We start from the raw sequence: 54,692 nt of genomic DNA on the forward strand, positions 1-54,692 counted from the left end.
GACCGTCCTTCTCGTGGGACTGGCTGGGGTTCAGCCACCTGACCGGCCAGGGCGTGTTCGTCTCGGCGGCGCTCATCGCGGCCTTCTACTACTGGGGCTGGGACGTCTCCTCGAACCTCAACGAGGAGACCAAGGACGGCCACAAGAACGCGGGCTCGGCCGGCATCATCGGCATCGTCATCGTGTTCCTGCTGTTCGAGATCTTCACGATCGCGACGCTCGTCATGCTGCCGTCGAAGACCATCGAGAACAACAGCGCGAACATCCTCTCGGTCCTCGGCGACGCGGTCTGGCCGGGCATCGGCGGCAAGATCCTCGTCGTCGCGGTCGCCCTGTCGACCATCGCGACGCTGGAGACCACGCTCATCCAGGTGACCCGGACGCTGTTCGCGATGGGCCGCGACCACACCATCCCGAAGGCGTTCGGCCGCATCCACCCGCGCTGGAAGACCCCAGCGTTCGCGACCCTCATCGTCGTCGGCGTCTCGATCATCCTGTTCGTCGGCTCCAACCTGCTCGGATCGGTCGGCGAGATCATGACGAACGCGATCGCCTCGATCGGCATGCAGATCGCCTTCTACTACACGCTCGCCGGCCTCGCGGTGGTGGTCGCCTACCGGCGGGTGCTGTTCAAGTCGGTGAAGAACGCCATCCTGATCTTCCTCTGGCCGCTGGCCGGTGCGATCTTCATGGGCTACATCTTCGTGCAGGGGATCAGGCAGAACGACCCGATCGTCAACATCCTCGGCGTCGGTCTGATCGTGCTCGGCATCGTGCCGCTGGTGCTCTTCTACCGGAAGGGCAAGGAGTACTACCGGCGCCGTCCGCTCGAACTCCCCGCGGAGCTCGACGCGAAGGCCCCGGCCAACATCGACGACAGGGACCCGGCCGCGCTCTGACCCGAGCAGAACGCGGCCCTGTCTGCCCGACGCGACCGCCGAGCGCCCTCTGACCCCGAGGTGCTCGGCGGTTGCGTCTGTGGGCGTGGCCGAGACTTCGACGCCGCGTAGAGTGGGGGCATGAGTTCGCGCGGAGCACGGGTCGTCCGCGGCTTCGCGGCCGCCGGCGTCGCGACGCTCGTCGCCGCGCTGTTCCACATGGCGGGAGGCGGGGAGGCGCCCAGCGCCGTCGCGCTCACGCTGAGTTTGGTCTTCTCGTCGCTCGCGAGCATCGTCCTCGTCGGCCGCCGGGCCGCGCTGTGGCGCGTGACGCTGTCGGTGGCGGTCAGCCAGTTCCTCTTCCACGCCCTGTTCACCCTGAGCCCGTCGGCGAGCTTCAGCGGGATGCCGATGGGCGGACACCTGCACGCGGGCATGCACCTGACGCTGGTGCCGGGCGCGGGTGCCGTGACCGACGCCGTGACGTCCGGCCCGACCTTCCTCGGCGAGGACGTCTGGATGTGGCTGGCCCACGCCGCGGCCGCCGCGCTGACCATCGCGGCGCTGCTGCGCGGCGAGCGGACGCTGCTGGCGGTCGCGCGGTTCACGTTCTTCCGGCTGCGCCGGTTCGTCGACCGCGTCGCCGCGGTGACGCCGGTGGCGCCGGGCCGCGTCTCCACGCCGATCGACACCGTCCCTGCGACCCTGCACGGGGTGGAGGCGCTGATCGGCGCGCTGCGTCACCGGGGTCCGCCGCCGGCCGTCGTCCCGGCCGGCTGAGCGCTCGTGCTCGCCGCCGGGGAACTGCAGCTCACCCTCTCTCCCCACCCGGCCGCCTCCGCGCGGCCGAGAAACCGGACGAACATGAACAGCACTCCCGCGCGCACGGACGCGCGCAACCGCACCACTCGCACCCGTAGGTTCACCATTACCGGCGCCGCCTCGATCGCCGCCGTCGCCCTCGCCCTGGCGTCGCCGCTCGCCGCCAGCGCGCACGTCACGGTCGGACCGAACCAGGCCACGCCCGGCAGCTACGCGACGCTCACCTTCAAGGTCCCCACCGAGTCCGCGTCCGCGGGCACGGTCAAGCTGGAGGTCGACCTCCCGACCAGCACTCCGCTCGGCTCCGTCGCCTACCAGCCCATCGCCGGGTGGAGCACCCAGGTGGTCACCGAGAAGCTGGCCACGCCCATCAAGACCGACGACGGCACGGTCACGGAGGCTCCGGTCAAGGTCATCTGGACGGCCGCGTCCGGCGCCCAGGTCGCGCCCGGCCAGTTCCAGCAGTTCGTGATCTCGGCGGGCGCGATGCCCGACACCGGCAGCATCGTGCTCCCGGTCCACCAGTTCTATTCGGACGGCACGGTCGTGAACTGGGACCAGAAGACCCCGGCATCCGGCGCCGAGCCGGAGCACCCCGCGCCGACGGTCTACATCAATGACGCGCCCCCGGCCGCGGACGGTGCGTCGAGCGTGCTCGCCACCTCCGGCGCGACGTCGCCCTCCAGCGCCGCCGCCTCCCCGGGCGCCGCGGCGGTCGCGATCGGCCTCGGCATCGGCGGCCTCGCGCTGGGCGCCATCGCCCTCGTCGTCGCGGTGTTCGCGGCGACCCGGCGACCGCGCGCGGCGGCCCCGAAGGAGCAGTGACATGACACGAATGACGACGCGCGTGCTCGCCGGGGTCGGCGGAATCCTGGCGACGGTGGCGCTCGCGCTGGCGCCCTCGGTCGCCGCAAGCGCCCACGACTACCTGGTGAGCACCTCGCCCGCGAGCGGCGCGACGCAGACCGACCCGTTGACCCAGGTGAAGCTGACGTTCAACGACCGCGTGCTCGACCTGGGCGGCGACGGGTCGTCGGCGATCCTCCGGGTCACCGACGCCTCCGGCAAGCACTACGAGACGGGATGCCCGACCATCCTCGACGCCGCGGTCTCGGCCCCGGTCGCGCTCGGCGCCGCCGGCGACTACGCGGTGGACTGGCAGGTCGTCTCGGCGGACGGCCACACGGTGTCCGGGACGTACGGCTTCACGTACCAGCCGCCGGCCGGGACGTCGGCCGCGCCGGGACGCACCGGCCCCGGCTGCGCCGCCCGGTCGAACGTCGTCGCGACCCCCGGCGCGGCTGCGCCCGCGCCCACCTCGACCGTGTCGACGGCTGCACCCACCACGGCCTCGTCGGGCAACGACCTCGGCCTGGTCATCGGCATCGCCATCGGGATCGTGGTGCTCGCCCTGATCGGCGTCACCATCCTCCTCCTCACCCGGAAGCGGCCGCAGCCAACGGAGGACCCCGACACCCCCGCCAACCGCACCTAACGGAGGACTCCCGCCCCGCTCACCGCCGCAACTCCTCCGTTGCCGACGCCCCTCCGCCGTCGGCAACGGAGGAGTCCCCGGCATGTACCGCCCGCGATCTCCTCCGCTGACTGCTGTGCCGCGGCGTGTCGGCCCGGATCTCCTCCGCTGCCTACGTCAGGAGGGCACCGGCTCGTAGAGCTCCGCGAGCGATCGGAGGCAGCCCTGCCAGCCGTCGCCATGCCGATCGGCCTGGTCGTCGGTCTCGAACCGGGAGTGGACGATGCTGACCTGCGTCCCCCCGGGGTGGTCCGTGAACTCGACCTCGACGACGGTCTCGACCTCGTCCTCGTCCCATTTCCACGTGAACGAGAGGCGGTCGATCGGCGCGACGACGAGGTAGCGGCCGGAGGTGGCGTACGTCTCCTCGCCGAAGTGCATCTCGAAGCGGTAGCCGCCGCCGACCCGTGCGTCCACGAAAGCGGTGGTGGGGGCGTAGTCGGTCACGGAGGGGCGCATCCAGCGGGAGGCGTGCTCGGGAGTCGTCCACAGCTCCCACATGAGCGAGCGCTCGATGGCGAACACACGCTCGATCCGTACCTGCAGGTCGGTCATCAGTCGGCCCCTTCGTCGTCGCGCCGCATCCCGAGCTCGGCGATGTAGGCGTCGAGCGAGTCGAGTCGAGTCTCCCAGAAGCGCCGCGTCTCCAGCAGCCAGGTCTGCGCCAGGGCGAGGCGGTCCGCGTCGATGACGAGGTCCTTCTCACGGCCGGACCGCCGGCGCGCGGCGAGGCCGGCCTTCTCCAGCGACGCGACGTGCTTGTTGAGCAGCTGCGGGGAGATGCCGCGAGCGGCTGCGATCGCGGACATCCGCATCGGTGCGCCGCGGGTCGCCAGAAAGCGAAGGAGGTCCCTCCGCACGGGATGGGCGAGGGCGGCGAACACGGCGTCGAGCTCGGCCTCCGACACGGACTCCTGGACATAAACCATGTGGTTGAGTATGCGCCGCCGACGGGCACTCTGCAATTCGTCACAGACATCTTGCGTAAACCAATCGGTTTAGTGAGAATCGGATCGCACGCATGTCCAAAGGAGAAACCCATGAGCAAGTACCTCATCCTCTACCGCGCGAGCGCGCCGGCGTCCCAGCAGATGGCGAACCCGGACCCCGCGGCCGCCGCCGAGGGCATGAAGCCCTGGACGGACTGGGCCCAGAAGGCGGGCGACGCCCTGGTCGACCTGGGCTCGCCCACCGAGACCGTCGACGGAGCCGACCCCGGCGCGACCTCGTTCATCGGCGGCTACTCGATCCTCCAGGCCGACTCGCTGGAGTCGCTGAAGGGCGTCCTCGACGGGCACCCGCACGTGGCCTGGGGCGGCACGATCGAGGTCCTCGAACTGCTGAGCATCCCCGGCGCCCCGTAACCCCGTCTCCCGAAGGCGGCCGCACTCCGGTGACGCCGTGTTCCTGCCGTCGGCAACGGAGGACTCCACCCCCGGCGCCCCGTCCCAGGGCAGCTAACGGAGGACTCCCGCCCCTCCCACCACCGAAACTCCTCCGTTGCCCACGCCCGCCCGCGCCGTCTCCGTGGCGGTAACGGAGGAGTCTCGGCGCACAGCCCCCGCGATCTCCTCCGTTAGCCGTCGCTTGGCGGCGTGTCGGAGCGGATCTCCTCCGTTCGCGACGTCAGTGCGGGTGCTCGGAGCGCGCGTCGTCGCGGGCGCGCCGCTTCGCGCCGGGGGCGTCCAGCAGCGACAGCCAGAACAGCAGCCCGAGCAGTCCGAAGATCAGCAGCGCCAGCAGCAGATCGGTCCACTCGAACGGGATGAGCGTCCCGTCGATCGACATCACCAGCACCAGCTCCACGATCCCGAACGCGACGAAGAACAGCGCGAGCAGCGTGCGCGTGAGCCGGATGCGCCCACGCCGGTGCACCTCCACGCGCCGCAGCTCGACCATGAGCGTCAGCAGCAGCAACGGCAGGACCTGGGCGAGCGTGGCCGCCGTCTGGCCGTCGAGCAGTACCACTCGCGCGTCCAACGGGTCGATCATGTGAGTCAGGGTAGTCGTATCGGAATACCCCTGGCAGAACCAAAGTTGAGCCTATTAGACTCAACTTTGTCACAGGACTTCGAAAGGAAACCCAGCAGCATGGCGAACATGCAGGGCGCCCCCTCCACGCAGGAGGACGCGAAGAGCGCGCTCGAACAATACGGCATCAACCTCACCGAGATCGCCAAGAGCGGCAAGCTCGATCCGGTCATCGGGCGGGACGCCGAGATCCGCCGCGTCAGCCAGGTGCTGACCCGGCGCACCAAGAACAACCCGGTGCTCATCGGCGAGCCGGGCGTCGGCAAGACCGCGGTCGTGGAGGGCCTGGCCCAGCGCATCGTCGCCGGCGACGTCGCCGACTCGCTCAAGGGCAAGCAGCTCGTGACCCTCGACCTCTCCGCCCTGGTCGCCGGCGCGATGTATCGCGGCCAGTTCGAGGAGCGGCTGAAGGCCGTCCTCAAGGAGATCAACGACGCCGAGGGCGAGATCATCACCTTCGTCGACGAGCTGCACATCCTGATGGGCGCCGGCGGCGGCGAGGGCTCGGTCGCGGCCTCCAACATGCTGAAGCCGATGCTGGCCCGCGGCGAGCTGCGGCTGATCGGCGCGACCACGCTCAACGAGTACCGCGAGTTCATCGAGAAGGACGCCGCCCTGGAGCGCCGCTTCCAGCAGGTCTACGTCGGCGAGCCCAGCGTGGAGGACACGGTCGCCATCCTTCGCGGGCTCAAGGGCCGCTACGAGGCGCACCACGGCGTCACCATCGAGGACTCCGCCCTGGTCGCCGCGGCCTCCCTCTCCAACCGCTATATCACCGCGCGCCAGCTCCCGGACAAGGCCATCGACCTGATCGACGAGGCCGCCAGCCGGCTGAAGATGGAGATCGACTCCGCCCCGGTGGAGATCGACACCCTCCAGCGCCAGGTCGAGCGCATGAAGCTGGAGGAGTTCGCGCTCAAGAAGGAGAAGGACGACGCCAGCAAGGCCCGCCTCGAACAGCTCCGCGAGCGCCTCCACGAGCAGGAGGACACCCTCGAGGAGCTGCAGGAACGCTGGCGCGCCGAGAAGGCCGCGCTCAACCGTGTCGGCGAGCTGCGCTCCCAGCTGGAGGAGGCCAAGACCCACCGCGACCTCGCGCTGCGCGACGGACGCTACCAGGAGGCCTCCAAGATCGAGTACGAGACCATCCCGAGCATCGAGCGCGAGCTGGCGGAGGCCGAGCAGGCCGAGCACAGCCACCCGCGCATGGTGAACGAGCAGGTCACCGCCGACGACATCGCCGCGGTCGTGGCCGCCTGGACCGGCATCCCGGTCGACCGGCTCACCCAGGGCGAGACCGAGAAGCTGCTGAACCTGGAGCACGAGCTCGGCCGCCGCATCATCGGCCAGAAGAAGGCCGTGCAGGCGGTCGCCGACGCCGTGCGGCGCACGCGAGCCGGCATCTCCGACCCCGGCCGCCCGACCGGGTCGTTCCTGTTCCTCGGCCCGACCGGCGTCGGTAAGACCGAGCTGGCGAAGGCGCTCGCCGCGTTCCTGTTCGACGACGAGAAGGCGATGGTGCGCATCGACATGAGCGAGTACGGGGAGAAGTTCTCCGTCTCCCGGCTCGTCGGCGCTCCTCCCGGCTATGTCGGTTACGAGCAGGGCGGCCAGCTGACGGAGGCCGTGCGGCGCCGTCCGTACTCGGTGATCCTGCTGGACGAGGTCGAGAAGGCCCACCCCGAGGTGTTCGACGTGCTGCTGCAGGTGCTGGACGACGGCCGCCTCACCGACGGCCAGGGACGCACGGTCGACTTCCGCAACACCATCCTGATCCTGACCTCCAACCTGGGCAGCCAGTTCCTGGTCGACCCGACCCTGAACGAGATGGAGCGCGAGGAGGCCGTGCTGCAGATGGTGCGGCAGGCGTTCAAGCCGGAGTTCGTCAACCGGCTGGACGACATCGTGGTGTTCTCGACGCTCAGCCAGGAGGAGCTCGGCGAGATCGTGGAGCTCAACATCGACCGCCTGATGCGGCGGCTGGAGGAGCGCCGGCTGGAGCTGGCGGTCACCCCGGACGCGCGGCGCTGGCTGGCCGAGCGCGGCTACGACCCGATCTACGGCGCGCGCCCCCTCCGGAGGCTGATGCAGCGCGAGATCGAGGACCGGCTGGCCACCGAGCTCCTGGCGGGCGAGATCCGCGACGGCGACACGGTGCGGGTCGACCTGGACCCGTCCGGCGAGCGGCTGGCCGTCGCGCCGGTGCGCGAGGAGCAGGACTAAAGGCGGATGCGGGGGCCGGCCGTCAGCGGTCGGCCTCCGTCGCCATCAGCAGGTAGCCGAACTGCTCGGCGACGACCTCGAAGCCGTGCCGCTCGTACAGCCGCTGGGCGCCGAGATTCTGCTCCCAGACCGTAACGGTGAGCCGGCGGTGCGTGGCGAGCAGCCCGGTCAGCACGCTGGAGGCGACGCCACGGCCGCGGCGCTCGGCGAGCACGGCGAGCTCGACGAGGTGCGTGCGGCCGTCCTCGTCGTGCAGCGTGACGGTGCCGACCGGCTCGCCGCCCTCCAGGACGATGGAGGTCTCGGCGTCGGGGTAGCGGTCGCGGCGGTCGGCCGAGTGCGCGCGGTACTTCGGCCCGAGCGCGGGATCGAGCTCCGCGCCGTCCGCGCCAGGGAGCTCCCAGCGCTTGGCGTCCCGGAAGACGCGCCGGAGGAACGGCTCGTCGGCCGCCGTCGCCGGCCGCAGCGTCACCGCGCCAGGCGGGACGGCGGAGGGCGTCACTTCGGGCGCCGTCTCCAGGGGCTCGACGGGACGCAGCCGAACGGTCCGCGGATCACCGGCGCCCCGCTCCGACACCCCGAGCACGAGCGTGCGCAGCGCCGTCACGGCACGTCGCGACACCTCGGGCACTGGCGATCCTTCCTCGCTCGACGCGGCGGGTTTCCGCGGAGCATGGATGCGAGCTTAGGGCATCCACCGGGCCCTCCTCTGGCCCGCAGAGAGGGGGTATCCACCCGCCGCGCGTAGGCTGGGAGGCATGCTTGCGACCATCATCCACGGAGAGCGCGACGTGCGCCTCGAAGAAGTCCCCGACCCCGTCCTCTCGACCGGTGGCGACGCTATCGTGCGCGTCGTCGCGGCGTGCGTCTGCGGGTCCGACCTGTGGCCGTACCGCGGCGTGACCCCCACCGCCTCCCCGCGCCGCATCGGCCACGAGTTCGTCGGCGTGGTCGAGGAGGTCGGCCCCGAGGTGAGCACGATCTCGGTCGGCGATTTCGTCATCGCCCCGTTCTACGACTGCGACATGACCTGCGAGAACTGCAAGAACGGCGTCAGCACCTCCTGCCTGCACGGCGGCTGGTGGGGCGCGGACGACCGGCTCGGCGGCTTCGCCGACGGCGGCCAGGGCCAGAAGGTGCGGGTCCCGCACGCCGACGGCTCGCTCGTCGCGACGCCGGAGTACCCGCGCGCGGAGCTCATCCCGAGCCTCCTGACCCTGTCGGATGTCATGGGCACCGGCCACCACGCCGCCGTGTCCGCGGGCGTCACCGAGGGCAGCACGGTCGTCGTGGTCGGCGACGGCGCGGTGGGCCTGTGCGCCGTGCTCGCCTCCAAGCGCCTCGGCGCCTCCCGCATCGTCGCCATGTCGCGGCACGAGTCGCGCCAGGCGCTCGCCCGCGAGTTCGGCGCGACCGACATCGTCGCCGAGCGCGGCGAGGAGGGCATCGCGGCCGTCAAGGAGCTGTTCGACGGCATCGGCCCGGACTGCGTCCTGGAGGCCGTCGGCACCAAGGAGTCGATGGACCAGGCCATCCGGTCGGCCCGTCCCGGCGGGATGGTCGGCTACGTCGGCGTCCCGAACGGCGGTGCCGAGCTCCCCATCCGCACCCTGTTCAACACGAACGTCGGCGTGAACGGCGGCGTCGCCCCCGTCCGCAACTACGTGGAGGAGCTGCTGCAGGACGTGTGGTCCGGCGCGATCGAGCCCGGCAAGGTCTTCGACCTGGAGCTCCCCCTCTCCGAGGTAGCCGAGGCCTACGCCGCCATGGACGAGCGCCGAGCGATCAAAACCCTCATCCGCCCCTGACCACACCGCCCAGACGTGAGAAATCGCGGGAATCGTTCGGTCGATTCCCGCGATTTCTCACGTTTCAACGGGGGTTAGGCGTTGGTGAGGAGGATGTCGTCGAGCGCGTTGCGGGTGCGGGGGGCGAGCTCGCGCTCGCGGAGGGGCTCGGGCAGCGCGTCCACGTCGCCGAGCATGCCGACGGCGGTGACGGAGACCGGCACGAAGCGCTCCTCGACGTCGAACGCCGCGCGGATGCCCGCGGGGTCGAAGCCGCCCATCTGGTGGGTGTGGAGGCCGTCGTGGTGGGCCTGGACGCTGAAGTGCGCGACGGCCTGGCCGACGTCGTAGGTCGCCCAGCGACGCTCGTTGCCCTCGGCGTCGACGGCCTCGGCGAGTGCGACCACGAGCGCCCCGGCGGCGCCGGCCCACGCCTGGTTGAAGCCCATCAGGTTGGCGACGATGGCGTCGAACGCCTCGCTGCCGCGCCGCGCGACGATGAACCGCCACGGCTGCGAGTTGTTGGCGGACGGCGACCAGCGTGCGGCCTCCAGGGCGGCGGTCAGCTTGTCCTCGTCGATGGCGGCCTCGGTGTCGAAGGCGCGCGGGCTCCAGCGCTCGGCGAGCGCGGGCAGCAGCGGGAAGGACGTGTCGGCGGTGCGGGTGACGGTGTCGGTCAGCGACATGGGGTGGGACTCCTCGACGGTGGAAACAGGATCACGAGGCTCCATTGCCCAGCTATAAACATGTGAACACATGGACCTGGGAGGGTATTCCAGGATTTGGTGACGTGTCTCCGAAAGGAGGGCCGGCCTACAGCCAATCCTTCCGCTTGAACGTCAGATACAGACCCCCGCACCCGACCACCATCAACAGCGTCGACATCCACAGCCCGCCCATCGAGTTGAAGCCCGGGTACGGCAGGTTCTGCCCGTAGAAGCCCGTGACCGCCGCCGGGACCGCGATGATCGCCGCCCAGCTCGTCACCTTCTTCATGATCACGTTGAGCCGGTTGCCCTCCATCGCGATCTGCGTGTCCGACAGCGCCGTCACGAGGTCGCGCAGCGAGTCCGCCCACTCCACGTGGTGCACGCCGCGGTCGTAGAGGCCCTGGAACAGCGGGAACAGGCCCTGGCTCACGCAGTCGGCCTCGCGGCGCAGCAGGGCGTCGACCGCGTCGCGCAGCGGCAGGAGGCAGCGGCGCAGGCGGGAGGCCGACTTGCGCAGCTGGTAGACCCGGTTCTGGATCACCGCGGGCTTCGCGCCGGGCGCGAGCAGGACGTCCTCGATGTCGTCCAGTTCGTCGTCCAGCGCGTTCAGGGCGGTGCCGGCCTCGCCGAGCAGCTGGTCGAGGACGATCCACAGCAGCCAGCCGACGCCCTGGTCGCGGTGCCGCTTCTCGGCTGCCAGGCGCGCGCGCAGCGGCTCGAAGTCGAAGTCGCCGTCGTGGTCGAGGATCAGCAGCCGCGGCAGCACGTAGATGTGGAGGTCCGCGACGGCGAGCTGGAACGTCGGCTCCTCCAGCTGCACCCGATGGGTGGAGAGGCGCACGTGCTCCCCGGCGACCATCGGCATGTGCCCGGCGGAGGCCGACGCGGGCGGGTGGACGAGGTCGTGCGCGCCGAGCCGGTCGGCCAGCTGAGCGAGCTGCAGCCGGTCCGGGTCCTGGATCTCGAGGTATCCGAACGCGGTCGAGGTCTGCAGCTCGTCCATGAGCTCGGTGAGCGACCCGACGTCGGTGCGTTTGTCCCCGTCGAAGAGCGTCCCCCGAAGCTGGAGCGACTCCTCCTGAACCTGCTGCGACACGCGACCTCCTCGTTGGCTGACGCTCCAACCTACGACCTCCCCGCTGAGTCGTCGCCGCTGGGAGGTGATGGAGTTCTCAGGAAACGGGCGCGGGGGTGCCCCAGTTGTGGTGGCAGTTCGCTGGCGCTGGGCTGTTGCCTCTTCGTCGGGTCACTCCTTGATCAGGGTCACCTCGGGGGTGGTCGGCGAGGTCGTCTTGATCGTGGCGATGCCGAGCGCCGCGACGCCGACGAGCGCGAGCGTGACGACAGCGATCACCGCGACGAGCACCCCCGTTCTCCGTGGTCGTTTAGATGCGAGAAGGATCGAGGCCCAGCACAGAAGACCGAGACCGACCGGGATCAACGGCGGAAGAGCCAGCATCGATGCGCTCACGAGGACGGCGACGGCAAGCAGCCAGTACTCCATCCGGCTGGTGCGCGTCGCCGCCTCGTGCACGGCCATCAGATGTTCTTCAACCAGCCGCTCACCAATGCCGTGCCGCGGTATGTCAGTCCCTGTTCTTTGTTCGCCATCCAGGACGACCCTTGATAGAGGAACGAGAGGCGGTGATGCACCTTGCAGGTTCCCGCGCCGGCCGATATGTAGTTCGATGCGGTCTGATTGATGCTCCAGGGGCCGCCGAAACCGGAGAACCATCCTGTGCATTCCAGATTGCGGGTCACGGCGATCGAGGTCGCCTCGAAGCCGTAACGGAGGTTGAAGGTGCCCGTCGTGATGCCCCAGAGGTTCACGTTGACCGGGTATGTTGCGGTGTAGCGAGATGCGCCTGCGCGGTCTCGCGTCGGTTCTGCCGTCAATGTGGGAGCCTGCGCCTCGCTGAACTCCATGACGGACAAGGGGTCTTCCGAGACGGCGTCCAAGAACCGTTCCTGCTCGGTCGGCGAGAGTCGATCGAATCGTGCGTTGAGTGCTGCTTCGGTCGTGTCGTCGACCTTCAGGTCGGCGACGAACGACTCGAACGCGGCTTCGTTCGTCTCGACGGTGTCGGCGTGAGCCGCCGAGACCCCGCCTGCTGAGCACAGGGCCACTGCGGCCACTCCGGTCAGCATCTGAATGGCCGTACGAGCGCGGTTAAGAATCATCTTTGATACTCATCTCTGTGTCTTGATGAGCTCAATGGGACGCTCATCAAGCGAAGTCTACAGATATTCCAGACGCTAAGCCACATCAATTGAACAGTGTGTCTACGCCGCGACCGGCCGGCCGGGCACCCGCTCGCCCCGGACTGATGCCGCCGGGCCGCTCAGGGCACCAGGTCCTGGTACTGCGGCAGCGACCCGTCCAGCACCGGCACGTTCAGCGTCTCCGTCATCGTGCTGGTCTGGAACGTCACCGGCTCCAGCGACCCCGGCTTCGCGTCGAGGCCGTCGAAGGTGACTGTCTGGCCGTCGGAGGTGCCGAGCTGCACCGACTCGGCGGGCTTCACCGTCACCGTCTCGGAACCGGCCGTCGTCACGATGCGCACCTCCTCGCTCGACTCGCCCTGGTTGACGAGGGTCGCGACCAGGCTGGCGGGGGAGGACGACTGCGCGGTGAGCAGCACCGCGTTTCCGATGAAGATCGGGCCGATGTCGCCGTTCACGCCGTCCGCGGTCTCCTGGATGTACTTCGTGTCCTGCGGGGCGAACAGATCGCAGCCGGTCAGGAGGCCTAGGACGGCGACGCCGACCAGCGCGGCAGCGGCCCGGCGCAGCACCCGCCGCCGCTGACCGGTCGGTCGTGCGGTGCGGTGCGTCGGCGCCTCGGCTGGGATCACGGCGGCTGGGATCACGGCGTCAGCATAGCGCCGCCGCCGAGGCCCGCGGGAGGTCCTTCCGCGATCGCGCCGACCGTGCCGAAAGCGCTCTCCCGTGTGAACGCCGTGTGTCGTCCGTGTAAATCTTCGTAACCTCACAGAGAGCCCTTTCGAGCCTCGACCGGGGTACAGAGAGCGCCCGCGATCCACGCCGCCGCGGCGGGGATTACGCACCCGAATATCGGCGACCATCAGCATTTCCGTATGGTTCCGACCCCGGCTCCTCGCGTGTCCGCATGTCGGCGGACACGTCCCCCGGGCGCAGGGCCGCGCCACGCCGTCAACACCCGTCCACCCCCACTTGCGGGTCGCGGATACCGCCCCGTACAACTGTGACCACCCGAACCGACCAGATCCCCGCCGACGTGGATGCCATCCCATCAGCACCCGAGAGGCCTGTCTCGTGTTCATCTTCCTGTTGCAACTCCGGCACATGCTGGGCGGCCATCCCGAGTTCTACCTGTTCGCGATCTACTCGGCCCTGATCTGGGTGATCTGGATCGTCAAGGTGCTCATGTCGCGTCGCTACCGGCCATACACCGGCGAGTTCCACGGCACGACCAGCGTCGTCGTCCCGGTCGTGGACGAGCCGCTGGATCTGTTCCGCGACGTGCTCGGCCGGATGGTCGAGCAGAAGCCCGGCGAGATCATCGTGGTCATCAACGGCGCCCCCAACCCCGAGCTCGCCGGGGTCTGCGAGGAGTTCGCCCCGCTGGTGCGCTGGGTGCACACGCCCATCCCCGGCAAGCGCAACGCGGTCATGATCGGGACGCGGATGTCCACCGGTGAGATCACCGTGCTGGTCGACTCCGACACTGTTTGGACGCGCGACACCCTGAGCGAGCTGGTCAAGCCGTTCGCGGACGAGCGCGTCGGCGGCGTGACCACCAAGCAGCGCATCCTGGAACCCGAGCGGAGCTGGATCACCCGCTGGGCGGACTGGCTGGAGAACTCGCGGGCGCTCTACTCGATGCCGGCGCAGAGCGTGGTCGGCCAGATCGGCTGCCTGCCGGGGCGGACCATCGCCTTCCGGCGCTCGATCCTGATGCGGGTGATGGAGAAGTTCATGACCGAGAAGTTCCTCGGCGTCTTCCTGGAGGTCTCGGACGATCGCACGCTGACGAACCTCACGCTCAAGGAGGGGTACCGCACCGTCTACCAGCACACCAGCCTCGTCTACACGGACGCTCCCCTGAAGGTCAAGAAGCTGTTCAAGCAGCAGCTCCGCTGGGCGCGCGGCAGCCAGTACAACACGATGCGGATGCTGCCGTGGATGCTCGGCCACGCGCCCCTTCTCGCGTTCTTCTTCGTGATGGACATCCTGCTCCCGTTCATCCTCGCCGGGGTCATGGGCGGCTGGGTGTACCGGTCGATCACGGGGGAGGGCTACAACTTCTACGAAGGCTTCCTGAAGTCGTACGGCATCCAGGGCGGGATCATCACCGTGGTCGCCCTCATGGTCGCGTCGTCGGTGATCAGCATGTCCATCCGGCAGATCCGGCACCTCTCCGAGAAGCCGGCCGACTTCTTCCGGCTGCCGGTCTTCATCGTCGTCTCGACGTTCTTCTTGATGCCGATCCGGCTGATCGGCTTCTTCCGGATGGCACACGCCAGCGGCTGGGGGACCAGGGCCGGAGCGTACGCGGGAGGACCGGGGCAGATCAGCTCCGACGACGAGATCGCCACGCTCGGCACCGCGACGGACACGACGCCGAGCCCCGCCCTCCCTGACGCGGTCGGCGGCGTCACCTCGGCTACGGCGCTCGCCACTGCCACCCGCCCGACCACGGCCGTGGTCACGCGCGCGCAGCAGAAGACCGCCGCCAAGGCCGTCACGAAGAAGGCCGCACGCCGCCGGCCGAACCCGCTCGCAGCAATCCCGTACCTGATCGGCATCGCGATCCTGACCCTGGAGGTCCTGTTCCTTGTCTGACCCGACGTTCACCGGCCGCGTCGCCGACCGAGCCCACAGCTGGTGGGCCCAGTCCCGGTCCCGTTCGCAGGCCACAGCCGCCGCCTTCCTCGTGCTCGCCCTGGTCCTCGTGGGGATCTCCGCCTACGTCTGGGCCTCGCCGACGGGCGCCCCGCTGCGCGACGCGGTCGCCGACGTCACCGAGACCGTGACGCCCTTCGCCGCTCAGAACGCGGAGCTCAGGCGCAACCTCGACCGCGCGACGCAGACCATCGCCTCCCAGAAGGGCAAGATGACCGCGATGCAGGCGGAGTCCGTGGCGGCGCAGGCCGGTGCCGCCAAGCAGCTCGCCGCGGCGCAGCAGAAGACGCAGGCCGCGCAGAGCGAGCTCGCGAACGTGAAGGCGCAGCTCGCCGCCGCGCAGGCGAAGACGGGCCACTCGTCCACGAGCACAGGGGCCTCCGGCAAGCCGGCATCCAGCTCGCCCGGCACCGGGCCCGCGCCGATCACCGCGCCCGCTCGCGCCGACCTCCTGAAGCCGTCGAGCCGCTACTTCGGGATGTTCACCGACCAGGCGCCGTTCAACTGGGCCACCTTCGACGCCACCAGCGCGAAGATCGGCGTCTCCCCGAACCTGGTCGGCTACTTCCAGGGCTGGGACCAGTCGTTCCGCGCCGACGCGGTCCAGCGCTCCTGGCAGCAGGGCCGGATGCCCATGATGACCTGGGAGTCGCGGCCGATCAGCGCGGACAACTCGTCCAACTCGGCACCGGACTACTCCCTCCCGAAGATCATCGGCGGCGACTTCGACGCCTACCTGCACCAGTACGCGAAGGCCGTCGTCGCGACCGGCCTCCCGCTGGCGATCCGGCTCGACCACGAGATGAACGGCATCTGGTACCCGTGGTCGGAGACCGACGGCGCGGGCAACCCGATCAACGGCAACAGCCCGGGCGACTACGTGAAGATGTGGCGGCACGTGCACGACATCTTCCAGCAGGAGGGCGCGAACGATCTGGTCGTCTGGGTGTGGGCGCCGAACATCGTGAACAACCTCCCCGCCGGCCACAAGGCAGCCGGCTACCTGGAGAGCCTGTACCCGGGCGACCAATACGTCGACTGGGTGGGACTCTCCGGCTACCTGCGACCGCCCTACAAGTCCGACAACGACTTCAGCTTCGACTACACGTTCAAGGCGAGCCTCGACACGCTGCGGAGCATCACGAAGAAGCCGATCATCCTCGCCGAGGTCGGAGCGTCGGAGACGGACGGTCACAAACCCGCCTGGATCAGCTCGTTCTTCGACGGGCTCGCCAAGCCGGAGAACTCCGACATCATCGGCTTCTCCTGGTTCAACCTCGCGGTCACCAGCTACGTGGAGGGCGTGCGCGCCACCAACGACTGGCGCATCGACTCCCGCTCGGACTCGCTGTCGGCCTTCATCGCGGGCCTGACGAGACCCGAGGACGACTTCACCCTCACCCCGGCACAGTGACCCCGGAAGGAATCGGCATGACCACCGGCAAGAAGATCCAGAAGGACCACCCCGCCCCGCGCATCAGCGTGATCGGCACCGGCTACCTCGGCGCGACCCACGCCGCCGCGATGGCCGAGCTCGGGTTCGACGTCGTCGGCGTCGACACCGACCCGCACAAGGTCGCCGAGCTCACCGAGGGCCGCGCGCCGTTCTTCGAGCCGGGGCTGCCCGAGCTCATCCGCTTGAACGTCGCCGCGGGCCGGCTGCGCTTCACGACCGACCTCGCGGAGGCCGTCGCCGCCTCCGACGTCCACTTCATCTGCGTGGGAACGCCGCAGCAGTCCGGGTCGTTCGCGGCCAACCTGAGCTATGTGGAGGCCGCCACCCGCGGGGTCGCCGCCGCGCTCACGCACGACGCCCTGATCGTGGGCAAGTCCACCGTGCCGGTCGGCACCGGGGCGCGGCTGCGCGCGATCGTGGCGGAGGCCGCACCGAGCGGCGTCGCGGCAGAGCTCGTCTGGAACCCGGAGTTCCTCCGCGAAGGCAAGGCCGTCGACGACACGCTGCGGCCCGACCGGCTCGTGTTCGGTGGCACCTCGGAGCGGTCGGAGGCCGTCCTCCGCCGCGTCTACGCGAAGCCGATCGCCGACGGGACGCCGGTGCTGGTCGCCGACCTGCCGACGGCCGAGCTCGTGAAGGTCAGCGCCAACGCCTTCCTGGCCACCAAGATCTCGTTCATCAACGCGATCGCGGAGGTGTGCGACGCGGCGGGCGCGGACGTGGCACTGCTGGCCGACGCGCTCGGCCACGACTCCCGCATCGGCCGCCAGTTCCTCAACGCGGGCCTCGGGTTCGGCGGCGGCTGCCTGCCGAAGGACATCCGCGCTCTGATGCACCGCTCGAACGAGCTCGGCGCGCACGCGGCGGTCGGCCTCCTCCAGCAGGTGGACGAGATCAACATGGGGCGCAGGCAGCGGGTGATCGACCTCGCCCTGCGCGCTCTCGGCGGCTCGGTGCTCAACCGGCGGATCGGCGTGCTCGGCGCCGCATTCAAGCCGCAGACCGACGACGTCCGCGATTCGCCCGCGCTCAACGTCGCGGCCGCGCTGCACCTGCGCGGCGCCCAGGTCGTCGTGTACGACCCCGAGGCCCGCGGCACCGCGCAGCGGCTCTACCCGACGCTCGGCTACGCCGGGTCGATGGCAGAGGCCCTGGACGGCGCCGACCTCACCGTCGTCCTCACCGAGTGGGACGAGTTCACCGGCGCCGACCCGTCCGCACTGCGTGCGCTCACGTCCGGTGCCACCGTGATCGACGCCCGCAACTGCCTCGACGCCTCCGCCTGGAACGCCGCACGCTGGACCGTCCTCGGCATGGGCCGCGTCCCGGAGGCGGCCGCCCTCGTTCCCGACGCGCTCCCCGTCCACTGACCGGTACCCATCCACCAGAAAGCGAGCAATCGAGATGAGCAGTTACGTCACCAAGGCCGTGATCCCCGCAGCGGGGCTGGGCACCCGGTTCCTTCCCGCGACCAAGGCCATGCCCAAGGAGATGCTGCCGGTGGTCGACAAGCCGGCCATCCAGTACGTGGTCGAGGAGGCCGTCGCCAGCGGCCTCCACGACGTCCTGATGATCACAGGCCGAAACAAGAACGCGCTCGAGAACCACTTCGACCGCAACGCCGAGCTGGAGGACACTCTGGCGCGCAAGGGCGACACCGACCGCCTGCACAAGGTGAACTACTCGACCTCGCTCGCGGACCTCCACTATGTCCGCCAGGGCGACCCGAAGGGCCTCGGCCACGCCGTGCTCCGGGCGCGTATGCACATCGGCCACGAGCCGTTCGCGGTGCTCCTCGGCGACGACATCATCGACGAGCGCGACCCGCTGCTGAGCCGGATGCTGCAGGTCCAGCACGCGCTCAACACGACCGTGGTCGCGCTGATGGAGGTGCCGAGCGACTCGATCCACCTCTACGGAGCGGCCGCCGTCGTCCCGACCGAGCACGAGGACGTCGTGCGCATCACCGGCCTGGTCGAGAAGCCGAGCCCCGAGAACGCGCCGTCGAACTACGCGGTCATCGGCCGCTACGTCCTGCGTCCGGAGATCTTCGACATCCTGGAGAAGACGCCTCCCGGCAAGGGCGGCGAGATCCAGCTCACGGACGCGCTCGAAGGCCTGGCCTCCGCGCCGGCCTGGACAGGAGGCGTCCACGGCGTCGTGTTCCGCGGGCGCCGCTACGACACCGGAGACCGGCTCGACTACCTGAAGGCGATCGTCCAGCTCGCCGTCGCCCGCGATGACCTCGGCCCCGAGCTGCTGCCGTGGCTGCGCGACTTCGCCGCCAATGCGGGGCCGGCCGACACCGGGTCGATCCCCGCGCTGCCCGTCCCGCAGGAGCCGGCCGCCCGGCAGCTCCTCCAGATCGCGGGCGCCTGAGAAGCCGGCGCGGTCAGCGCAGCCCGAGCCGCTTGAGGGTGTGCTTCTCGCTCTCGCCGTTGTCGGTCTCCACCTCGTCCACCGCGATCGGGATGTTCGGGCCGATCGCCAGCCACACGAAGCCGTCGCGGTGCACGAGCGGGACGAGGTCGGTGGTGCCATCGCGCAGCAGGGTCCGCACGCGCTTCAGGAGGGCGTACCCCTCGGACGGGAGCGTGACGTAGGTCTTCCGCCGGTAGTGGACGACGTGCGCCACGGTCTTGGCCTTGAGGCCCGCGATCTCCGCTTCGGGGAACGGCTCGGCGCCGGCTGCGGGGGCGGCGTCCTTAGTGTCGGTCATGGGACGCACGGTACGCCTTCGCGGGCGGCGGCGGCAGCGGGATACATTCGACGGATGCGCCTGCCGGAGCCCGCGGAGTCTGTTCAGCCCGCCGACCTCGACCGCCTCGCCGACCGCGGCTGGCCGGCCCTGGAGCGCGAGGAGCTGGGAGGCTGGACGCTGCGGGCCGCGGGCGGCGTCACCAATCGCGCCAACTCGGTGCTGACCTGCGGCGAGGTGCCGGACGTGGAAGCCGCGGTCGAGCGCGCCGAGCGCTGGTACCGGGAGCGCGGCCTGCCCGCGGTCTTCCAGGTGAGCCCCGCGACGTCCCCTGCGCTCGTGACCGCGCTCGGGGGCCGGGGGTACCGGGAGCACTCGCAGACCGACATCCTCGTGGCCGACCGGGCGGAGGTGGCGGCCGGGGGAGCACAAGCGGTCGCGAGCCCGATCGCGACCTCCGACACCCCGCCTCCCGGCTGGCTCCCCACCTGGTGGGCCGTCGACGGCCGCGGCGGCGCCGCCGAGCGGGACATCGTCGCCCGCATCCTGACCGCCGCCCCTGCCCTCTACGCCTGGGCCGGCCCCGCCGACGCCCCCGACGCCGTCGCCCGCCTCGCCCTCGCCGACGACTGGGGCGGCCTGTACGCCGTCGCGACCCTCCCGGCCGCCCGCCGCCGCGGCCTGGCCCGCGCGCTCGCCGTCGCCCTCGCAGACGCAGCGGGCGGCCGCGGTGTCCGGCACCTGTGGCTCCAGGTGCTCGCGGACAACGCGGCCGCCCATGCGCTCTACTCCGGGCTGGGCTTCCGTCCCGCGTCGCAGTACGCGTACTGGACGGCGCCCACCGGCTGAGTCGCTCCTACTGCTGACCCGCCAGCGAGCTGACGTGTACGTAGTCGAAGCTGCTCGCGTACCCGGCGCCGCCCAGCGAGATCAGCCCGATCCGGGGATGCGCCCCGAGGTCGGCCGTCCAGGTGTCGCCACGGTCCCAGGTCTGGCCGTCGATGCTCGTGTACGCGGTGTAGAGGTCCGTCCCCTGCTGGGCGCGGTGCACGATGCGCAGGTACGTCCAGTCGGCGACCGGGCCGACGACCCCGTTCCCGTAACTCGGGTAGCCCGCGGGCGCCGGCGAGACGTGCTTGCCGAACTCGGTCTGCCGGGTGTCCCAGATGCTGTTCGACGTGAGCCGCACGTAGTTGCCGTCGTCGCCATACACGATGAGGCCGCCCTGCACGTAGTTGTGCACGCTGCCGTCGTTCGGCGTGTTCACCGAGACCTTCGTCTCCACGACGTAATCGCCGGTAGGCGCCGTCTCGGTGAGCACCGACGCGAGCGGAGTGGCGGGAGGCTGGAGGTCGGCCGCCTGCGTCTGCCAGGTCAGCGTCCCGCCCTTCACCGCGTAGCTGGAGGCGTCGGGCTGGCGCACCCAGCTCCAGTTGGCGCCCAGCGCGCTCCCGTCGAACTCGGTCGAGCGCGACAGGTCGGGGCGGCCGGGGCGCGGGTCGGGAGCGTACGCCGGCTTGTACGCCGTCCGCTGGCCGGGCTGCGCGGCCGGGCCGGGCATGAGGGAGTCGGACGGTCCGGCTCCGGCGCGCACGGTCGGCCAGTCGCCGTGCCAGTCCAGCGGGTCGATGAGCACCGGGCGCTTCGTGTAGCCGACGTCGCCCGCGTAGTACGGGTCGTTCCGGTCGACGGCGTGGTACACCATCCAGTCCTGGCCGCCGAAGTCGGTGACCACGGCGGTGTGCCCGGCGCCGACCCAGCGGTTGCCGTTCTGCGCCAGCACGGGGGTTCCGCCGACGCGGTTGGCGAGGATCGGCACGCCGTCCCGGTCGACGAAGGGACCGAGTGGGCTCCGTGACCGCGCGGCGAACACGCTGTAGCCGGTCAGCGGACCCGCGCAGCAGTTCGTGGCCGAGCCGAGGAAGTAGAACCAGCCGTCGTGCTGCACGATGTTCGTGCCCTCGTAGCGGTTGTCGATCGCGATCGGCGTCTCGGTGGAGGCGATGGAGGTCAGGCCGTCCGCGCTGAGCTTCCGGGCGAAGACGCCGCCGAAGTAGCTGCCGAAGTAGACGTAGCTGACGCCGCCGGTGGTGATGACCTCCGGGTCGAACTCCCAGCGGCGCGCGTCCGGGTTCGTCGGGTGCGCCTGCGGGGCGACGACCGGGGTCCCGGTGTCGGTCCACGGCCCGGTCGGGCTGCTGCTGGTCGCGACGCCGACCGCCGAGCCGCCGCCGGGCAGCGCCGAGTCGGAGGCCGCGTAGTACAGGTAGTAGGTGCCGTTCCGGAAGACGACGTCCGGCGCCCACATCGACCCGTTCGCGCCGAGCCACGACGGCTTCTGCGGGAAGGCGTCGCCGGCGTAGGTCCAGTGGGTGAGGTCGGCCGAGCGGTACATCGGGACGTTGTGCATCACGAGCGAGCCGTCCGCGGCCTTCTCGGTCGCGGTCAGCGCGTCCGTCGTGCAGTACAGGTACCAGTCGGTGTCGCCGTTCGTTGCGCCGTGGACGACCGACGGGTCGGCGCAGCTCGCCGCCGTCTCGCCCGACGGGAGCTGCAGCGTCATCGGGTTCCGGTAGCTCCCGGGCGTCGTCGAGCGCGCGGACGCAGTGACCCCTGGCGAGCCTCCCGGCGACGCTCCCGGCTCCGCGGCCGTCGCGGGGGCGAACGGCAGCAGTGCGAAGGTGGCGGCGATCGCGAGCGCGACGGTCGTGGTGATGCGCATGAAGACTCCTTCGTCTGGATGGATGGTGCTTCAGGCCTCCAGGCCGGTCACCGCCCGGCGGATGCGCGCGAGCGGGACCTTCGGCCGCCGGTCCTCGAACACGAGGCCGTTGGTCTCCTGGCCGGTGTCGGCGAGCTGGGTGTAGCAGAAGCCGGCGAGACCGGCGCTCGCACGTACGGCGTCGAACAGCGCGTCCAGCCGGTCGGCGAACTGGTCGGCGGTCGCGGCGGACGAGTAGCCCCAGGCGTCCTCGCTCGGCCGCTCGATGTAGGAGATGCCGCCGAACTCGGTGAGCATGATCGGCACGTCCAGCCGCTGCGCGCCGTCCACCACGAGCCGCCGCCCGGGGAAGGTGTGCGACGAGCCGAGGATGTGGTCGCGCGAGCGGTAGCGCTCACGCACGGCGTCGGGGTCGGCGTCGTAGTCGTGGATGCTCAGGATGTCCGACTCCACGTGCTCCCAGCCGTCGTTGGACACCACCGGACGGGTCGGGTCGAGCGTCTTGGTGGTGTGCACGAGCGCCTTGGCGTAGGCGACCATCCGCTGGTCGTGCGCGAGGTGCTGCACGCCCCAGCTCTCGTTGAGCGGCACCCAGGTCACGATCGACGGATGCGACCGGTCGCGGTCGAGGATGGCGATCCACTCGGCCATCGTCCGCTCGACCGCGTCGGCATCGAAGGCGTAGGCGGCGGGCGCCTCGGCCCAGATCAGGAGGCCGAGCCGGTCGGCCCAGTACAGGAAGCGCGGGTCCTCGTACTTCTGGTGGAGCCGGGCCGCGTTGAAGCCGAGTTCGAGGATCAGCTCGGCCTCGCGGCGCAGCCCCTCCGAGTCGGGCGCGGCCGAGTGCGACTGCGGCCAATAGCCCTGGTTGAGCACGGACCGCAGATACAGCGGGCGATCGTTGAGCAGGTACTGCCCGTTCTCGACCGCGATCGAGCGCAGCCCCAGGTAGGAGTGCACGACGTCGACGGTCGCGCCGGCCGGCGTCACCGTCATGGTGGCGTCGATCAGCGTCGGGCGCTGCGGCGACCACAGCAGCTCCTCGTAGGCCTGCCCGTTCTGCTGGCGGGCGACCGGGACGACCAGCTCGGCGCGCGTGCCGGAGACGACGGCCTCCACCGACGCCAGCGACTGCTCGCCGTGCGCCAGCTCCAGCCGCACGCGCGATCCCTCGGGGAGGCGCTGGGCGAAGCGGAGGTCGGCGGACACGATGCCGCGGTGGATGTCGCTGCTCCAGTGCACCTGGGTCACGTGGAAGGCGGGGACGCCCTCCAGCCAGACCGGCTGCCAGATCCCGGTGGTCCGGTGATACCAGATGGAGTGCGGGCGCTCGCGCCAGTCCTGCTTGCCGCGCGGCTGGGAGACGTCGAACGGGTCGTCCTCGGCGCGGACGGTGATCGTCAGCCCGTCGCCCTCGATCAGGTCGGTGATGTCGAACGTGAACGGGGTCTGGCCGCCCTCGTGGCGCCCGGCCAGCCGGCCGTCGACCCAGACCTCGCACCGGTAGTCGACGGCGCCGAAGTGCAGGAGGGTCCGCTCGCCCTCGGGGAGGTCGTCCACCGCGATGCGGCGCGCGTACCAGACGACCGGGTGGAACCCGGTGTCGCCGACCCCCGACGCCGGCGACTCCGCCGGGTACGGCACCATGATGCGTCCGGGGAGCTCGCCCCGGCGCTCCCAGTGCTCGGCGTGGCCGCGGTCGTCGTCGTCGAAGGCGAAGGTCCAGGCGCCGCCGAGGTCGAGCCAGTCGGGGCGGATCAGCTGGGGACGCGGGTGGCTGCCGTCCTGGTCGCTGGCGCGAAAGGCGGGGCCGGACGAGCGGTGTCTGGTGGAGATGGAGTCGAGCACGCCCCAAGCATGGCGCAACTATCCAGCGCTGTAAAGTCAGAAAACCTCGGGAGCGCTCTCCCGGGTCACGAGGGTGTACGGCACCAGCTCGTGCCGCCCCATGCCCTCGTAGCCGCCGACGCGCTCCAGCAGCATGTCCAGCGCGCGGGAGGCCAGCGCCCGCATGTCCGGGGCGATGGAGGTCAGCGACGGGTACGTGACCTGCGTCATCGGGATGTCGTCCCAGCCGGTCACCACCACGTCCCCCGGCACCCGGACGCCCCGCTCCTGGAGGGCGCGCAGCGCGCCGATCGCGGCGAGGTCGTCGCGGCAGACCAGCCCGTCGAACGTCAGCCCGGCGTCGAGCGCCGCCCCCACGGCCGTGACCGCGCTCGACGCGCTGATGGCCGTGGTCGAGATCAGCAGGCTCGGGTCCGGCGTGATCCCGGCCTCCTCGAGCGCCTGCTGATAGCCCGCGATTCGCAGGGTGGAGGTCCGGGTCAGGCCGCCGGCCTCGTGGCCGACGAAGCCGATCCGGCGCCGGCCGTGCGCGATCACGTGCGCCGTCGCCGTGCGGGCGGCCGCGACATTGTCCACCATGAGCTGGTCGACGGTGAGCGGCGCCGCGTTCTCGCCCAGGACGACGAGCGGGATGTCCGCGCGGTTCTGCGCCAGCTCGGTCGAGTTCATCAGGTTCGGCTGGAACAGCATCCCGTCGACCAGGCCGGACTCGCTGGCAGAGACGACCGCGCGCTCGCCGTCCAGCGTGCCCTCGGTCTGTTCCAGCAGCACGCGGTAGCCGCGCTCCTCGGCCGCGTCGGCGATGACCCGGGCGAGCTCGGCGAAGTAGGGGATCCGCACGTCGGCGAAGGCCAGTGCGAGCAGTCCCGTGCGCCCGGTCGCGAGGCGGCGGCCCATGACGTTCGGCCGGTAGCCGAGCTCGTCGATGGCCTTCTGGACGCGCTCGCGCATCTTGGCGCTGACGTGCGGATAGTCGCGCACGACATTGGACACGGTCTTCATCGAGACGCCCGCGTATTCCGCGACATCCTGCAAGCGAACGGCCATGTCGGCTCCTGTCTGGCGTGGCACTGGTGAGCACGAGTGTACCGTCGAAGGAAAACCGCCACCGCTTGACAGCAAATATCTAGCGCTGTAAACATGCAGGGACACCATCGGCCCTCCTCGGGCAGACCGCCGCGACTCAGCGGCTGCGGGGAGCACTCAAGGGAGAGATCACATGAAGAAGCGATTCGCGGTGCGCGCGGTCGCAGCCGCAGTCACGGTGGGGCTCGGCCTCGCGCTGACGGCGTGCGGTAGCAACTCGGGTTCCGGAGGCTCCGAGGTCTCCTCGGGCGACTACACCGGCCCGAAGGTGACCATCAGCTTCTGGAACGGCTGGACCGGCGGCGCCGCCCCCGTCCTCGTCCCGAAGCTGATCGACAAGTTCAACTCCGAGCACAAGAACATCGTCGTCAAGGACGTCCCGATGCAGTGGTCCGACATCGGCCAGAAGATGCCGCTCGCGGTCAAGGCCGGCAAGGGTCCCGACGTCGCGGTCGGCCACGGCGACGACATCGCCACCTACGCGGCCCAGGGGCTCGTGCTGAAGGCCGACTCGATCGTGAAGTCCCTCGGCTACTCGGCGAGCGACTTCCCGGCCGGCCTGATGGACGCCGGCAAGTACAACGGCGCGCAGTACGCGGTGCCGTGGAGCGTGACGCCGCTCGGCCTCTACGTGAACAAGGACGTCCTCCAGAAGGCCGGCGTCGACCCGAGCTCGATCCCGGCCGACAAGACCTCGTACGAGGCGGCCCTCGCCAAGCTCAAGGCGGCGGGCGTGCAGGGCGAGTGGGTGGACGGCTACGTGTTCACCGGAACGTTCGAGTTCGAGAGCCTGCTCTGGCAGTACGGCGGCGACCTGTTCGACAAGCCGGTCACGAAGGCGACCTTCAACTCCGACGCCGGTGTCAAGGCGCTGACCTGGATGACCGACCTCATCAAGAACGGTCACAGCCCGGCGAACGTCGCCCAGGACGGCAACATCAACGCCCTGATCGCGGGCAAGACCGCGTTCAACTGGAACGGCGTCTGGCAGACCACCAACACCGCGTTCGGCAAGCTGAACTGGCAGGCCGTCGCCGTGCCGCAGATCGGCACCCAGAAGGCCGTCTGGTCGAGCTCCACCCACTGGATGTTCATGAACAACAAGGGGCAGGACAAGAACAAGACCGCGGCCGCCGCGACGTTCGTCAAGTGGATGAACGACAACTCCGCCGACTGGCCCAAGACCGGTGAGCTGCCCGCCAAGAACTCGGTGCGCGACGACCCGAAGCTGGTCAAGGACTACCCGGCCCTGAAGCCGTTCCTGGACGAGCTGCCCTACGCCCACTACGAGGCCACGGCGCCCGGCATCACCAGCGTGGAGGCCACGATCACCACCGCGGTGAACGAGGCGATCACCGGCAAGAAGAGCCCGCAGCAGGCGCTCGACGACGCCGTCGCGAAGGCGAACGCGCTGATCAAGCAGAACAAAGACACGTATGGCAACTGACACCGACTTGCTGGTGGCGCCCCGGGAGACCGGGGCGCCCCGCCCGCGCGGCTCGGCACGGTCCGCCCGGTCGACCCGGTCCGCACGCGCTGCGGCCGGGCGGCCGGGCGGCCGGCGTCGCACGGGCGTCGCCTACCTCTTCCTGGCACCGTTCCTGGTGCTGTTCCTGGTGTTCGTGCTGGCGCCGGCCGTCTTCGGCCTGTGGATCAGCCTCACCAACTGGAGCCCGTTCCGCGCGACGCAGTCGTTCGTCGGCCTCAAGAACTACATCGAGCTGTTCACGCCGGGCAGCACGACCTCCGGCGACTTCTGGCAGTCCATGCTCGCCACCGGCATCTTCACGGTCGCGAGCGTGCCGTTCCTCCTCCTGGTGCCGCTGCTGGTCGCCGTGCTGCTGAACCAGCGCATCCGCGCCGGCTCGTTCTTCCGCGCGACGTTCTTCGCCCCGTACGTGCTGGGCGTCGCCGTCATCGGCGTGATCTGGAAGTACCTGCTCGACACGCAGTCGGGCATCGTCAACCACGTGCTCGGGATGATCGGGCTGCCCGACAACCTCCCCTGGACCGTCGACGTGCCGTGGGCCTGGATCACCCTGGTCGGCGTCACCGTCTGGTGGACGATGGGCTTCAACACCGTCATCATCCTGGCCGGGCTCAAGGGGATCAGCGCCGACCTCTACGAGGCCGCCGCCCTCGACGGGGCCGGGGCGTTCCGGCAGTTCGTCAGCGTCACGCTCCCCGGCCTCCGCCAGGTGATGACGTTCGTGGTGACCATCACGATCCTCGCCAGCGCGAACATGTTCGGCCAGTCGTTCCTGCTCACCAAGGGCGGCCCGGGCAACACGACCCGCACGGCGATCATGTACATCGCCGACCAGGGCCTGTCGCAGAACAACATGGCGGCCGCGTCGGCCATGAGCTACGTGCTGTTCGCGTTCCTCGCCATCATCAGTATCGTCAACTTCCGCCTCCAGCGGGAGCGGGCAGAGAAGAGCGCCTCATGACGACCGTCACCTCCCGGCCCGGCGAGCCCGCCGCGGACGCGCCGGAGCAGCCGCGGCGCATCCCGGCGCGGCGCAAGCAGACCCCGCAGCAGGCGCTCCGCAAGAGTGTGCTCTACGCGGCCCTGATCGTGCTCGCGCTCATCGTGATCCTGCCGCTGGTGTGGATCCTGCTGACGTCGTTCAAGACGGACGGCGACGCGATCCGCAACCCGTACTCGGCGCTGCCAAACCCGTTCTCGTTCGACGCCTACGCGACCATCGCGAACGGGCAGCAGCCGGTGTTCCGCTGGTTCCTCAACAGCCTGGGCGCCGCTGCGCTCCAGTCGGTGATCATCCTGATCACCGCCTCCCTCGCCGCGTACGCGCTCGCCCGGCTGGAGTTCGCGGGCAAGCGCATCGTCTTCGGGCTGATCGTGGCGACCCTCCTGGTGCCGCCGGTCATCTTCCTCATCCCGAACTACCTCATCGTGCAGAACCTGGGCTGGCTCGACTCCATCTGGGCGATCACCATCCCGGGGGCGGCGAGCGCGTTCGGGGTGTTCTTCCTGCGGCAGTTCTTCGTCGGGCTGCCCCAGGAGATCGAGGAGGCGGCCCGCATCGACGGTGCAGGCGACCTCCGCATCTTCCTCCAGATCGTGATCCCGCTGGCGCGGCCGGCCCTGGCGACCCTCGCGGTGCTGAGCTTCCTGGCCAACTGGAACGACTTCCTCTGGCCCGTGTACGTGCTGCTGAGCCCGGAGAACCTGACGCTGCAGCCCGGGCTCTCGCAGCTCCAGGGCGCCTACTCCACGCACTTCGCCATCGTGATGGCGGGCGCGGTGGTGGCGTCGGTCCCGGTGCTCATCCTGTTCTTCTTCGCGCAGAAGCAGATCGTGGAGAGCGTCGCGACCAGCGGGGTCAAGGGGTGAGTCGCGGGCGCACCGGCGCGGCGGCGGGCTCGGCGCTCGCCGCCGCGGTCGCGCTCGCGGCGCTGACGGGCTGCGCGGCGGGCGGTGCCGCCCCGAGCCCGACACCCACGACCGCCGCGTTCCAGCTCGACCAGGACTTCCCGGATCCGGGCGCCCTCGTGGTCGGCGACCGGGTCTACGCGTACGCGACGAACGCGCCGGGGAAGAACGTGCAGCTCGCGTCCAGCACCGACCTGCGGCACTGGACGCTGAGCGACGCGGACGCCCTCCCGGAGCTGCCGTCCTGGGCGACGCCCGGCAAGACCTGGGCTCCCGGACCGGCCGCGCTGCCCGGCGGGCGCTACGCGCTGTACTTCACCGCGACGGACACGGCCAGCGGGCGGCAGTGCGTCGGCGCCGCGTTCGCGGCCGACCCGGCCGGCCCGTTCACCTCGCCGTCCGCTGCCCCGCTGGTCTGCCCGGTCGACGAGGGCGGCGCGATCGACGCGAGCGTGTTCACGGAGGACGACGGCACCCGGTTCCTGGTGTGGAAGAACGACGGCAACTGCTGCGGACTGGACACCTGGATCCACGTGCAGCGGCTCTCCGCCGACGGCACGGCGCTGGTCGGCGAGGCGACGAAGCTCGTCAAGCAGACCGAGCCGTGGGAGGGGCACCTGGTTGAGGCGCCCGTGATCGTGAAGCACGCCGGGACCTACGTGCTGCTCTACTCGGCCAACGACTACGGCGGCGACGCGTACGCGACCGGCGCGGCCACCGCGCCGAGCCTCCTCGGCCCGTACACGAAGCACGACGGCCCGATCCTGTCGACCACGGGCAGCGGAGGTCGCTACCGCGGCCCCGGCGGAGCGGATTTGGTGAGCTTCAAGGGCGTGGACTGGCTGCTGTTCCACTCCTGGGACGACGCGACCGTCTACCGCGGTCTCCATGTCGTCCGGGTGGCCTGGCGCGGCGGCGTCCCTGTCCCCGCGACCTGACGATTCATGAGGTTCGGCTGATACGACGCCGTTAACCCACGATGCCGGGCGGTGTGGATACTAGGGTTACTCCACACAGCCCGGCATGCGTTTCGGGGTTATCGCCGAGGGATTATTCGGGTTCCTCCGTCGACTCTTAGAGACTACCAAATGTGTCCGTCAAATGGAGGACATCTTTGTACCCCGGTCTGTCCCCAGTGAGGGGGGGGTCAGGCCGCCAGCTCGGCGACCAGGGCCGCGACGAAGTCGTCGATGTCCTGCTCGGTGGTGTCGAACGAGCACATCCAGCGCACCTCGTGGCGGGCCGCGTCCCAGTCGTAGAACCGGAAGTGCTGCCGCAGCCGGTCCGCGACGCCGGCCGGAAGCGTGGCGAAGACGCCGTTCGCCTCGGTGGCCTGGCTGAACCCGACGCCCTGGATGCTGCCGTCCGCGATCCCCGCCTCCAGCGCGCCGCGCAGCCGGGACGCCATCGCGTTGGCGTGCGACGCCGATCGCAGGTAGAGGTCGTCGTGCAGCAGCGCGATGAGCTGCGCCGAGATGAACCGCATCTTGGACGCGAGCTGCATGTTGAGCTTGCGCAGGTAGAGCAGGCCCTCGGACGCGGCGGGGTTGAGGACGACGACGGCCTCGCCGTACAGCATCCCGTTCTTGGTGCCGCCGAAGCTGAGCACGTCCACGCCGGCGTCGGTGGTGAACTCCTTGAACGGCACGCCGAGGGTGGCGGCGGCGTTGGAGATGCGGGCGCCGTCCAGGTGCAGCTTCATGCCGCGCGCGTGCACGTGGTCCGCGATGGCACGGATCTCCTCGACGCTGTACGCGGTGCCGAGCTCGGTGGTCTGAGTGATGGACACGGCGAGCGGCTGCGCGCGGTGCTCGTCGCCCCAGCCCCAGGCCTCCCGGTCGATGAGCTCGGGGGTCAGCTTGCCGTCCGGGGTCTCGACCGTCAGCAGCTTGAGGCCGCCGACCTTCTCGGGCGCACCCGCCTCGTCGGTGTTGATGTGCGCGGTCTTTGCGCAGATCACAGCTCCCCAGCGCGGCACCATCGACTGCAGCCCGACGACGTTCGCGCCGGTGCCGTTGAACACCGGGAACACCTGGACGCCCTCGCCGAAGTGCTGCGCGAACACCTCGTGCAGTCGCTCGGTGTAGACGTCCTCGCCGTAGGAGATCTGGTGCCCGTTGTTGGCGGCGGCGATCGCGTCGAGGATCTCCGGGTGCACGCCCGCGTAGTTGTCCGACGCGAAGCCGCGCAGGTTGAGGTCATGGAGTTGTAGCGTCACTGTTCCATCCTAGATTTCGCCGCGCGCGGTCGCATTCGTGCCGAATGGCGCCTATCGAGGCGCGAAAGTCACCATTCGGCACGAATGTCGAGCGCGATGCGGGTGCCGTTGAGGGTGGCGGCGTCGGCGTCCCAGAGGCGCACGACCTCCTCGCCGAGCCGTTCCTCCAAGCCGGCGAGGGTCTTGACGACGAACACGACTGCGGCCGACTGCGGAGCCTCCTTGCCGAGGCCCTGAGCGACCGCGCGCGTCCACGCGTCGGCCGCCGCCTTGGCCGCGGCGTAGTTCGCGCCCCCCGCGTACGGCTTGTCGACCGCCGTGGAGGACACGACGGCCAGGCGGCCGGCGGGGGAGGCGACCAGGTCGTCGTAGAAGACGCGCGTGGTGTTCCGCAGGGTCTGGAAGCCGCGCTCCAGGAAGTCCCAGTCGTCGTCGCTCTGCCCGGCGATGCCGCCACCGCCGCGCCAGCCGCCGACGAGATGCACCAGGCCGTCGACCCGGCCGAACTTGAGGTGGATGCGCATCGCCAGCTCGGCCACCGCGTCGCGGTCGGCCAGGTCGCAGACCCGGGTGTCGACGCCCGGGACGGCCTCCGCCAGCGCGTCCAACGCCTCCTGCCGGGTGCCGACCGCGAGCACGGTCGCGCCCGCCGCCGTGAGCGCGCGCGCCACCGCCTCACCGGAGGCGCTGGTCGCGCCGGCGATCAGGACGAGCCGCCCGGAGACGCCGCTCGCCGGCGCCGGCGCGGTCCCTTCGGGTGAGAACCGCGCCGGCGTCGAACCGTGCTGATCCGTCACTCGTCCGTCGTTCCGGTGATGCCGGAGGTGGATTCGATGACGGCGGCCATCTTCTTATTGAGGGCTTCGTAGAACATCGAGAGCGGGAACTCGTCGTCCAGGACCGCGTCGGTGTATCCCTTCGGCGCGCCGGCGAGGGTCTCATCTGACAGCCCGCGCGCCCAGTTGGAGGCCGGGTTGGGGGTGAGGGTCTGGGTGAGCATGTCGTAGGCGGCGAGCCAGTGCGCGACTTTGGGCCGGTCGATGGAGCGCCAGTACAGGTCGTTGATCCGGTCCGAGAGCGCCACGACCACGTCGGGCACCTGATCCCAGTCGATGGTGAGCTGGGTGTCGGTCCAGTGCAGGACATTGTGCTGGTGCAGCCAGGCGAAGAGGAGTTGCCCGCCGAGGCCGTCGTAGTTGCGCACCCGGCTGCCGGTGATCGCGAACCGGAAGATCCGGTCGAAGATCACCGCGTACTGCACCAGTTTCGCGTGGTCGCGGATCTGCTGCTGCTGCTCCGACAGCTCCGACTCCGGCAGCGCCCCGAGCTGACGCTCCAGCCGCACGGACTCGCGGAACGCGGTGAGGTCGCAGCGCAGCTCTTCCAGGGAGTAGAGGAAGAACGGCATCCGCTGCTTGATCATGAACGGGTCGAAGGGCAGGTCGCCGCGCATGTGGGAGCGGTCGTGGATGATGTCCCACATCACGAAGGTCTCCTCCGTGAGCCGCTGGTCCTCCAGCATCCGGGCCGCGTCCTCCGGCAGCTCCAGCTTCGTGATCTCCGCGGCGGCGCGCACGACCCGGCGGTAGCGGGCGGCCTCCCGGTCCTGGAAGATCGCACCCCACGTGAAGGACGGGATCTCGCGCATCGCGACCGTCTCGGGGAACAGCACGGCCGAGTTGGTGTCGTAGCCCGGGGTGAAGTCCACGAAGCGCAGCGCGACGAACAGCTTGTTGCCGTAGTCGCCGGCCTCCAGCGCCGCCACGAACTCGGGCCAGATGACCTCGACCAGCACCGCCTCCACGAACCGGTTCGTGCTGCCGTTCTGCGTGTACATCGGGAACACCACGAGGTGGCCGAGGCCGTCGACGCGGTGCTGCTGCGGCTGGAACGCGTTCAGCGCGTCGAGGAAGTCGGGCACGCCGAAGCCCTCGTCTGCCCAGCGGCCGAAGTCGCGGCGGAGCGCGGCGAGGTAGTCGGCGTCGTGCGGGAAGAACGGGGCGAGCTCGGCGACGGCGTCGACGATCGTGGACGTGAGCTCGGCGGCGGCGGGCTTGTCGGACTCCTGCTCGACCGAGCCGTCCTTGACCTGGAGCGCCTGGAGGGCGGTCGCCGCCTCCTTGAGCCGCAGCCACGCGGGGAGCGTGGCGACCTCGCGGACGGAGCGGGCGTCCTCGACGACCTCGGGCTCCCCGACAATGGCTCCTGCAGTGAACTGCGGGACGAATTGAGACATGACGAACCTCCCGTCGTACGATCGGCCGCGCTCGCGGCTTTGCGATGGATCGCCGTTTCGGCGCTCCGATCCGAGCCTAACCGCGAACTCCGGGCGATTTCTTGACAGTTTCGCTGGAAACCTGCGCCGAGGAGGCGGATCGCGCACGAAAACGTCGCAGCGTCATGGCCGGCGCGCGCGCAGCTCTCTAACAGCATGACCGCACGCACCGACTCCATCGCCGTCCCGCACGTCGAGCGCATGCTCGCCTCCCGTTCCGGCGAGTGGATCCTCATCTCCTGCGACTGCCCGATCGGGGAGGACCACACCTACGCCGAGTGGGTGGCGCGCTTCGGCGTTCCGGGAGTCACCGCGTCGTGACGAGCTGAGCCGTGACGGCCAGGTTGTCGATCGACGCGGTCTGGGCGGGCGTCTGGAGGCAGGTCAGCAACACCAGCCGTCCGGGGACATTCGCCCAGAGGGCGGCGTCGGCGTGGACGTCCGGCTTGTGGACCGTCTCCGAGCCCGTCACCCGGTAGTGGAGGCCGCCCACGTAGACGTCGGCGCCCACCGCGACCGACGCCGTCCCGGCCGTCAGGTCGGTCAGATAGTCACCGGGGCACACCGCTCCGCCACGGCACGAGTGCATCACGACGAAGACCGTCCCGAGACCGGCGTCGGCGAGCTGCGTGCCGTAGTTGCGCACCAGGTAGGCGGACGAGAACCCCGGCGGGTCGATGACGCCGTCCACCTCGTTCAGCTCGCCGAGCGGCACGGTGAGCCCGGCGGACGGCACGTGCAGGGTCATCCCGGCGACCTGGGCGACCGCGTCCGTCCGCTGCTGCACGTTTCGCGACGGCGCCGGGAGGTCGACGGGATTCCCGCGCATGTCGGTGGGCCTGCCGCTGCCGCAGAGATACGCCGACACGGCGACGCCGCCCGCGACCACCGCGACGACGCACAGCAGCAGCGCGATCACGAGCCGGACCGGGCCGGGCCGGCGACGGCGCGCGACGGCGGCCGTCCGCCTACCCACGGCGCACCCGGGACCGGCCCGACCACCAGAGGTAGCCGCCGCCCGCGACCACCGCGGCCGCGAATCCGCCGGCCCACCAGGGGAACCCGGGTCCGGCGGCCGGCTCGTGCCCGCGTGCGACCGCGGCCGCCGGGGTCGGCGTCACGCGCTCGCCCGTCACGAGGATCCGCTGGCTGTTGATCCCGAGGGGCGTGCAGGTCACCAGGGTGACGAGGTCCTTCCCCGCCACCGGGTCGAGCGTCCTGGTCTGGTCAGGGTTCACGACCGCGATGGTCGAGACCCGGTAGGTGAGCGTCTCGCCGAAGACATAGAGCATGAAGGTGTCGCCGTCGCGCACCCGGTCGAGGTTCGTGAACAGCGTGGCCGATGCCAGCCCGCGGTGGCCGGCGAGCACGGCGTGGGTGCCGGGGCCGCCGATCGGGAGGGACGTGCCTTCGAGGTGGCCGACGCCCTCCGCGAGGGTCGCGTCGCCGGTGCCGTGATAGATCGGGAGGTCCGCGCCGATGGACGGGATGACGATCCGTCCCATCAGCCCGTACGCGTCCGCGGCCAGGAGCCGGTCGTAGTCGAAGCCCTGAGGCAGCGTGGCCGCGGTGCCGACGGGCACGCGTTCGTTGGCCTTCACCGCGCCGCCGCCGGTGAGCGCGGAGTTGTACGCCGCGGCCTCGTCCAGCGCCTGGAGGCGGCTGGCGGGCCCGATGGCCGTCACCGCGTCGCCGTACTGCGCGAGCCGGGCGGCCTCCTGCGCGGCGCTGAACCAGCTCGCCGTCGCCGGGTAGAGCGCGACGCTCACGCCCAGGAGGCACAGCACGGTGACCGCCACCGACAGGGCGGAGAGCCGCCACCGTCTCGCGGTGGCGGCCCTCCCGTGCTGCGGGGATGTCACGCGGCCGGCCCCTCCTCACGGGCGCGGCGACGGACCACGAGGACGGCCGCGCCGGCCGCGAGGGCGGCCAGGGCGAGGCCGCCGACGACGAAGACCGTCGTCCCGGTGGAGCCCGTCAGCGGCAGCGCGATCGGCGGCGCTTGCGGGTCGGTGACCGTCACGGTCGGGTTCGCGCCGGCGCCGGGGGCCACCGTCTGCGCGGACCCGCCGGACGACTGCGCGAACGCGGGCGCGATCACGTACCCGGCCGGGGCCTGCGTCTCCACGAGGTAGTAGGTCAGGTCCGGGCCGACGCCGTCGTTCTGCGCCTTGAGGCCGCCGATCGCCACGGCGCCGGACGCGTCGGACGTGAAGGTGGTGGCGCCGTTCACCGCGACCGGGTTCGTCAGGCTCTGCGCGTCGGCCCGGGAGGTGAACACCTGGAACTGCGCGCCGGCCAGGGCCTTCCCGTTCGGGTCGACCTTGTGGAGGCTCACGTCGCCCCACGTGTCCTGGACCGGATTGGAGGGCGTGGTGACGGTCGAGCCCGACTGGGTCGAGATGGTCTGGTCCGCGACGTTCTGGATCGTCCCGCTGCCGACCGCGCCGACCACGGTCGGGATCGTGGCGGTGACGACCGCGCCCGGGTGCGCCGTGAGCAGGGCGAGACCGGAGGCGGTGAAGTCCACGGTCACGGTCTGGCCTGACACGCTGACGGTGTAGTCCGCCGCCGTCAGCGCGATCGCCGTGCCGGTCGAGGAGGCCAAGGACACCGTCACCGTCGCCGGCGCCGGTGGGGTCAGCCGGGCGTCCAGCGGGTCGGTCAGCGAGTACTGGGTGAAGGCGTTCCCCGCGACCTGGTTCGGGACGGTGGACGTCACCCTCCAGGTGACCGAGGCGCCGAGGCCGTAGGCGCCGGTGTCGTCGACCGCCTTGACCGGTGCGCCCTCCACCGTGTTCTTCGGGTACACGAACACGTTCGTCAGCCAGTTCCCGCCCTGCGGCAGCGGCAGCGTCACCAGGAAGGGCGCGCCGAGCTGGGTGCCGGCCGGGGCGCTCGTCTCGGTGACCTCGTAGACGGCCGGCGTGGAGGTCGTGTACGTAGTGATGCCCGAGCCGCCGGTGGCCGGCAGGGCGGTCGCGGCGCCGGTCGTGTAGGTGGTGCCGCCGCCGACGACCTGGCCGGAGCCGTTCACCGTCAGCCCGGCCGCCGTGGTCCAGCCCGCGGGCGTCGTCAGGTCGACGCCGTTCACCGGCGCGACGCTGAACACCACGCCGGGGATCGGCGTGAGGGCGCTCGTCTGCGCGGTGCCGTTCGCGGGGGTCCCGCCGCCGGGAGGGTTCTGGAGCTTCGTGATCGTCAGGGTGTACGGGGCGGCCGGCGCGTTGCCGCCGGTCGTGTCCGCGCTCGCGGGGCCGGCGAACGCCGCCGCCCCCAGCAGCGCGAGGGCGCCGACGCCGATCGCGGCGGCGAGTCTTCTCGTGATGGTCATGGGATTCCTGTTCTGTGATCGGGCGAAGGAAAAGGGGTCTGCCGCGTTCAGCGTGGGAGCCTGCGGATCCGGCGCCGGAACTGCCAGACGGCCAGCACCGCAGCGACGGCGAAGCTCCCGATCGCCGCGACGGCGATGACGTCGGTGCCGAGGCCGCCGGTGAGCGGCAGGACGATCGCCGGAGCGCCGGGCGTCTGCGCGTGGTACTGGTCGTCGGCGGTGACGGGCGCGCCGGTGAACGCACCGGTTCCGGTCACGGTTGCGTCGTCGGCGTGGACGGCGTTGAAGCCGAGAGCGCTCAGCGTCGCGGTGCAGTGGACGGTCGCGCCGACGGCCAGGGGACCGGCCCAGTGGGTGCCGGTCGAGCCGTCCGGGAAGGCGCAGCTCAACCCGGTGACGGTCGCCGCGCCCGCGATGATCGCGTCGCTCACCGTGACGTTCTGCAGCGGCTCGCCTCCGGTGTTCGTCACGGTGAACGTCAGGCCGGTGGTCTTCGTCGCGTCGAGCGAGACTGCGGTGCCGGCGGTCGGCGCGTGGTTCCCCGCGGCGTCGGTCTTCGTGATCGCGACGGCCGGCGGCGTCGCGACCCGGATGCCGACCTTCACCGGCTCGGCCGGGAGCAGCGGGCCGCTCGGGCTGGAGGCGGCGTACGCGAGCGAGTTCCAGGCGACTTGGCCGGGGGTGGCCGACGCCGGCAGGTTCATCGCGTAGTCGACCTCCACCGTCTGACCGGGCTGGAACGTCAGCGCCGTGGCGTCGATGCGGACGGCGCGCACCTGGGCCCAGTCCGTCACCTGGGCGGCGGTCAGCCAGGTCGGCCCGCACCCCGCGGGCTGGTTCGGGTAGACCTCGGGGCGGCACGGGTTCGTGCTGAGCGAGTAGGTCGCCGTCACTCCCGGCGGGAGCGTGAGCGCGCCCGCGAGCGTCGGCGGGAACTGGGACCCGCGTGCCACGCCGCTCTGGCCTCCCGACACCCCGGTGTCACCGGCATACGGGAACACGTCGTAGACCAACAGGTCGGTGATCGGCGTCGAGCCGAGCGAGCCGATGTTCAGCCGCCACTGCGAGGTCCCCCCGGCCGGAGACGTGCCGACGGCCGGCGAGCCGGGGACCGAGAACAGGTACTGGCTGTCGAACTGGCCCTTGACCTCCTTCTGGGCGCCGGCCTGCGCTGACGTCCCGGTCGCGAAGGACGCGCTCGACGTCGTGCCGTTGCCGGGGGTCGGGGCCCAGGTCGGGTCCGCGTCGTCCCACACGCTCGCACTGTTGGTCTGCGTCGTCGCTCCTACGCCGGGTTTCACGACCGTGGAGAACTGGATCGTGAAGGCCTGCTGCCGGTTCAGGATCGCTCCAGGCGGGAAGGAGAACGTCACGGTCTGCCCGCTCTGCGTCACCGTCAGGCCGGCCGTCGTGTACGAGGGGTCGTACGTGTAGGCGCCGGACGCGCTGGTCACGACCGCGCTGCCCGGCACATAGCTGACGCCGGCCGGGAGTGTGTCGCTGACGTGCACCGGGGCGTCGAGGTAGTGCGCGTCTCCGGCAGCGCCGGCGTTGGAGACGAGGAGGCTCCACGGCGCGACCTGACCCGAGAGCAGGGCGTTCGGCCCGCCGGTGTAGGACTTGCGGATCAGCAGCGACGCGGCCGCGTTCTTGAAGTACGCCACCGCGCACGACTTGTCCTTGTCCCCGGCGGTGGCCATCGGCGTCGGCGGCGCGTTCGTGATCGACCACTGAGCGCAGTTGGTCTGCGTCATCGGCACGTAGCCGTCGCCCGCGGTCAGATGGCCGTCCACGTTGATGTAGAGCGTCGTCCCCGGGCTGACGGCGTACGGCGGCAGCGCGATCGAGTAGCCGGCGATCAGCCAGCCGCCGGGAACGAGGTACGGAACGGACGCATCCGTGGACTTCGTCACGGTCTGTGTCGTGCCGTCCGCGAAGAAGAACGTGAAGACGGACCCGGACGGGACTTTCTCGAACTGGGTGATCGTGAAGCCGGGGGTGCGGCAGTCCTGCGGGAGCGAGTTGCTCAGCGGCGCGCTGTCGCACGGCGGGTAGTCGTAGAGCGTGCCTCCGATCGGCACCTGGCCGGTGTTCCTGACCTGGAGGTTCCAGTTGTAGTTGGCCGTCTTGAAGATCGCGCTCGTGGCCGCGGGGTTCGGGGACACGGACTTGGTGAAGAGGCCGGAGCCGGCCGAGGCGTTCGCGAACGTGTGAGTCACGCTCGCGGTCGCGGACACGGTGGTCGGGTCCGTGACGGTCGTCGCCGTGAGCTTCGCCGTGTTGGTCACCGTGCTGGTCGGGCCGAAGGCGCCGGACGGATAGGTCACGTCGACCGTGGCGGCGATGGTGGCCGCCGACCCGCCCCGCCAGGTGACCGTGTTGGTCGCCGGGTCGTACACGCCGCCGTTGGTGGCGCTGACGAAGACCGCGCCCGCGGGGAGGGTGTCCACCAACGCGGCATCGGTCGTGTTCCAGTCGCCGGTGCCCGTGATGGCGTCGTTGAAGGTCCCCGTGAGCTGGTACGCCGTGATCCCGTCCAGGACCGAGTCGCCCTGCAGGACCTTCGTGACGTTCAGCACGGGCTTCGCCGTGATCGCGATCGGCGCCGCCGTGGCCGTCGCCAGTGCGCTCGCCGAGTCGGAGCTGAAGGTCGCCGTGGCCACGAGCGACGACTGGTCGGGCGTGGTGCCGGCCGCCGTCTTGCACGCGAAGGTGAGCTGACCGGACGCGCCGACCGGGATGCTGTTGCCGGCGCCGGACCCGATGAAGCCGGTCGACGTGGGAGTGAAGTCGCCGTTCGCCGTCGAGCCGCCGACCGTGCAGGTGACCGCGTGGCCCTGCGGCGAGAGCTTCGCGACGTTGACGGTGATCACCGCGTTCGCGCAGGAGGTGACGGACGGATCCACCGACGAGCACTGGTAGTTCACGGTCCACTGCGCGGTCGCCCCGGCCGGGATCGGCGTCGTGGCGGGCGCGATCGTCACCGAGAGGCTCGCGGACCCGCCCGCGCCGAGCGCCGGCCCGCCCGCGACGAGGGCGACCGCGCAGACGAGGAGGGCGGAGACGAGCGCGGCGAGCCGGCGCACGGCGGACCGGCGCGCGGCGGCGGGTGCGGAGTGCAGGGTGGGCGCAGGCACGTCGGGGTCCTCCGAGGGTTCGGGTCATCGGGTGCGGACCAGCAGGGCGTGGATCGGGTGATCGCGACTGGTTCTGAAGTTAAGGAGCGATTTCACCTCCCGGCGTGACGCTGCCCGTCCTGTGAGTTCGCTGACCGTGCCGGTGGATGGGGCGGGCGGGGGTGTGCGCGACCGGTGGGGAAGATGCGGTCGGCGCGGGAGTCGGAGTCGAGGTCGGAGTCGGTGTCGGTGTCGGGGTCGGCTCGGCGGTGGGGGCTGGGGTCGGTGTCGGGGTCGGGGTCGGGGTCGGTGTCGGGGTCGGTGTCGGGCTCGGCGTCGGCATCGGAGTCGGACGCGGGGTCGGAGGCGACGTCGGCTGCGCAGGGACCGCGGCGGGAGTCGGCTGCCCAGCGGTGGCGGCCGCGGCGGAGTCATCGGGGGCCGGCTGCGGAACCGGATCCCCCACCGACGCCGGAGGGGCGACGGGCTCGGGCGCCGGAGCCGGGCTCCCCTCGGGGACCGCGGCATCCGGGGCTCCGGGCGCGGCCGTCGCCGAGGGCCGCGCGAGGTCCGCCGCCGACGTCGCCACCGGCTCGCGCGGCGCGACGCCGAGTGAGACCGCCACGATCGAGGTCACTGCGACGACGGCCGCCCCTGCCACGACCGTCGACGCCCCCCACGTCCGCCATCCCACTCCCGGCGCCGGCTCAGCGCTCGCCGCCGGCCCCTCGCCACGCTCCGCACCGCCCGCATACGCCGCAGCCCCACCGACCCCCGCCGCCAGCGGCAGCAGCACGAACCCGATGTGCCGGTTCGCCTCCGCCGCCTCCACCGCGACCACCCGGCAGTCCGCGCAGTCCTCCAGGTGCGCGTCCAGGCGCCGCTGCACGCTCGCCGCCAGCCGCTTGCGCAGGCCGATGCCGAGGTGCTCGATCGCCCAGTGGTGCTCCGAGCCCTCCGGGACCGTCGCCAGGTGGGCCTGGATCCAGGCGGCGCGCAGTCCCTCCCGCGCCCGGACCGCCAGGGCCGCCACGGAGTTGGCGCTCATCCCGAGCAGCGGTGCGACCTCCCGCGGCGGCAGGTCCTCGACCTCCGTGTACCAGAGCACCTCCTGCCAGCGCGGCGGGAGGGCTCGGAAGGCCGTGGCCGCCAGCGAGCGGTCCAGGTCGGCGAGCCGGGTCGCCTCGGTGAACCGCAGGTCCTCGATCTCCTCGGCGTGCTCGATCGCGATCTCGTGCGACGCCCGGCGACCCCAGCTCGCCGCGGTGTTCCGGATCACCGTGAACAGGTACGGCCGGAAGCCGCTGGTGGGGCCGCCGCCGTCGGCGATCGCCGCGAACATCCGGGTGAACGCCTCCGACACCAGGTCGTCGGGGTCGAACGTGGTCGTGTACGAGCGCGCGACGGTCACGCCCGCGCGATGGTGCCGCTGCCACAGCTCGGCGAAGGCGCGCTCGTCGCCGCCGCGGGTGCGGTCGACGAGCTGACTGTCGGACAGGCCGGTGATGGCGTCCTTGCGGGCAGCGAGACGGGACACGTGCTCTCCAGATCGGGACTGGTCGGCGGCGCCGGAAGACGACCGTGTTGAAGAGACCGCCGGACACCGTTTCCATGACGAATCCCGTCGCGTGGGATTTCACCCCTCCGTCGCGTCATGGATTCCCGGAGGCCCGCTCTCTCACATGCCGGAACGTCACTCGTGCCGTCCGGTGCAGCTCGAGGGGAGGCTGCTCGCGGGGTGCCGGTGCATTCGGGAAAGGCCGGGCACCCCGCGAACCTGCACTGTCCCCGGCGGCCCCTAGAGTGCTCTCGTGACCACGGACCAGACCGCCGCCGCCGTCATCGAGGCGCTCGCCGCGCTGGCCGACCCGGCGGACGCCGTCTTCCTCCAGCGCTTCTTCAAGACCGGCCCCGGCGAGTACGGCGAGGGCGACGTCTTCCTCGGCGTGCGCGTGCCGCAGACCCGCGCGGTCGCGAAGCGCTTCGCCGGCCTGCCGCTGCCCGAGGTCAGCGCGCTGCTGGACAGCCCGGTCCATGAGCACCGGCTGGCCGGGCTCATCGTCCTGAACGCCGCCTTCGCCCGGGCGAGCGGCGTCCGCACCCGCGACGACGGCGAGCGGGAGCGGCTGGCCGCCTTCTACCTGCAGGCCGTGCGCGGCGGGCGCGTGAACAACTGGGATCTCGTGGACGCCTCCGCCGAGTACGTGCTCGGCGCGTTCCTCCTCGACCGCCCGCGCGGGCTGCTGGACGAGCTCGCCGCCAGCCCCGTGTTGTGGGAGCGGCGGGTGGCCGTGCTCTCCACCTTCACGTTCCTCAAGGCGGGTGACGCCTCCACGACGCTGGAGCTCGCGGCACGCCTGCTGGACGATCCGGAGGACCTCATGCACAAGGCCGTCGGCTGGATGCTGCGCGAGACCGGCAAGCGGGTCGACCGCGCGCTGCTCACCGGCTTCCTGGACGAGTACGCCGGGCGGATGCCGCGCACGATGCTCGCCTACGCGACCGAGCACCTCGACGCCGCGACGAGGGCCGCGTATCGGGCAGCGCCTCGCCGGAGCGGAAGGGGCCTGAGATGATGGACGGATGGCGAGAACGGTTCGAGGCGCACGCGTCCTGATCACGGGCGCGGCCTCCGGCATGGGCCTCCTCTATGCGGAGCGCGCGGTCCGGGAGGGCGCCCGGCACGTCGTGCTCTGGGATCGTGACGAGGCCGGCCTCACCCGGCTCACCGATCGCCTGCGCGCCGAGGTGCTCGCGGGCCGCACCGTCACGGCGTGGGGCGCCCCGGCCGGCTCGCCGAGCTCGGCGACCGGAGGCACCGCGGCCGGCACGAGCATCCATCCGTACATCGTCGACCTCCGCGAGCTCGGCGGCATCGCCCAGGCCGCGCAGTCGGTGCGCAAGGAGCTCGACGGCGTGGACGTGCTCGTCAACAACGCAGGGATCGTCCGCGGCAAGTTCTTCTGGGAGCACGACAACGGCGACGACACCCGCGCGACCATGCAGGTCAACGCGCTGGCGCCGATGTACACGACGCGGGAGTTCCTGCCCGGGATGATCGCGAGCGCCCGCGAGGCGCGCATCGTCAACATCGCCTCCGCGGCCGGCACCCTGGCCAACCCGCGCATGAGCGTCTACGCGGCCAGCAAGTCCGCCGTCATCAACTGGAGCGACAGCCTCCGCCTCGAACTGGAGCAGCAGGGCTTCGGCCACGTGAAGGTGACGACCGTGGCGCCGAGCTACATCGACACCGGGATGTTCGAGGGCGCCCGCGGGCCGCTGCTCACCCCCATCCTCACCCCGGAGTACGTGGTCGACCGGGTCTGGCGGGCGATGCTCGCGGGCAAGCCGGTCCTGCTGCTGCCGTGGTCGGTCGGTCTCGCGAAGACGCTGAAGGGCGTCCTCCCCACGCGCGCCTGGGACGCCGTCGGGCGGCTGTTCGGCGTCTACAGCTCGATGGACGAGTTCACCGGCCGCTGACGTGACGATCCGTGCCGGTCTCGCGGCCGGACATGGATATCCGTGCACCCGAGCGCCGCCGGGCCGCTGCTGTCGCGCAGCCTGGATGCGCGGGCCGAAACCGGGCCCGTTCGTTCGAAAGGCAGCATCATGAAACGGATCGGTACACGGATCGGGTCGGCCCTGGCGTTCGTCGTCGCGCTGGGCGTGGCACTCGGCGGGCTCACCACGGCGCCCAGCGCGGACGCGGCTCAACGCGACTTCTCCGGCCTCCAGTGGGAGGCGACCGGCACCCTCCTCGGGGCGGATTACCTCCGCGTCGACCTCGACGTCGACCGGATCGAGGAGGCGCACAAGGGGCTGCACACCCCGAAGCTGAGGCATGCCGGCGGCCAGGCCGTCTGGGGCATGCCGTACTACTTCCTGGGGGTGGACCCGGCGACAGGGATGTACCGGCCGGACAGCATCCTCGTCTGCATCGACGTCCTGCACGTCGACTACCAGGTGCCGGACGGGTCGGAGTACTTCGAACTGGCGACCGTGGTCCCGCCAGAGACCGCTGTGCGCATCTCGCGGGTGCTCAACGCGGGCCTCCAGACGGCGCAGGAGCGCGGCCTCTCGATCGCCACCGACGGCACCCGGCCGCTGACGTTCCGCACCGCGGAGGCGGCGGAGGTCATGCTCGCGGCGCAGGTGGAGGCCTGGTACCTGTTCGCCAAGGACAACCTCCTCGAGCCGTTGCCCCATCTGGAGCGCGGTGACTTCTCGGCGGTCGGCGTCGACCTGCCGGCGCTCCACGCCGAGCTCGACGCGCTGCTCGCCCGCTTCGAGGCGACCCCGGACTTCGCCTCCGACCCCGTCACGTTCGCCGACCGGGTCACCCTCACCGACGCCGACGCCCTCCGCGGTTTCACCCTGGAGGTCGACCCCGCCACCTCCACGCCCGGCTACGACGACTACCTCGGGGTGACCACCTCGGCAGACGGCAGCCTCCACGTCACGAAGAAGAAGCCACTCGACCGACCGGTGACGCTCGGCTTCCGCAAGACGTTCACGCACGCCCTGGGCGGCGGCTCGCCGCTCGGCAGCGGGGTCCGCGCGGCGAACGACCAGATCAAGACGGTGCTCTCCAACCTGTATGCGGCCGGCTTCGAGGTCCCGTTCGCGGAGGACTTCGGGCCGCTCGACCCGCCGCCGCAGGACCCGCCGGCGCAGCCCGCCGTGTCGATCGCCAAGGACGACGGCCGGACGATCGTGACCGCCGGTGAGCGACTCGACTACGTGCTCGTCGCGGCCAACGTCGGGGACGTCCCCGCACCGGATGTGGTCGTTGCCGACACGCTCCCCGAGCACCTGGACTTCGTGGAGTCCTCGGTCGTGCCCAGCGCGGCGTCGTCCGGCTCGACGCTCGTCTGGGAGCTCGGCGAGCTGGCCGCGGGGGAGCGGCGCGAGATCGTCGTCTCGGCGAACGTCCGCGCCGACGTCCCGCAGGGCACGTCGATCGTGAACACCGCGTCCATCACCGCGGACGGCGTCTGCGAGGACGACCAGGCGACAGGGGCGGTCTGCACCGACGACGACACCGACATCGTGGTCCCGCCGCTCGACCCCGGGACGGTCGACGCGGAGGGTGTGACCCCGGCGAGCTCGCAGGTCACTGCTCCGGCCGGTTCGCTCGCGACCACCGGCGAGGCGCTCGCCAACGCCTGGACGCTGGCGGCGCTCGCCGTCGTGCTGCTGGTGACGAGCGGAATCCTCGCGCTCGGGCAGGCGCTGAAGCGCCGGTCGAGCAGGACGTAACCGCTAGAGCGGCACAGCGACGAGTGGCGGGTCCGTGCGCGGTCCCGTCACTCGTGCGCGTGCGGCGACGCCCGCGACGGAGGCCCGGAACTCGCGCGGCGAGATGGCGTACCGGCCGGTGAAGAGCCGGCTGAAGTGCGCGGCGTCCTTGAACCCCCAGCGCGCGGCGACCTCGGCGATCCGGAGGCCGCCGAACTCCGAGTCGGCCAAGTCGCTCCGGCAGCGCTCCAGGCGCCGCGACCGCACCCAGGCGGCGACGGTGCTGTCGTGCTCCCCGAAGAGCGCGTGGAGTTTGCGGACCGACATGAAGTTGGCGCTCGCGATCTCCGCCACCGAGAGGTCGGGCCGGGAGAGGTTCACCTCGATGTACTCGATGACCTGGTCGAGCTGGGACGCGTTCGCGCCGCTCTCGCGGGCCTGCAGCGCCTCCACCACGACGGCGCCGAGCATCCCGACCGCGCTCTCGACCAGGCGCCGGCCGGCGCCGCCCTCGAGGCGGTGGGCGGTGCGGCCGAGCTGCACGGCGAGCGGGTGGACGATGCCGACGAGGGGACGCTCCCGCTCGAAGCGCACCGCCACAACGTCGTCCACGGTGCTCGCGGGCACCGGCAGCGCGCGGTGCGGGATGCGCACGATGAGGCTCTCCCCGCCGTGGTCGAGCAGGAAGGGACGTGCGGCGGTGTACGCGGTGATGTCACCGGCCCGCACCGCCGCGGCACGGCCGTCCTGCTCCAGCGTGCTCTCCCCGGTGAGCTGGATGTGGATCATCGCGTTGGCCCCGGTCTCGCTGCCGCCGTGCTGGTGGGGCTGCTCGACCGTGTGCCGCGAGCCGCTGATGGCGTTGAGCACGACGCCGCCGACGATCGCGCCGCTCACGGCCGTGCGGAAGGTCTGCGACTCCGTGGTCGTGCACAGCAGCGGGACCGTCGTCTCGCTGAACCTGCGGCGCGTGTCGTCGTAGTTCAGGAGCAGCCGCGCGAATCGTCGATCCGGCGGCTGCTCCCCAGGTTTCATGGCGGCGGTCCGTTCTCTCGCTCCCGGTCTCCCGGCGATCGCTCCCCGTGAGATATGACATTCCTGAGGGGAGAACTTAGCAGAGCCGCGCAGGGGTCAGCCGAGGCCTCCCCGGTCGACGTCCTCGCGCCAGGCGCCCGTCTCGGCGGGCTGCGCCTCGATGAACTCCTTGAAGTTGCGCAGGTCCTTCTTGACGGCGTGGTCGTCCACGCCGAGCGCCGCGCCCGCCTTCTCGAGCGCGTCGCCGGGCTGCCAGTCGAACTGCACGGTGACGCGTGTGCTGTCCGCGGAGAGGTGGTGGAACGTGACGACGCCCGCATGGACGACATCGCCCGCCACGCTCTTCCAGGCCACCCGCTCGTCCGGGTGCTGCTCGGTGATCACCGTGTCGAACTCCCGGGTCGCGCCGCCGATCTTCACGCGCCAGTGGTTCGTGGTGGCGTCGACCTGGCGGATGTCCTCCACCTGGTCGAGGAAGTGCGGGAAGCTCTCGAACTGAGTCCACTGGTTGTAGGCGGTGGTGACGGGGACGTTCACGTCGATGCTCTCGGTCACTGCGGTCATGGGCCGATTCCTTTCCTCGATGTGTGCGGATTCGGCGACGACGCTAGGCGGGGTCGGGGGAGCGCGCGAGGGGGTCGACAGTCCGCCGGGATGGTGAGAGGGTGGCGGGCGAAGCGGGGGTCAGGCCCGGCGCGGGTCCGGCCCGGCGCGGGTCATCCCCAGCGGCGGTTCGCCCACCGTTCGAACAGCCCGACCAGGGAGTCGGTCAGCTTGCCGAGAATCGCGAGCAGGATGATCGCGAGGAAGAGCCGGTCCGTGCGCCCGTTGTTCTGCGAGTCGCTGAGCAGGAAGCCGAGCCCCATCGAGGAGGCGATCAGCTCCGCGGCGACGAGGAACAGCCACGCCTGGGCGAGCGCGAGCCGCAGTCCCGACACCACCGACGGCAGCACGGACGGCAGCTGCACGGTCGTGAACAGCCGCACGCCGCCGAGGCCGAACGCGCGCCCGGCCTCCACGAGCTGCCGGTCGACGTGCCGGAGGGCGGCGGCGACGGTCGTGTAGACCGGGAAGAACGCGCCGATCGCGATCAGGATGATCTTGGAGTCCTCGCCGATCCTGAACCACAGGATCAGCAGCGGCACCCACGCGAGCGACGGCACCGCCCTGATCGCGCCGAGCGTCGGGCTGAACAGGATGTCGCCGAGCCGCGACAGCCCGACTATCGCGCCGAACAGCAGCCCGAGCGCCGCGCCGAACGCGAAGCCGATGAGGACGCGCTGCGTCGAGATCGCGATGTAGAGGCCGAGCAGGCCGCGCTGCGCCAGGTCGACGCCGGCCTGGACGACCATCGCGGGCGTGGGGAGCTGGGAGGAGGAGAACGCGCCGGAAGTGGAGGCGAGCTGCCAGACGACGAGCAGCGCGACCGGGATCAGCGCGCCGCCGACCACCCGCACGGAACGGCGCGAGAGGAACGGCACGCGCGGCGAGGCATCCCGCGGGGAGCTCTCCCGGGGTGTCTGTCGCGCGACCGAGGTGCCGCCCCCTGGCCCTCCGACCACGATCAGCGGGCCGTCCCCGTCCGGCGCGTTCTGGTACGTCATCCCGCGCTCAACCGCCGATCGCGCTCGGGTCGGCCTTCTTCGCGAAGGTCGGGTCGAGGAGGCTGCCGAGTGCCTTGTCGATGTCGGCCTGCGTGCGCACGTCGCCGGACTCCACGAAGATCGGGCCGACCTTCTTCAGTACCGCGAGCTGAGCCGCGCCGGGGACGTTCGAGACGCCCAGGTTGCTGCGCTCGGTGATGACCGTGGTCGCCACCGCCGGGTCGATGCCGGCGACGTCCGCGAGGATCTTCGCCGTCTCATTCGGGTGCTTCAGCGCCCAGGCGCGCGCGTGCTCATACGTGTTCACGACCGTCTGCGCGACGTCCGGCTTCGAGGAGAGGAAGGACTCCGTCGCGTTGAGGAACCCGTACGTGTTGAACTTCACGTTCCGGTAGATCAGCTTCGCCCCGGCCTTCTGGGCGTTCGCCATGATCGGGTCGAGCCCGCTCCAGGCCTGCACCGAGCCGTTCTGCAGCGCCGCCCAGCCGTCGGCGTGCTGGAGGTTCTGGATGGTGACGTCGCTCGCCGACAGCCCGTTGGCCTCCAGCGCCTGCAGCAGGAAGAAGTAGGGGTCGGTGCCCTTGGTCGCCGCGATCTGCTTGCCCTTGAGCTCCTTCACCGAGGTGATCGGGGAGTCCGGGCCGACCACGAGCGCCGACCACTCCGGCTGCGAGAAAATGTCGATGGTCGTGATCGCGGAGCCGTTGGCGCGCGCGAGCAGCGCGGCGGAGCCCGCCGTGGACCCGACGTCGATCGCGCCGGAGCGGAGCGCCTCGTTGGCCTTGTTCGACCCCGCCGACTGCACCCAGTTCACCGTGATGTCCTGCTTCTTGAGTGCCTTCTCCAGCCAGCCCTCCTTCTTGATGACCAGGCTGAGCGGATTGTAGGTCGCAAAATCGATGTTGAGCGTCCCGCCCTTCGTGACCCCGGCGGTGGAGCCGGAGGCCGCGCCCTCCCCGGCGACGCAGCCGGAGAGCAGGAGGGCGGCCGCCGCGGTGAGCGCGGCGACGGCGGTGACGATCGTGGGTCTGCGGTGCATGCCGGGTGCCTCTCGTGTCTGGTGACGCCGGGGGTGGCGGCTCGTGCTGTGGTTCGAGCCTCCCGGATGCGCGGACGGGCCGGGCGCGATCCGGTGAATCTGTGGAATCAGTAGGGGAAGACCGGGATTGTGGAGGACTGATGGTCGTCCAGAGCCCTCCCGTGCCGGTCGATCCCGAGCCCGTCGAGCAGCTCGGCCCGGAGCTCGGCGAGCGCTGCGGAGCCCCGGTCGCGCGGCCGTGCGCCGGGGACCGTGACGACGCGACGGATGGTCGCGCCGTCACGGCCGTCCTCGCGGCCCAGCAGGATGACGCGGTCGGCGAGCTGGAGGGCCTCGTCGACGTCGTGCGTGACGAGGAGGATGGTGGCGGGGTTCGCGGCGTGGACGTCGAGGAGCAGATCCTGCATCCGCAGCCGCGTGAGCGCGTCGAGCGCCCCGAACGGCTCGTCCAGCAGCAGGACTCCGGGGTTCCGGGCCAGAGCCCGCGCGAGGGAGGCGCGCTGCGCCATGCCCCCGGAGACCTCCCGCGGCCGCAGCGAGGCCGACGCCTCCAGCCCCACGAGCTCAAGCAGCCTGCCGACCCGCTCACGCCCCGCTGTCCGGTCGAGCCCGCGCGGCAGCCCGAGCGCGACGTTGTCGGCGAGCGACCGCCACGGCAGCAGCCGCGGCTCCTGGAACCCGACGGCGCACCGCCCGTCGATCCCCGCGACGGGCGACCCGTCGATCAGCGCCGCCCCGGCCGTGGGCGAGTCGAGCCCGCCCGCGATGCGAAGGAGCGTCGACTTGCCGCACCCGCTCGCTCCCAGGATCGCGACGACCTCCCCAGCCTCGACGCGCAGCGAAACGTCCCGCAGCACGGTCCTCGCGGCGGGGGCGACCCCGCGCCGCCGCGGCCCGCCGAACGCCCGCCCGACCCCGACGAAGTCGACGGAGAACGTGGACGCGGAGGAGGCGGATGGCATGGTCCCTCGACGCTATCGACAGCGGCCCAGCGGCTGCTCGCGGGGCGCAATGCGGCGTAACGAACCGTTGTGCGAGGTGGGCCGCATTCCGCTTTCTTACGTGCCAGCACGGTTCCCCCATCCCCGCCCCTTGCATTGGGATTGGAAATATGAGCCTCACCACCAGCGCCCCGCGCCCCTCGATCGACCTCACCGGCCGCGACCTCGCCGTCGACCTCGTCCGGGTGTGCTGCGTGCTCGTCGTCGTCACCGCCCATCTGCTGATGGTCGGCGTCGGGTTCGGCGCGGACGGCGCGCTGGAGATCTCCAAGCCGCTCACCGACCAGCCCTGGTTCGCCGCCGTGTCCGTCTTCGGACAGGTGATGCCGCTGTTCTTCGCGCTCGGCGGCTTCGCCGCCATCACCGGCTGGCGCTCACTGCGCGCGCGGGGAGGTGACGGCACCGACTTCCTCCACGCCCGGCTCATCCGGCTCGTGCGCCCGACCCTGCCGGTCTTCGTCTTCTTCACCGTCGCGCTGTGGGGCGCGCGGGGGCTCGGCGCACCGGAGGACGTCATTGCCGGGGTGGCGGCCGGTGTCGGGACGCCGCTCTGGTTCCTGGCCGCGTTCCTGCTGTGCCAGTGGGCGGCGCCGGTGATGATCCGGCAGCACGAGCGCGCGCCCTGGCACACCCTGGTCGGTCTCGCCGGCGCCGCCACCGCCGTCGACCTGTTCCGCCTCGGCACCGGCGTCGCGATGGTCGGCCTGATCAACCTGGCGTTCGTGTGGCTGTTCGCGCAGCAGCTCGGTTTCCTCTACGCCGACGGCGTCTTCTTCCGGATGCGGCGCCGGTGGCTCCTCGCGCTGGCCGCCGCTGCCGCCTCCCTCATCGTCGCGGGCGTCGCCGGTGGTGTGTATTCGCCGGACATGCTCGCCAACCAGTACCCGGCCGTGTTCGCCATCGGTCTGCTCGCGATCGTCCAGCTCTGCGGGCTCGCCCTGGTCCACCCGGCGCTGACCGCGCTGATGCGCACGCGGCCGGCCCGTGCCCTCACGTTCGTCGTCGGCAGCCGGCTGATGACCGTGTACCTCTGGCACCTGACCTGCATCATCGCGATCACCGGAGTCTGCCTGTCGGTCCCGGGATGGCATCCCGCCCCCGGCAGCGTGGACTGGTGGGCGAGCCGCCCGCTCGTCCTCGTCGCCGCGTTCGCGCTGGTGCTGCTGCTCTCGCTCGCCGTCGCCCGGTTCGAGCGGGGCCCGCGCCCGCTCACCGCCACCGAGCGACGGGCGCCCGCCTGGCGCGTGCAGCTGGCGACGTTGCTCGCGTTCGTCCCGCCGTTCGTCATCCTGATCCACGGCCTGGACCCGACGCTCGCCCTGTTCGGCCTCAGCCTGTACTCCTCGGCCCTGATCCTCATCCGCCCGGACCGCGTCGCCACGGGCCGAGCGCCTTCCCTCACGCGCTGACCGCACCCTCCCGCCCGCGCCGCACCGTCGCCGTCAGCAGCGACGGCACGGCGACCAGGCAGCGAACGAACAGCGCCGGCGCGCCGGGCTCACCAGATCATCGGCCGGTCGTCGTCGTCCTCGTCCGTCGCGACCTCCGCCAGGTCGACCAGCACGGGCACGTGGTCGCTCGGTGCGTCGCCCTTGCGCTCGTTGCGGTGGATGCTCGCGTCCGTCACCCGGCCGGCGAACGCTGGAGAGCCGAGGATGAAGTCGATCCGCAGCCCTTCGTTGCGCGGGAACCGCAGCTGCTTGTAGTCCCAGTACGTGTAGCCGTCCGGCACGATCGGCCGCACGACGTCCGTCAGGCCGGCCTTCTCGAACGCGGCGAACGCCGTGCGCTCCGGCGGCGAGATGTGCGTGGAGGCGCCGGGGATCAGGCTCGGGTCGCCGACGTCGGAGTCCAGCGGAGCGACGTTCCAGTCGCCCATCAGCGCGAGCTGCTGGCCGGGGTTCTCGGTCAGCCAGCGCTGCGTGTCCGCGGCGAGGGCGGCCAGCCAGTCCAGCTTGTAGACGTAGTGCGGGTCGTCGAGCGAGCGGCCGTTCGGGACGTACAGGCTCCACAGCCGCACCCCGTCGACCGTCGCGCCGATCGCGCGGGCCTCCTTCGGGAGGTCGGGGCCGTCGTGGTGCTTCAGGAACCCCGGCATGTCGGGGAAGCCGATCTCGACGTCCTCGATCGGCAGCCGGGCGGCGATCGCGACGCCGTTCCACTGGTTGAGGCCGTGCAGGACGACCTCGTACCCGGCCGCCTCGAACGCCTCGTAGGGGAACTGCTCCGGCTTGCATTTGATCTCCTGCATGGCCAGGACGTCCACGTCCTCCCGGACCATCCAGTCCACCACCCGGGCGACTCGGGTGCGGATGGAGTTCACATTCCAGGTGGCGACGCGCATGCCCCGATCGTATCGGGGACCGCCGACCTGCTTGCCGGAACGGGTTAACCGTAGAATGTCAGACGTGACGGACGCACGACAGCAGCTCATCGACCACATCTCCGCCGAGGCGGTCTTCCACGGGGACTTCACGCTGACCAGCGGAAAGAAGGCCACCTACTACGTCGACCTGCGCAAGGTGAGCCTCGACCACCGCGTCGCGCCGCTGATCGGCCAGGTCATGCTCGACCTGATCGCGGACGTGCCGGACGTGGTCGCGGTCGGCGGGATGACGATGGGCGCCGACCCGGTCGCCGCCGCGATCCTCCACCAGGGAGCGGCCCGCGGGCTCGCGTACGACGCGTTCGTCGTCCGCAAGGAGCCGAAGGACCACGGCCGCGGAAAGCAGGTCGAGGGCCCGGACCTCGAAGGCAAGCGCGTGATCGTCCTGGAGGACACCTCCACCACCGGAGGCTCCCCGCTGAAGGCCATCGAGGCCCTGAAGAAGGTCGGCGCCGAGATCGCCGGCGTCGCCGTGGTCGTCGACCGCAACACGGGCGCGCGCGAGGTCATCGAGTCGGCCGGCTACCCGTACTTCGCCGCCATCGGCCTCGAGGATCTGGGGCTGGCGTAGTGGCGGAACACCGCGAACCCCCGGCGGGGGAGGAGCCGGACCCGGAGCAGCCGACCGAGCCGGAGGTGGGGAGCGCGGAGTGGTTCCTCGCGCAGCTCAGCGGCGGGCGGCCGTTGACGCGGCCGCGGGCGCCGGGTGCGGAGGGGGAGTCGGAGGCTGCGTCGTCGCCGGATGATGCGGCTGCGTCGCCTGCGGCGCCTGCGGCGCCCGTGTCCCCTGCGTCGCCTGCGGCGCGGGTGGAGCCCGCTGCGCCGATCGAGCCTGCCGATTCCACGTCGCTCTGGCCGTTCACCGCGGAGGGTCCGACCTCCGACGAGCCTGTGCCCCCGGCTGAGGCTGCCGCACCCGTCCTGTCCGCTCCCGCGCCCTCGTCCGCGTTCGAGGACCTCCTCCGAGAGCCGGCCGCTCCCGAGCCCACGGCCGACGAGAGCGCCGCCGGAGTCCCCGACGCAACGCCCATCGCCCCGACCGCCCCCGGCTTCACCTGGAACCTGACGTCCCGCGAAAGCCCGGAGCCCGAGGCGCCATCCTTGTTCGGCGACGACGGGGCCACCGTGGACGAGGACGCCGTCGACGACGCTCCACCCGTCCGCCGCTCCAACTTCGTCGAGCCGCCCCCCTCGCAGCCGACCCCGGTCACGCCGGCGGCCCCGGAGTCCGGGGCGGAGCCGACTTCAGCCGTGCCCGTGCCGGACTCGATCCCGGAGCCGACGGCCTCGACGCCGCAGGAGCCGACCGCCGCGCCCGAGCAGTCGCCTGCCCCGGCGTCTGCGACACCCGCCGTGCCGCCGACGCCGCAGGGGTCGCCTGAGCCGGTGTCGGAGGCGTCCACGCTGACCTCAGACCAGTCGCCAGCCGCGACCCCGGAGCCGCCCGCCGCGCCGACCGAGCAGGCCCCGCCCGCCGCTGCGCCGCCGACTCAGCCGTTCGTGCCGAGCGGGTTCGTGGCCGCGCTCCGCATGCCGCAGCCTCCGGAGGTCGGTGACCGCTTCTCCGGTCCCGATGAGGTTCTGGAGCCGACCGCCGCGGACCAGGGCGTCCCCGGCTTCGCCACCCACGAGGCCGCGGCTCCCGAACCAGCAGCCTCCGACGTCGAGGCCTCCGGACCAGCAGCGTCCGAGCCCGCAGCGTTCGAGCCGATCGCAGCCGAGCCCGCCGCCTCCGAGCCCACCGCCTCCGAGCCCGCAGCGTCCGACCCCACCCCGACCGGCCCCATCGAAGGCCACGGGCTGGCGGCCCTGCTCGGGATGTTCGAGGAGGAGCGCCCTGCTCCGCGCCCGCTGCTCGGGGACACCACGGGCATCATCCCGATCCAAGCCACTCCGCTGACACGCAAGGACGCCCTCCAGGCCGAAGCCGACGCGCAGGCGCAGGCTGACGCGGGCGCGCAAGCGGATGCGGGCGCGCAGGCGCAGGCGGAGGAGCAGGCCAGAGCGGATGCCCAGGCTCAGGCGATAGCTGCCGCGCAGGCGCACGCCGCCGCGCAGGCGCAGTCCGCCGCGCAGGCTGAAGCCGCCGCGCAGGCTGAAGCCGCCGCGCAGGCCGAAGCCGCCGCGCAGGCGCAGGCCGAAGCCCAGGCACAGGCTGAGGCCTCCCAGCGCGCCCGTGACGAGGAACAGGCCGCCGCAGCGCGTGCCGAGGCCGAGGCGCAAGCACGCGCCTGGGCGGCGGCCGGAGGCGCCGGCGAATCCCGCGACATCGCTCCGACCCCGCCTCCCCTCGTGGAACCGGGCACCGCACCCGCCGCGTACGACGGGGCCGCTCAGACCGAGGCGGTCCTCGGCGCGCCGCCGTCTCCCGCGACCAGTCCGTTCGATGCGGAAGCGCTCGCCGCGGCCTCGGCTGCCGGACCGGACGTCTTCGCACCGATCGCCGACTCGACACCGGCGCAGGCCGACCGTCCCGCGTCGGAGGCCGCCAACGAGCCGGACGCGGACGAGGAGCAGGACGGCATCGCCGCGCTCTTCGGCGACTTCGGCATTGACGAAGAGCCCGACGACGCCCACGACGAGGCCGACCACGCCCAGCGCCCTGCACCATTCGATCAGGCGCCTGAGGCTGAGCGTGCCCAGCCCTCACCCTTCACCCAGCCGTCCCCGTTCGGCGAGTCCAGCGGACACGATGCGCCCACTCCGTTGGGTGAGCCCTCGCAGCCGGCCGACGACGCGCCGACGCCGGGCGGGGCCGACGCACTACTCCCCGCGGCCGCCCTGGGGATTGACGCCATCCTCTTCCCCGAGCTCGCGCCGCAGCAGGAGCCGGAGGCTCAGCCGGAGCCCGAAGCGCTGCCGCGGCACGAAGCCGCCGGCCATCCCGCAACCCCGGCCTCACCGGACTCCGCAGCCTTCGCGTTCGACGAGCCGTCGGCCGGGCTGGAGGGGCCGCAGGTCGGGTCCGGAACGGGCGGATTCGACGCCCTCCTGACCCCGACGGTGGCCTTCGACGCCCTGGACACGCCGACCGTCGCGTTCGACGCCGCCGCGGCGGCCCGAGACACGACTCCGCCCAGCGACGCTCCGCCAACCTCCGGAGCCGATTCGGCTGCCGCTGGCACGGCGGCCGCAGCCGCCGCCGCAGCTCCGACCGCCGCCGGTGCCGCACCTGCCGCCCCTCCCGCGGCGTCCCCCACCTCCACCCCCACCCCCTGGACCTCCCCCAACACCTCCACCACTCCCGCACCCCCCACCTCCACCCCACCCACACCCCCCACCCCGCCCGCCTCCCCGCAACCCCCCATCAACCGCCGCCTCTTCCTCATCCTCGGCGTCCTCGCGGTCCTGCTCGTCCTGGTCGGTC

General features: G+C 71.3%; 49 protein-coding genes and 1 pseudogene (1 of these 50 cut by a window edge). 23 read left to right on the plus strand and 27 right to left on the minus strand.

Annotation, left to right across the window (positions count from 1 at the left end; translation table 11 throughout):
• The 4 genes from ABCS02_RS28680 to ABCS02_RS28695 form a co-directional block, all read left to right on the plus strand.
• On the plus strand, nt 1–899 hold the 3' portion of the coding sequence (locus tag ABCS02_RS28680; RefSeq protein WP_345839118.1) for an APC family permease. 619 nt of this gene lie to the left of the window's left edge; 899 of the gene's 1,518 nt are visible here — the last part of the coding sequence; its start codon lies beyond the left edge, outside the window; it ends in the stop codon at nt 897–899.
• Between the two features lie 120 nt (nt 900–1,019).
• The gene (locus ABCS02_RS28685) at nt 1,020–1,658 is read left to right on the plus strand and encodes a hypothetical protein (protein WP_345839119.1); all 639 of its coding nucleotides are present in this window, start codon (nt 1,020–1,022) and stop codon (nt 1,656–1,658) included.
• 84 nt (nt 1,659–1,742) lie between these two features.
• Nucleotides 1,743–2,525, plus strand: coding sequence for a YcnI family protein (locus ABCS02_RS28690; protein WP_345839120.1), 783 nt, complete (start codon nt 1,743–1,745; stop codon nt 2,523–2,525).
• A gap of 1 nt (nt 2,526) precedes the next feature.
• Nucleotides 2,527–3,195, plus strand: a complete 669-nt coding sequence (locus tag ABCS02_RS28695) for a copper resistance CopC family protein (RefSeq protein WP_345839121.1) — start codon at nt 2,527–2,529, stop codon at nt 3,193–3,195.
• A 156-nt stretch (nt 3,196–3,351) separates the two neighbouring features.
• Here ABCS02_RS28695 and ABCS02_RS28700 read toward each other — a convergent pair whose 3' ends face one another.
• Nucleotides 3,352–3,789: an SRPBCC domain-containing protein gene (locus ABCS02_RS28700; protein ID WP_345839122.1), complete on the minus strand. Its 438-nt coding sequence runs from the start codon at nt 3,787–3,789 to the stop codon at nt 3,352–3,354.
• The gene (locus ABCS02_RS28705; protein ID WP_345839123.1) at nt 3,789–4,163 is read right to left on the minus strand and encodes a helix-turn-helix domain-containing protein; all 375 of its coding nucleotides are present in this window, start codon (nt 4,161–4,163) and stop codon (nt 3,789–3,791) included. Before ABCS02_RS28705 ends, ABCS02_RS28700 begins: the two co-directional genes overlap by 1 nt.
• A gap of 111 nt (nt 4,164–4,274) precedes the next feature.
• Between ABCS02_RS28705 and ABCS02_RS28710 the strand changes: the two genes are divergently transcribed.
• Nucleotides 4,275–4,598, plus strand: a complete 324-nt coding sequence (locus tag ABCS02_RS28710; protein ID WP_345839124.1) for a YciI family protein — start codon at nt 4,275–4,277, stop codon at nt 4,596–4,598.
• A gap of 262 nt (nt 4,599–4,860) precedes the next feature.
• Here ABCS02_RS28710 and ABCS02_RS28715 read toward each other — a convergent pair whose 3' ends face one another.
• Complete coding sequence (locus ABCS02_RS28715; RefSeq protein ID WP_345839125.1) at nt 4,861–5,226, minus strand: hypothetical protein; 366 nt, start codon at nt 5,224–5,226, stop codon at nt 4,861–4,863.
• Nucleotides 5,227–5,325: 99 nt separating this feature from the next.
• Here ABCS02_RS28715 and ABCS02_RS28720 point away from each other — a divergent pair, with 99 nt between their 5' ends.
• The gene (locus tag ABCS02_RS28720; protein WP_345839126.1) at nt 5,326–7,488 is read left to right on the plus strand and encodes an AAA family ATPase; all 2,163 of its coding nucleotides are present in this window, start codon (nt 5,326–5,328) and stop codon (nt 7,486–7,488) included.
• A 22-nt stretch (nt 7,489–7,510) separates the two neighbouring features.
• Here the strand turns inward: ABCS02_RS28720 and ABCS02_RS28725 are convergent, their stop codons facing one another.
• Complete coding sequence (locus ABCS02_RS28725; protein ID WP_345839127.1) at nt 7,511–8,119, minus strand: GNAT family N-acetyltransferase; 609 nt, start codon at nt 8,117–8,119, stop codon at nt 7,511–7,513.
• A gap of 127 nt (nt 8,120–8,246) precedes the next feature.
• On the opposite strand from ABCS02_RS28725, the gene ABCS02_RS28730 reads away from it, so the two are divergent.
• The gene (locus ABCS02_RS28730; protein ID WP_345839128.1) at nt 8,247–9,296 is read left to right on the plus strand and encodes a zinc-dependent alcohol dehydrogenase family protein; all 1,050 of its coding nucleotides are present in this window, start codon (nt 8,247–8,249) and stop codon (nt 9,294–9,296) included.
• 74 nt (nt 9,297–9,370) lie between these two features.
• Here the strand turns inward: ABCS02_RS28730 and ABCS02_RS28735 are convergent, their stop codons facing one another.
• The 5 genes from ABCS02_RS28735 to ABCS02_RS28755 all read right to left on the minus strand — a co-directional run bounded on the left by ABCS02_RS28735 (nt 9,371) and on the right by ABCS02_RS28755 (nt 12,855).
• A complete protein-coding gene (locus ABCS02_RS28735; protein WP_345839129.1) occupies nt 9,371–9,961 on the minus strand; it encodes a nitroreductase family protein in 591 nt (196 codons plus the stop codon).
• 127 nt (nt 9,962–10,088) lie between these two features.
• Nucleotides 10,089–11,081 (minus strand): CorA family divalent cation transporter, encoded by a 993-nt coding sequence (locus ABCS02_RS28740; RefSeq protein ID WP_345839130.1) that lies wholly within the window; start codon nt 11,079–11,081, stop codon nt 10,089–10,091.
• Between the two features lie 150 nt (nt 11,082–11,231).
• Nucleotides 11,232–11,525: a hypothetical protein gene (locus ABCS02_RS28745; RefSeq protein ID WP_345839131.1), complete on the minus strand. Its 294-nt coding sequence runs from the start codon at nt 11,523–11,525 to the stop codon at nt 11,232–11,234.
• Entirely contained in the window at nt 11,525–12,166 is a 642-nt protein-coding gene (locus ABCS02_RS28750) for a hypothetical protein (RefSeq protein ID WP_345839132.1), read from the minus strand. Before ABCS02_RS28750 ends, ABCS02_RS28745 begins: the two co-directional genes overlap by 1 nt.
• Nucleotides 12,167–12,327: 161 nt before the next feature.
• Nucleotides 12,328–12,855: a hypothetical protein gene (locus ABCS02_RS28755; protein ID WP_345839133.1), complete on the minus strand. Its 528-nt coding sequence runs from the start codon at nt 12,853–12,855 to the stop codon at nt 12,328–12,330.
• A gap of 427 nt (nt 12,856–13,282) precedes the next feature.
• On the opposite strand from ABCS02_RS28755, the gene ABCS02_RS28760 reads away from it, so the two are divergent.
• From ABCS02_RS28760 to galU, 4 genes are read left to right on the plus strand one after another with little or no spacing between them, the layout of a single operon-like run.
• Nucleotides 13,283–14,812 carry a glycosyltransferase family 2 protein gene (locus tag ABCS02_RS28760; protein ID WP_345839134.1) on the plus strand — a complete coding sequence of 510 codons (1,530 nt, stop codon included), beginning with the start codon at nt 13,283–13,285 and terminating at the stop codon, nt 14,810–14,812.
• Nucleotides 14,805–16,286: a glycosyl hydrolase gene (locus tag ABCS02_RS28765; protein WP_345839135.1), complete on the plus strand. Its 1,482-nt coding sequence runs from the start codon at nt 14,805–14,807 to the stop codon at nt 16,284–16,286. Before ABCS02_RS28760 ends, ABCS02_RS28765 begins: the two co-directional genes overlap by 8 nt.
• A 17-nt stretch (nt 16,287–16,303) precedes the next feature.
• The gene (locus ABCS02_RS28770; RefSeq protein ID WP_345839136.1) at nt 16,304–17,698 is read left to right on the plus strand and encodes a UDP-glucose/GDP-mannose dehydrogenase family protein; all 1,395 of its coding nucleotides are present in this window, start codon (nt 16,304–16,306) and stop codon (nt 17,696–17,698) included.
• Between the two features lie 34 nt (nt 17,699–17,732).
• A complete protein-coding gene (gene galU / locus ABCS02_RS28775) occupies nt 17,733–18,707 on the plus strand; it encodes a UTP--glucose-1-phosphate uridylyltransferase GalU (protein ID WP_345839137.1) in 975 nt (324 codons plus the stop codon).
• 13 nt (nt 18,708–18,720) lie between these two features.
• Here galU and ABCS02_RS28780 read toward each other — a convergent pair whose 3' ends face one another.
• Nucleotides 18,721–19,047: a hypothetical protein gene (locus ABCS02_RS28780; RefSeq protein ID WP_345839138.1), complete on the minus strand. Its 327-nt coding sequence runs from the start codon at nt 19,045–19,047 to the stop codon at nt 18,721–18,723.
• A 54-nt stretch (nt 19,048–19,101) separates the two neighbouring features.
• Here ABCS02_RS28780 and ABCS02_RS28785 point away from each other — a divergent pair, with 54 nt between their 5' ends.
• Nucleotides 19,102–19,875 carry a GNAT family N-acetyltransferase gene (locus ABCS02_RS28785; protein ID WP_345839139.1) on the plus strand — a complete coding sequence of 258 codons (774 nt, stop codon included), beginning with the start codon at nt 19,102–19,104 and terminating at the stop codon, nt 19,873–19,875.
• Nucleotides 19,876–19,882: 7 nt separating this feature from the next.
• Here the strand turns inward: ABCS02_RS28785 and ABCS02_RS28790 are convergent, their stop codons facing one another.
• From ABCS02_RS28790 to ABCS02_RS28800, 3 genes are read right to left on the minus strand one after another with little or no spacing between them, the layout of a single operon-like run.
• Entirely contained in the window at nt 19,883–21,748 is a 1,866-nt protein-coding gene (locus ABCS02_RS28790; RefSeq protein WP_345839140.1) for a family 43 glycosylhydrolase, read from the minus strand.
• A gap of 30 nt (nt 21,749–21,778) precedes the next feature.
• Nucleotides 21,779–23,596, minus strand: coding sequence for a glycoside hydrolase family 2 TIM barrel-domain containing protein (locus ABCS02_RS28795; protein ID WP_345839141.1), 1,818 nt, complete (start codon nt 23,594–23,596; stop codon nt 21,779–21,781).
• Between the two features lie 36 nt (nt 23,597–23,632).
• Nucleotides 23,633–24,643, minus strand: coding sequence for a LacI family DNA-binding transcriptional regulator (locus ABCS02_RS28800; RefSeq protein WP_345839142.1), 1,011 nt, complete (start codon nt 24,641–24,643; stop codon nt 23,633–23,635).
• Between the two features lie 172 nt (nt 24,644–24,815).
• Between ABCS02_RS28800 and ABCS02_RS28805 the strand changes: the two genes are divergently transcribed.
• The 4 genes from ABCS02_RS28805 to ABCS02_RS28820 are packed head-to-tail and all read left to right on the plus strand — an operon-like array spanning nt 24,816 to nt 29,017.
• Entirely contained in the window at nt 24,816–26,129 is a 1,314-nt protein-coding gene (locus tag ABCS02_RS28805; protein ID WP_345839143.1) for an ABC transporter substrate-binding protein, read from the plus strand.
• Nucleotides 26,119–27,132 carry a sugar ABC transporter permease gene (locus ABCS02_RS28810; protein ID WP_345839144.1) on the plus strand — a complete coding sequence of 338 codons (1,014 nt, stop codon included), beginning with the start codon at nt 26,119–26,121 and terminating at the stop codon, nt 27,130–27,132. Before ABCS02_RS28805 ends, ABCS02_RS28810 begins: the two co-directional genes overlap by 11 nt.
• Entirely contained in the window at nt 27,129–28,040 is a 912-nt protein-coding gene (locus ABCS02_RS28815; RefSeq protein WP_345839145.1) for a carbohydrate ABC transporter permease, read from the plus strand. Before ABCS02_RS28810 ends, ABCS02_RS28815 begins: the two co-directional genes overlap by 4 nt.
• Entirely contained in the window at nt 28,037–29,017 is a 981-nt protein-coding gene (locus ABCS02_RS28820; RefSeq protein ID WP_345839146.1) for a glycoside hydrolase family 43 protein, read from the plus strand. Before ABCS02_RS28815 ends, ABCS02_RS28820 begins: the two co-directional genes overlap by 4 nt.
• A 209-nt stretch (nt 29,018–29,226) precedes the next feature.
• Here ABCS02_RS28820 and ABCS02_RS28825 read toward each other — a convergent pair whose 3' ends face one another.
• The 3 genes from ABCS02_RS28825 to ABCS02_RS28835 all read right to left on the minus strand — a co-directional run bounded on the left by ABCS02_RS28825 (nt 29,227) and on the right by ABCS02_RS28835 (nt 32,533).
• Nucleotides 29,227–30,297 (minus strand): low specificity L-threonine aldolase, encoded by a 1,071-nt coding sequence (locus ABCS02_RS28825; RefSeq protein WP_345839147.1) that lies wholly within the window; start codon nt 30,295–30,297, stop codon nt 29,227–29,229.
• 68 nt (nt 30,298–30,365) lie between these two features.
• The gene (locus ABCS02_RS28830) at nt 30,366–31,004 is read right to left on the minus strand and encodes an SDR family NAD(P)-dependent oxidoreductase (RefSeq protein ID WP_345839178.1); all 639 of its coding nucleotides are present in this window, start codon (nt 31,002–31,004) and stop codon (nt 30,366–30,368) included.
• Between the two features lie 86 nt (nt 31,005–31,090).
• Nucleotides 31,091–32,533: a DUF6421 family protein gene (locus tag ABCS02_RS28835; protein ID WP_345839148.1), complete on the minus strand. Its 1,443-nt coding sequence runs from the start codon at nt 32,531–32,533 to the stop codon at nt 31,091–31,093.
• 195 nt (nt 32,534–32,728) lie between these two features.
• On the opposite strand from ABCS02_RS28835, the gene ABCS02_RS28840 reads away from it, so the two are divergent.
• Nucleotides 32,729–32,893, plus strand: a complete 165-nt coding sequence (locus ABCS02_RS28840) for a hypothetical protein (RefSeq protein ID WP_345839149.1) — start codon at nt 32,729–32,731, stop codon at nt 32,891–32,893.
• Here the strand turns inward: ABCS02_RS28840 and ABCS02_RS28845 are convergent.
• From ABCS02_RS28845 to ABCS02_RS28865, 5 genes are all read right to left on the minus strand, one after another.
• Nucleotides 32,880–33,548, minus strand: a complete 669-nt coding sequence (locus ABCS02_RS28845) for a class F sortase (protein WP_345839150.1) — start codon at nt 33,546–33,548, stop codon at nt 32,880–32,882. The two genes, ABCS02_RS28840 and ABCS02_RS28845, sit on opposite strands and share 14 nt — an antisense overlap.
• Nucleotides 33,541–34,434 carry a class C sortase gene (locus ABCS02_RS28850; protein WP_345839151.1) on the minus strand — a complete coding sequence of 298 codons (894 nt, stop codon included), beginning with the start codon at nt 34,432–34,434 and terminating at the stop codon, nt 33,541–33,543. Before ABCS02_RS28850 ends, ABCS02_RS28845 begins: the two co-directional genes overlap by 8 nt.
• Complete coding sequence (locus ABCS02_RS28855; protein ID WP_345839152.1) at nt 34,431–35,906, minus strand: SpaH/EbpB family LPXTG-anchored major pilin; 1,476 nt, start codon at nt 35,904–35,906, stop codon at nt 34,431–34,433. The genes ABCS02_RS28850 and ABCS02_RS28855 overlap by 4 nt, the downstream gene beginning before the upstream one ends.
• Before the next feature lie 47 nt (nt 35,907–35,953).
• Nucleotides 35,954–39,043, minus strand: a complete 3,090-nt coding sequence (locus ABCS02_RS28860; protein ID WP_345839153.1) for a hypothetical protein — start codon at nt 39,041–39,043, stop codon at nt 35,954–35,956.
• 79 nt (nt 39,044–39,122) lie between these two features.
• Complete coding sequence (locus ABCS02_RS28865; protein WP_345839154.1) at nt 39,123–40,559, minus strand: sigma-70 family RNA polymerase sigma factor; 1,437 nt, start codon at nt 40,557–40,559, stop codon at nt 39,123–39,125.
• A 274-nt stretch (nt 40,560–40,833) separates the two neighbouring features.
• On the opposite strand from ABCS02_RS28865, the gene ABCS02_RS28870 reads away from it, so the two are divergent.
• The 3 genes from ABCS02_RS28870 to ABCS02_RS28880 all read left to right on the plus strand — a co-directional run bounded on the left by ABCS02_RS28870 (nt 40,834) and on the right by ABCS02_RS28880 (nt 44,281).
• Nucleotides 40,834–41,598 carry a DNA alkylation repair protein gene (locus tag ABCS02_RS28870; protein WP_345839155.1) on the plus strand — a complete coding sequence of 255 codons (765 nt, stop codon included), beginning with the start codon at nt 40,834–40,836 and terminating at the stop codon, nt 41,596–41,598.
• 7 nt (nt 41,599–41,605) lie between these two features.
• Nucleotides 41,606–42,502, plus strand: a complete 897-nt coding sequence (locus ABCS02_RS28875; RefSeq protein ID WP_345839156.1) for an SDR family NAD(P)-dependent oxidoreductase — start codon at nt 41,606–41,608, stop codon at nt 42,500–42,502.
• A 129-nt stretch (nt 42,503–42,631) separates the two neighbouring features.
• On the plus strand, nt 42,632–44,281 hold the full coding sequence (locus ABCS02_RS28880; protein WP_345839157.1) for a DUF11 domain-containing protein: 1,650 nt from the start codon (nt 42,632–42,634) through the stop codon (nt 44,279–44,281).
• A gap of 3 nt (nt 44,282–44,284) precedes the next feature.
• On the opposite strand, the gene ABCS02_RS28885 is transcribed toward ABCS02_RS28880, so the two are convergent.
• The 5 genes from ABCS02_RS28885 to ABCS02_RS28905 all read right to left on the minus strand — a co-directional run bounded on the left by ABCS02_RS28885 (nt 44,285) and on the right by ABCS02_RS28905 (nt 48,900).
• Nucleotides 44,285–45,295: a helix-turn-helix domain-containing protein gene (locus ABCS02_RS28885; RefSeq protein ID WP_345839158.1), complete on the minus strand. Its 1,011-nt coding sequence runs from the start codon at nt 45,293–45,295 to the stop codon at nt 44,285–44,287.
• Between the two features lie 96 nt (nt 45,296–45,391).
• Nucleotides 45,392–45,859 carry an SRPBCC family protein gene (locus ABCS02_RS28890; protein ID WP_345839159.1) on the minus strand — a complete coding sequence of 156 codons (468 nt, stop codon included), beginning with the start codon at nt 45,857–45,859 and terminating at the stop codon, nt 45,392–45,394.
• A gap of 152 nt (nt 45,860–46,011) precedes the next feature.
• A complete protein-coding gene (locus ABCS02_RS28895) occupies nt 46,012–46,899 on the minus strand; it encodes an ABC transporter permease (protein WP_345839160.1) in 888 nt (295 codons plus the stop codon).
• Between the two features lie 7 nt (nt 46,900–46,906).
• On the minus strand, nt 46,907–47,938 hold the full coding sequence (locus ABCS02_RS28900) for an aliphatic sulfonate ABC transporter substrate-binding protein (RefSeq protein WP_345839161.1): 1,032 nt from the start codon (nt 47,936–47,938) through the stop codon (nt 46,907–46,909).
• 107 nt (nt 47,939–48,045) lie between these two features.
• Nucleotides 48,046–48,900, minus strand: a complete 855-nt coding sequence (locus ABCS02_RS28905; protein WP_345839162.1) for an ABC transporter ATP-binding protein — start codon at nt 48,898–48,900, stop codon at nt 48,046–48,048.
• Nucleotides 48,901–49,049: 149 nt separating this feature from the next.
• On the opposite strand from ABCS02_RS28905, the gene ABCS02_RS28910 reads away from it, so the two are divergent.
• Entirely contained in the window at nt 49,050–50,348 is a 1,299-nt protein-coding gene (locus tag ABCS02_RS28910) for an acyltransferase (RefSeq protein WP_345839163.1), read from the plus strand.
• Between the two features lie 89 nt (nt 50,349–50,437).
• Here the strand turns inward: ABCS02_RS28910 and ABCS02_RS28915 are convergent, their stop codons facing one another.
• Nucleotides 50,438–51,283, minus strand: a complete 846-nt coding sequence (locus ABCS02_RS28915; protein WP_345839164.1) for an exodeoxyribonuclease III — start codon at nt 51,281–51,283, stop codon at nt 50,438–50,440.
• 55 nt (nt 51,284–51,338) lie between these two features.
• Between ABCS02_RS28915 and pyrE the strand changes: the two genes are divergently transcribed.
• A complete protein-coding gene (pyrE, locus tag ABCS02_RS28920) occupies nt 51,339–51,896 on the plus strand; it encodes an orotate phosphoribosyltransferase (protein WP_345839165.1) in 558 nt (185 codons plus the stop codon).
• A pseudogene (locus ABCS02_RS28925) lies at nt 51,896–54,692 on the plus strand (hypothetical protein); the annotation flags it as partial. The gene pyrE and the pseudogene ABCS02_RS28925, both read left to right, overlap by 1 nt.

It is taken from the genome of Microbacterium sp. X-17, from assembly GCF_039615055.1.

What these genes read in the sequence shown, in the direction of transcription:
- ABCS02_RS28685 (WP_345839119.1), top strand. Translation starts at nt 1,020, where the DNA reads ATGAGTTCGCGCGGAGCACGGGTCGTCCGCGGCTTCGCGGCCGCCGGC.
- ABCS02_RS28690 (WP_345839120.1), top strand. Translation starts at nt 1,743, where the DNA reads ATGAACAGCACTCCCGCGCGCACGGACGCGCGCAACCGCACCACTCGC.
- ABCS02_RS28695 (WP_345839121.1), top strand. Translation starts at nt 2,527, where the DNA reads ATGACACGAATGACGACGCGCGTGCTCGCCGGGGTCGGCGGAATCCTG.
- ABCS02_RS28700 (WP_345839122.1), bottom strand. Translation starts at nt 3,789, where the DNA reads ATGACCGACCTGCAGGTACGGATCGAGCGTGTGTTCGCCATCGAGCGC.
- ABCS02_RS28705 (WP_345839123.1), bottom strand. Translation starts at nt 4,163, where the DNA reads ATGGTTTATGTCCAGGAGTCCGTGTCGGAGGCCGAGCTCGACGCCGTG.
- ABCS02_RS28710 (WP_345839124.1), top strand. Translation starts at nt 4,275, where the DNA reads ATGAGCAAGTACCTCATCCTCTACCGCGCGAGCGCGCCGGCGTCCCAG.
- ABCS02_RS28715 (WP_345839125.1), bottom strand. Translation starts at nt 5,226, where the DNA reads ATGATCGACCCGTTGGACGCGCGAGTGGTACTGCTCGACGGCCAGACG.
- ABCS02_RS28720 (WP_345839126.1), top strand. Translation starts at nt 5,326, where the DNA reads ATGGCGAACATGCAGGGCGCCCCCTCCACGCAGGAGGACGCGAAGAGC.
- ABCS02_RS28730 (WP_345839128.1), top strand. Translation starts at nt 8,247, where the DNA reads ATGCTTGCGACCATCATCCACGGAGAGCGCGACGTGCGCCTCGAAGAA.
- ABCS02_RS28735 (WP_345839129.1), bottom strand. Translation starts at nt 9,961, where the DNA reads ATGTCGCTGACCGACACCGTCACCCGCACCGCCGACACGTCCTTCCCG.
- ABCS02_RS28745 (WP_345839131.1), bottom strand. Translation starts at nt 11,525, where the DNA reads ATGGCCGTGCACGAGGCGGCGACGCGCACCAGCCGGATGGAGTACTGG.
- ABCS02_RS28750 (WP_345839132.1), bottom strand. Translation starts at nt 12,166, where the DNA reads ATGATTCTTAACCGCGCTCGTACGGCCATTCAGATGCTGACCGGAGTG.
- ABCS02_RS28770 (WP_345839136.1), top strand. Translation starts at nt 16,304, where the DNA reads ATGACCACCGGCAAGAAGATCCAGAAGGACCACCCCGCCCCGCGCATC.
- galU (WP_345839137.1), top strand. Translation starts at nt 17,733, where the DNA reads ATGAGCAGTTACGTCACCAAGGCCGTGATCCCCGCAGCGGGGCTGGGC.
- ABCS02_RS28780 (WP_345839138.1), bottom strand. Translation starts at nt 19,047, where the DNA reads ATGACCGACACTAAGGACGCCGCCCCCGCAGCCGGCGCCGAGCCGTTC.
- ABCS02_RS28785 (WP_345839139.1), top strand. Translation starts at nt 19,102, where the DNA reads ATGCGCCTGCCGGAGCCCGCGGAGTCTGTTCAGCCCGCCGACCTCGAC.
- ABCS02_RS28790 (WP_345839140.1), bottom strand. Translation starts at nt 21,748, where the DNA reads ATGCGCATCACCACGACCGTCGCGCTCGCGATCGCCGCCACCTTCGCA.
- ABCS02_RS28800 (WP_345839142.1), bottom strand. Translation starts at nt 24,643, where the DNA reads ATGGCCGTTCGCTTGCAGGATGTCGCGGAATACGCGGGCGTCTCGATG.
- ABCS02_RS28805 (WP_345839143.1), top strand. Translation starts at nt 24,816, where the DNA reads ATGAAGAAGCGATTCGCGGTGCGCGCGGTCGCAGCCGCAGTCACGGTG.
- ABCS02_RS28810 (WP_345839144.1), top strand. Translation starts at nt 26,119, where the DNA reads ATGGCAACTGACACCGACTTGCTGGTGGCGCCCCGGGAGACCGGGGCG.
- ABCS02_RS28815 (WP_345839145.1), top strand. Translation starts at nt 27,129, where the DNA reads ATGACGACCGTCACCTCCCGGCCCGGCGAGCCCGCCGCGGACGCGCCG.
- ABCS02_RS28835 (WP_345839148.1), bottom strand. Translation starts at nt 32,533, where the DNA reads ATGTCTCAATTCGTCCCGCAGTTCACTGCAGGAGCCATTGTCGGGGAG.
- ABCS02_RS28840 (WP_345839149.1), top strand. Translation starts at nt 32,729, where the DNA reads ATGACCGCACGCACCGACTCCATCGCCGTCCCGCACGTCGAGCGCATG.
- ABCS02_RS28855 (WP_345839152.1), bottom strand. Translation starts at nt 35,906, where the DNA reads ATGACCATCACGAGAAGACTCGCCGCCGCGATCGGCGTCGGCGCCCTC.
- ABCS02_RS28875 (WP_345839156.1), top strand. Translation starts at nt 41,606, where the DNA reads ATGGCGAGAACGGTTCGAGGCGCACGCGTCCTGATCACGGGCGCGGCC.
- ABCS02_RS28880 (WP_345839157.1), top strand. Translation starts at nt 42,632, where the DNA reads ATGAAACGGATCGGTACACGGATCGGGTCGGCCCTGGCGTTCGTCGTC.
- ABCS02_RS28885 (WP_345839158.1), bottom strand. Translation starts at nt 45,295, where the DNA reads ATGAAACCTGGGGAGCAGCCGCCGGATCGACGATTCGCGCGGCTGCTC.
- ABCS02_RS28890 (WP_345839159.1), bottom strand. Translation starts at nt 45,859, where the DNA reads ATGACCGCAGTGACCGAGAGCATCGACGTGAACGTCCCCGTCACCACC.
- ABCS02_RS28895 (WP_345839160.1), bottom strand. Translation starts at nt 46,899, where the DNA reads ATGACGTACCAGAACGCGCCGGACGGGGACGGCCCGCTGATCGTGGTC.
- ABCS02_RS28900 (WP_345839161.1), bottom strand. Translation starts at nt 47,938, where the DNA reads ATGCACCGCAGACCCACGATCGTCACCGCCGTCGCCGCGCTCACCGCG.
- ABCS02_RS28905 (WP_345839162.1), bottom strand. Translation starts at nt 48,900, where the DNA reads ATGCCATCCGCCTCCTCCGCGTCCACGTTCTCCGTCGACTTCGTCGGG.
- ABCS02_RS28910 (WP_345839163.1), top strand. Translation starts at nt 49,050, where the DNA reads ATGAGCCTCACCACCAGCGCCCCGCGCCCCTCGATCGACCTCACCGGC.
- ABCS02_RS28915 (WP_345839164.1), bottom strand. Translation starts at nt 51,283, where the DNA reads ATGCGCGTCGCCACCTGGAATGTGAACTCCATCCGCACCCGAGTCGCC.
- pyrE (WP_345839165.1), top strand. Translation starts at nt 51,339, where the DNA reads ATGTCAGACGTGACGGACGCACGACAGCAGCTCATCGACCACATCTCC.